Genomic DNA, 54,876 nt, shown 5'->3' with positions numbered 1-54,876 from the left:
CGTGCGCGCTTGGTTTGTTTCAAACCTTCTACTCATAATAGGCGGGCCTTTCATGGAGGAGCACATAGATGAAATTAAAACAGGCCATTACAGCGGCCGTGGCAGCGTTTGCTTGCGCACAAGCGGCTCATGCCCAAACGGCCGGGACGTTTTACGTGACGGCGGGGTGGTTCCACTTCGCGCCTCAAAGCAGCAGCGATCCGCTGGAGCTGCTCAGCGTGGGCGGCACACCCGTGAACGCCTATCAACCCAACACCGGCGCCAGCATCGATAGTTCCGACACATTCGGCGGCAGCCTCGGCTACTACGTCACCGACCACATCTCCACGGAGTTGGAACTCGGTATTCCGCCGAAGTTCGACATCGACGGCACCGGACAGCTTTCGGCGTTCGGCAAGCTCGGGAGCGCGAAGCTGTGGTCCCCGGCGCTGCTCGTCAAATGGAACTTCTTGAGCCCCGCGGACAAGTTCCGCCCGTATCTCGGCGTCGGTGTCACGCGCGTCTGGTTCACGGACGCCGAAATCACGAACGGCGAGTTCGAGTCGAACGTCTTGCACGGTCCGACCTCGGTCTCGACGGATCGTTCCTGGGCGCCTGTGTTCAACGCGGGTTTCAACTATTCGTTCAATAAACATTGGTTCGCCGGCCTGTCGATTTCTTACATCCCGGTGAGCGTCACCGCCAACTTGACGTCGACGAACGCCGGACCATTCGGTTTGACGGTTCAATCGCAAGCAAAGATCAGGCTCAACCCGATCGTCACCTACGCGAAGATCGGCTACGCCTTCTAAAGCCTAGTTCGAAATTCGACGCGTGCCTATCCGCCGCCGCCCCGATGCGGCGGCGTTGTAATTTCGACCGTCTAGAAGTCGCACCGATACACTTTCTACGCGGCGTCCCTCCCCACGCGGCACTGCCCATCGCGGCATTGGATTCCTGGCACCGAAGTTGCGGCTAAGTGGTTTTCCACGCATCGGATTCGCGGGTTCGTTCATCCCGCGATTCATCGTCGACGGAGCGACCATGACCGCACTACCGAATACGCGAGACGCACTCGAAACATCTTGGAACAGCGCCGGACGCCATGCGCGCCGCATCGCACGGCACAGCCGACACGCAGCCGACGACATCGGCGGCGAAATGCGCGAGTTGCTCTCGGAATTGGAAGAAACGCTGACCGACGGCACGCAGGCCGACGCCGCCGTCTTGCGCGAGCAGATGAGAAAACGCCTCGACGCTGCGCGCGCGCGGCTCGACGGTGCACGCGAGACGATTCGCGGCCGTGCCGTCGCCACGCTCAGCGATGCGCGAGGCTACGTTCGTGAAAACCCGTGGGAGACGATGGCTGTCGTCGGCGGCGTCGCGCTGCTGACCGGTTGGCTGCTCGCGCGCAACCGTTGATGTCGTAACGACGGCGCGCGCTCGATGCAACGCGCGCCACGCGCCTCACGCGCGTCACGAAAGAAAGTTCGCGCCGATCAGATCGATACGGTCGGTGCAGATCGAATCGACGCCCCATTGCGCGAGCGTTCGCGCGCGTTCGGGATCGTTCACGGTGTAGGCAAGGATGAAGAGCCCCGCCGCCTTGATCTCGCCCACGAGCCGCGCGTCGAGCTTTCGATGATCGGCATGCAACGACACGCACGCGAGCGTGTCCGTCTGCGCGTGCCAATCGACCGGCACCGCGCCGAACAACAGCCCGCGCGGCAATTCCGGCTGCGCGTCGCGTGCGGCCGCCAGCGCGTCGAGGGAAAACGAAGACAGCAGCGGCGGCACGCCGGCGCGCGGCCACAGACGCGCCGCTTCTTGCGCGACTAGCCGCCCCGTCGCGGCTTCGCGGCCCGGGCACGGCTTGATCTCGACATTCGCGGCAAGGCCGAGGGCCGCGCAGCGCTCGTGCACTTGCGCGAGCGTCGGCATGCGCTCGCCTTGAAAGCGCGCGTCGAACCACCCCCCGGCATCGAGCGCGGCAAGCTCGTCGTAAGCCTTGCACGCGGCAGCGCCTCGGCCGTTGGACGTGCGATCGACCGTGTCGTCGTGGAGTAGGAACACGACGTCGTCAGCCGAAAGCTTCGCGTCGAACTCGATCATCTTCAGGCCGCGCCTAGCGCCGACGTCGATCGCCGCCAGCGTGTTCTCGGGGGCGAGCGAGCCGCCGCCGCGATGCGCGACGATCCGCGGATACGGCCAGCCCGACAGGCGAGCCGTCGATGGGGTCGTGCTTGTCGTCATGGCTGGGCCGTCCCTCCCGCTTTCCGAGTTACCGAGTTACCGAGTTACCGAGTTACCGAGTTACCGAGTTACCGAGTTACCGAGTTACCGAGTTACCGAGTTACCGAGTTACCGAGTTACCGAATTGCGCGTCGCCGGCTTGGACCGGCGACGCGCGTTCGTTCAGCGCTCGTTCAAAACGCGCGTTTGCCCGTTGCCGGATCGAAGAAATGCAAATGCTCGAGCGGCAACGCGGCCGGCACGGTTTCGCCGCGCTGCGGCCGATGCGCGTGCGCGAGCCGCACGGTGACGTCGTGCGAGCCCCAGCGGCCGTGAATCAGATTATCGGCGCCCAGCAACTCGCACGATTCGACAGCGAGCAACGCCTGCCCGCACCCGGCGCGCGGCGCCATGTGCTCAGGACGAATCCCGAGAATCCATTCCCGCCCGCCGGCGATCTCGCGCCCGACGCCGGCCGCGCCGGCCACCGTCAGCGCGGGGCCGCCGCCGGCCACTTCGAACGTCGCGCCGTCCGGGCTCAACGTGCCCGAGAGCAGGTTCATGGCGGGCGAGCCGATGAAGCTCGCGACGAACACGGTGGCGGGCCGCTCGTAGACCTGCGTCGGCGCGCCTATCTGTTCCGCGTGGCCGCGATTCATGACGATCACGCGCTGCGCGAGCGTCATCGCCTCGATTTGGTCGTGCGTCACGTACAGGCTCGTCGTCGCAAGCCGTGCGTGCAGACGTTGAATTTCGAGGCGCATCTGGACGCGCAGCTTCGCGTCCAGATTCGATAGCGGCTCGTCGAACAGAAACACCGACGGCTCGCGCACGATCGCACGCCCCATCGCCACGCGTTGCCGCTGGCCGCCCGAGAGTTCGCGCGGTCTGCGCGCAAGCAGCGGCTCGAGTTCGAGAATCTTCGCGGCCGCCGTCACGCGCGCCTCGATCGTCTCGCGCGCGATCCCGCGAATCTTGAGCCCATACGACATGTTTTCCCGCACGCTCATGTGCGGGTAGAGCGCGTAATTCTGAAAGACCATCGCGATGTCGCGGTCCTTCGGCTCGAGTTTGTTGACGACGCGCCCGCCGATCTCGATGTCGCCCTCGGACACGCTCTCGAGCCCCGCCACCATGCGCAGCAGCGTCGACTTCCCGCATCCCGATGGCCCCACCAGCACGACGAATTCGCCGTCGGTCACGGCGATGTCGATGCCGTGCAACACGAACTGCTTACCGTCGTACGTCTTGCGCACGCCCTTCAGAGTCAGCCCTGACATGCCCGTAATTCCTCTTGGTTTATTTTTCCGCGTCGACGAGCCCGCGCACGAACCAGCGCTGCATCGCGATGACGACGACGAGCGGCGGCAACATGGCGAGCAGCGTCGCGGCCATGACGAGGTGCCATTCCGTCGCGGTGTCGCCGCTGGCGATCATCGATTTGATGCCGACGACGGCCGTTGTCAGCGACTGCTGGTTCGTTATCAAAATCGGCCAGAGATACTGATTCCAGCCGTAGATGAACGTGATGACGAACAGCGCCGCGATGTTCGTCTTCGACAGCGGCAACACCACGTCGCGAAAGAAGCGCAGCGGGCCCGCACCGTCGATGCGCGCGGCATCCATCAACTCATCGGGGAGCGTCAGGAAGAACTGACGGAAGAGAAACGTTGCCGTCGCCGAGGCGATGAGCGGCAGCGTCAGGCCCGCATAGGTGTTCGTGAGATGCATCGACGAGACGACCTGCACGGTCGGAAAGATCCGCACTTCGACGGGAAGCATCAGCGTGATGAAGATCAGCCAAAACGCCGTGTTGCGAAACGGGAACCGAAAAAAGACGATGGCATAAGCCGAAATGATCGACACGGCGATCTTGCCGACGGAGATCGCGAGCGCCATCACGAAGCTGTTGAGCAGCATGCGGCCGAACGGGCTCGCCGCATTGCCGCTGCCATGCGACCAGACGTTGACGACGTTTTCGATCAGATGCGTGCTCGGCACGAGCGAGAGCGGCACCGTGAAGACTTCGTGCTCGCTCATCGTCGCGGCACAGAATGCGACGTAGACGGGAAACGCGACGAGCGCGACGCCGACGATCAGGACGGCATGGCAGAAGAGATCGAAGCCCTTGCGATTTTCGATCATGAGTATTGCACCTTGCGTTCGATGAACCGAAACTGGATCACGGTCAAGCCGACGACGATCGCCATCAGCACGACCGACTGCGCGCCCGAGCTGCCGATGTCGAGCCCTTGAAAGCCTTCGGTGAAGATCTTGTAGATCAGCGTCTTCGTGGCCTGCGCGGGGCCGCCGCCCGTCGCCGCGTCGATCACGGGGAACGTATCGAAGAACGCGTAGACCACGTTGACGACGACCAGAAAAAACGTGGTCGGCGACAGCAGCGGTAGCGCGATGCCGAAGAAGCGGCGCACGGGCCCCGCGCCGTCGATGGCCGCGGCTTCGATCAGCGAGCGCGGAATCGCCTGCAGCCCGGCGTAAAAGAATAAAAAGTTGTAGCTGACCTGTTTCCAAACCGACGCGATCACGACGAGCGTCATCGCCTGCGTGCCGTTCAGCGCATGGTTCCAGACGATGCCGCCCTTGGCCAGCGCGTAGGTGATGATCCCGATGCTCGGGTTGAACAAAAATGCCCACAGCACCGCGGCGATAGCGGGCGCCACGGCATACGGCCAAATGAGCAGCGTGCGGTAAGCCTTCGCGCCGCGCGTCACGCGGTCGGCGCAAGCCGCGAGCAGCAGCGAGATGACGAGCCCCGACACCGTGACGAGCGTGCTGAAGACGAGCGTCGTCTTGAACGAGGCGAGATAGAGCGGATCGGCGAATAGCTGTGTGAAATTCGCGAGACCGACGAATTCGCTCGACGTGCCGAACGCATCTTGCATTTGCGTCGATTGCCAAAGCGCGACGCCGGCCGGCCAGAGAAAGAATAGCGCGGTGATGACGATTTGCGGCGCGATCAGCAGGTAAGGCAACGCGCTCGCAGCAAAACGGGATCGTTCGTGCATAGGGGTCGGTCGGTCGTGTACCGCACCGTCATTCGCTTGCCTGAAACAAAGCGAATGACGGGTCGAAAAGCAAGTAGCGACGTGGCAGGTCGGAGCGGACCGCCGCACGTCGCAACGCGCGTGTCGGCGTCAGAGCGCGCGGCCGGTCACTCCTGAGCCGATTGCTGGAACCGCCGCAATAGCTCGTTGCCGCGGGCGACGGCCGAATCCAGCGCAGCCTTCGGCGTCTTCTTCTGTGCCCACACCTGTTCGAGCTCTTCGTCGACGACCGTGCGAATCTGCGGCATGTTGCCCAGACGCAGACCCTTCGTGTAAGGCAGCGGCGGCTTGTTCAACATCTGCTTGATCGCCGTATCGGCGCCGGGATTCTTCGCATAGAAACCTTGACTGCGGGCGAGGTCGTAAGCGGCCGTCGTCACGGGCAGGTAGCCCGTATCCTCATGCCACTTCGCCGCTACGGCCGGCGAAGACAAGTAGGCCAGGAATTTCGCGACGCCCTTGTAGACGTTCGGGTCCTTGCCCGCGAGCACCCACAGGCTCGCACCGCCGATGATCGCGTTCTGCGGCGCGCCCTTCACGTTCGCGTCATAGGGCATCATGCCCGTGCCGAAATCGAATTTCGCATACTTGCGAATCGTGGCCAGCGAACCCGACGAGTTCGTGAGGATGCCGCAATCGCCGCTATAGAATTTCGAGACCGCTTCGTCCTTGCGGCCCACATACGTGAACGTGCCTTCCTTGACCATATCCTGCAAGAACTGGATATGAGCGATCTGTTGCGGCTTGTTGAATTCGAGCTGCGCATCGAGGCCGTCGAATCCGTTGTTCTCGGTGGCGAACGGCAACGCGTGCCACGCGCTGTAGTTTTCGAGCTGAATCCAGCCTTGCCAGCCCGTCGTGAAGCCGCAAGACATTCCAGACGCCTTCAGTTTCTTGGCATCGGCCCGCACTTCGTCCCACGTCTTGGGCGGCGTATTGGGATCGAGCCCGGCCTTCTTGAAAGCGTCCTTGTTGTAGTAGAGAACCGGCGTCGAGCTGTTGAAAGGCATCGCGACGAGTTCGCCCGTCTTGGCGTCGCTGTAGTAGCTCGCGATCGTCGGCACGAATGCCTTTTGATCGAGCGGCACACCCGCTTGCTTGAAAACTTCCGTGACAGGCACGACGGCCTTTTTCGCCGCCATCATCGTGGCCGTGCCCACTTCGTACACCTGCAGGATCGCCGGCGCATTGCCGCTGCGATAAGCCGCAATGCCGGCCGCGAGCGTTTGGTCGTAGGTGCCCTTGAAGACGGGCACGATCTTGTAGTCGCTTTGCGATTGGTTGAAATCGTTGGCGATGTCGTTCAAGCGCTCGCCCAGCGCCGCTTCCATCGCATGCCAAAACTGAATCTCCGTCGCCGCCCACGCGACATGGCTTACGCCGATGAGCAGCGCTCCCCCGAGCGCCAGCGAACGAACCAGCGTCTTGTAACCTTTCATCATTGAGTCTCCTAAGGTAAACCCGTGTCGAGCTGGGCGTCGCGCCGCCCCGATTACCGGAGTGGTAACGTTTTCATCCAGTCGGGCCCGGATTCTAGTTATCGTTGATGACAAACAAACGTTGATATTCTTTCAGCGCGTAACGGTCGGTCATCCCGGCGATGTAATGGGCGATGAGACGCGGCTGCGCCGCCTCGTCCTCGGCCAGGTAGGCCGGCGGCAACAGGCGCGGATCTTCGCTGAACGCCTCGAACAATCCTCGGATGACACGCCGCGCCTTGCTCGACATGCGCATGACGCGGTAATGCCGATACAGATTCTTGAACAGGAACCGCTTCAATTCGGCGGCCTGCGCCGCGACGGCGCCGCTGTGCGCGACGAGCGGGGGCGCCGATCGCACGGCGTCGAGCGATGCGGGCGCATGCGCGGCGAGATTTTGCCGCGTCGTTTCGATGAGATCGACGATGAGCGTGTTGATCATCCGGCGCACCGTCTCGTGCACGATCCGGCGGCCATCGAGTTGAGCGTGCTCGCGCTTGGCCTCGTCGTGATGCGTCTGCCAGAGCTCGACCTGCGCGAGCTGCTCGATCGTGAGTAAGCCCGAGCGCAAGCCGTCGTCGACGTCATGGTTGTTGTAGGCGATTTCGTCGGCAATATTCGCGATTTGCGCCTCGAGCGACGGGCGCTTGCCGGTCAGAAAACGCTCGCCGAGCTCGCCGAGCCTGAGCGCGTTCTCACGAGAGCAATGCTTCAAAATGCCTTCGCGCGTCTCGAAACAGAGATTGAGCCCGTCGAAGCCGCCGTAGTGCTCCTCGAGCTCGTCGACGACGGCAAGGCTTTGCAGATTGTGTTCGAAACCGCCATGCTCGCGCATGCATTCGTTCAATGCATCTTGTCCCGCATGACCGAAAGGGGTATGCCCAAGGTCGTGCGCGAGCGAAATGGCTTCGACGAGATCTTCGTTCACGCACAGATTGCGCGCCACCGATCGGGCGATCTGCGCCACCTCCAAGCTGTGCGTGAGCCTTGTGCGAAACAGGTCGCCTTCGTGATTGACGAAAACTTGCGTCTTGTATTCGAGACGCCGGAACGCCGTGGAGTGGACGATGCGGTCGCGGTCGCGTTGGAATTCGGTACGCGCCGAGGGCGGCGCTTCCGGGAAGCGACGGCCGCGCGACTGGGCGGAGTGCGCGGCGTAAGGGGCGAGGTGCCCCTCGAGCATGGCGACCGTCGGCGGCCCGACGAGCGCAGCGTGCGGCTCACCGCCCGCCGAGGCACCCGCCACGCAAGCCTGCGCTGGATCGGCCCTGTCGCTCATCGTTTCCCTCCTGCGTCGCCTCTGCGCGGCGTGCCGGCAGTGTTTGACTCAAAGGCACGCGGCGAGCGTCGCTCGCAGTGCGTGGTCCGGGACATCGGTCATCAGCGTCTCGCCCAGTTGTTTCAGCAGGATGAACTTGATCGCCCCCGCCTCGGCCTTCTTGTCGACTTTCATGAGATCGATATAGCGCGTATCGCCTAGCGCGGGCGCCCGGGTCGGCAGCCGCGCCGCCGCAATCACGGAAACGAGCCGCCTGCGCACGGCTTCGTCGAGATGACCGAGGCGCACCGACAGATCGGCGGCCATCACCATACCGCACCCGACGGCCTCGCCATGCAGCCATTCGCCATAGCCGAGCCCCGCTTCGATCGCATGACCGAACGTATGGCCGAAGTTCAGAATGGCCCGCAACCCGCTCTCGCGCTCGTCGGCCGAGACGACCGACGCCTTCACTTCGCACGACCGTTTGACGGCATGCGCGAGCGCGTCAGGGTCGCGGCGGTTCAGCGCGTCGATGTTTTGCTCCAGCCATTCGAAGAACGCGGCGTCTGCAATCGCCGCGGTCTTGATGATTTCGGCAATACCGGCGGCCAGTTCGCGCTCGGGCAGCGTGCGCAGCGCGCCGATGTCGGCAATGACGGCTTGCGGCTGGTAGAACGCGCCGATCATGTTCTTGCCGAGCGGATGATTGATGCCCGTCTTGCCGCCCACGGACGAGTCGACCTGCGACAGCAACGTCGTGGGAACTTGGATGAACGGCACGCCGCGCATGTAGCAGGCCGCGGCGAACCCGGTCATGTCGCCGATAACGCCGCCGCCGAGCGCGATCAGCGTCGTTTTGCGGTCGGCCTGCCCGCCCAGCAGCCCATCGAAGATTCGGTTCAGCGTTTCCCAGTTCTTGAACACTTCGCCATCGGGTAAGACAACCGTCGATACCTGCTTGCCGAGCGGCGCGAGCGCTGCGCGCAGCAACTCGCCGTAGAGGGGCTCGACGGTCTCGTTCGTGACGATCGTGACAAAAGAGCCGGCGATGTGCGGCGCGAATAAATCGGTGTGGCCGATCAGATCGGCGCCGATGCGGATCGGGTAGGAGCGTTCGCCTAAATCGACGTTGACGGTAATCATGACTGTGTCTGTTTGGTAATGCCGGCCAGCTCGAGCTGCATGAGCACCATGTTCACGAGCCCGTTGACCGATGGTCGCCCGGTCTCGACGATGAAATGCGCGCATTCGCGATAAAGCGGATCGCGCTCGTTGTACAGCGCCTCGAGCTTGGCCTTCGGATCTTCGGTCTGCAGTAGCGGCCGATTTTTGTCCTTGCGCGTGCGCAGCCATAGATCGTGCGGATTGGCCCGAAGATAAATGACGAGCCCGCGATCGTGAAGAAATGCTCGATTTTCCGGACGCAGGACCGCGCCGCCGCCCGTCGCCAGCACGATTGCCTCGCGAGCCGTGAATTCGGCGATGACCTGCGCCTCGCGCTCGCGAAATCCCACCTCGCCTTCGAGTTCGAAGATGACGGGGATGCGCGCGCCCGTACGCGCCTCGATTTCATGGTCGCTGTCGAAGAACGGCCGACCGAGCCGGCGCGCCACGGCGCGGCCCACGGTGGTCTTGCCAGCCCCCATGAGCCCCACGAAAAAAATGTTGGTGTTGGCGCCCCGCTCTTGCAACGTATCCTCTGCTCAATCGGCTATGGTTCGTGGCGCAGCTTACTGGGAAAGCCGGCGCCTTGTCGAGTACGGCGGCTCGCCCGCGCGGCCCCGCCAAGCGTGCACTTCAATCGATCGCGACGACCCGCGGCGTGATGAAAACGACGAGTTCGCTGCGCTGCTCGCGCACCGCCCGGTGACGGAACAGCGCCCCCAGCAGGGGTATTTTGCCCAACAGCGGCAGGCGCGTCACATCGTCGCGATCCTGGCTTTCGTAGATGCCGCCGATCGACACCGTCCCGCCGTCCTCCACCTCCACGCGCGTGCGCACGTGTTTGGTATCGATCGCGGGGCCGCCGGCCGTCAGCTTGCCGACGCTGTCCTTCGCGATGTCGAGATCGAGAATGACGCGTCCGTGCGGCGTGATACGCGGCTCGACCTCGAGCTTCAGGCTCACCCGGCGAAACTGTACGCCCGACACGCCATTGCGAACTTTGGCCTGGTAAGGCAACTCCGTGCCTTGCTCGACGAGCGCCTTGGTCCGATCCGCCGTCACGACGCGCGGACTCGATACGATCTGCCCCCGACCTTGTGCCTCCAGCGCAGATAGTTCCGCCGTCACGAGGCGGGTCGCCCCGGCGGCAAACAGGGTAAGCCCCGCCGTCGCGGCCTCGAAACCCGCGATCGCGCGGGCCGACATATCGTGAATGGCGCCTTGAGCACCGCCCGCGAATCCCCGCTCCTGGAAATCCACGCCGGACGGGCCGCCCGACGCCGCGCCGCCCGTCGACCGCATGGACAAGCGCGCGCCCAATTCCCGCGAAAAGCCACGCTCTCCCTCGACGATGCGCGCTTCGATCAACACCTGCCGATTCGGCTTGTCGATTGCGTCGATCAGTTGCGCCACCTGGTCGAGGCGGGCCTTGAGGTCGGTGACGAACAGCAGGTTCGTCCGCGCATCGGCCATCGCAGCACCGCGCTTGGACAGCACGCGCTGAGCGCCGGACGCCGTCAGCAGCCGCTGAATTTCGTCGGCGCGGGGGTAGCTCAGCGCAAACGTCCGGCTGACCAGCGGCTCGAGATCGGCGGCGCGGGCATGCGTCTCGAATCGCTGCCGCTCGCGTGCCGCCAACTCGGCCTGCGGGGCAACCCAAACGACGTTGCCGCGCCTCGACATGGCCAGGCCCTGCGCGTCGAGCAGCGTGTCGAACGCGGTACGCCAAGGCACGTCGACAAGGCTCAGCGAGACGCGCCCGCGCGCGCGTTCACTCGCGACGATGTTCAAGCCCGTGAAGCGGGAGAAAGCATCGAGCACGTCGGCGAGGTCCGCGTTCTTGAAACGCATCGTGATCGGTTTATCGCCCTCGGATCCGGCGGCCGCGCCATCTGCGGCACCCTCGCTCATGCGCGGGGCGGGCGCAAGCGGGACGGGCGGCCCCTCGAGCGCAGGCGTCGCGTCGAGTGCGGCCTGCGCAAGCGAACGCCGCTCGCCGGCGGCATAGGGAGCGCCCGCGCCGGCCCTTGCCGGCTTCGATGCATCGAAACCTGGCGCGACGTCCAATTCTTCGCCCCCGTCCTGCGACGGCTCGGCATCGAGGGGCGGTTCGCCCACGCTGGGCCACGGCGAGGCCGCCTGCTCCACGGCGCCGTCGGCCAGTATCGCGGGCGGCAATGGGGGCAGCGGCGCGACTTGCGCCGTGGCGCCGGCCGATGCGAACGCGATCACCGCGCGCAGAGCGACAGCCACGGCATTCGAGCCTAGGTTGGGCGTGCTCATCGGGTGTCCTCCAACAGCGCGACCCTGCGCGTTCCGCCCCGGCTCGCAAGCGTCACGCCGGCCGCATCGATATGGACGATCCGATCCGCACCCAGCGTTTGGCCGGGCGCCGCCGCGATCGCCTGCAGCCCGCTCGCCGCCTCGAACAAGGCCAGCGCGCGCCGGCCGTCGCGCACGACGCCCACCAGGCGGCCCACGGATACCGCGGCCTGCGAATCCGTTTCACCGCGCCCAAAAGGGTCGGCCAAAAGCCGAGCCGCTTTCCCGCTCGTCGCATCGTGCGCCGATGTCCGCGCGCCCGAATCGATCCCGATCGTGGGCACGGCCTGCACCGGCGGCACATCCAGCACGGCGAGCGTCGTGCCAAGCACGAGCGCCCCCTTGTCGCGCTTGATGTCGACCGTCTCGGGCACGACGAGCGTCGGCAGCGTCGCCAGCCCGCTCAAAAACGCGTACAGGCCGGCAAAATCCGCCTGGCCCTCGACGCGCAGCCCCTGCCCGGCCGGTTTGCCGGCGCGCGTCCGAGACGCCGCGGGCGCCGTTGCAGGCTCGAGCATGTGCAACGTCACGCCGCTGCGCGCGGCGAGGTCCGCGATGGCATGCCAGCCGCTACCTATCGAACGAGCAGCCGCACCTGGCGGCACGGAGTGCGCGCGAAAGCCTTCGCGCAACTGCGGCAACCGCGCCAGCTTCGCGCGGCTCTCGCGCAAGCGCTGCTCCAACACGGCGACCGCCGTCGCACCCGCCGCCCGAGCGCCGGCGTCGAGCGCACGCCAGATATAGGTAGCGAGCGTAAACGCCCCCGCCGCAACGGCCACGCAAACCATCAGACGCCGTCTTGCCCCCCACCGTTGCGGCGGAGACTGACGCGAACGAACGGCGTAACCGAATCGGCGCCTGAGGGGCCGCTGGAAGAACCGCTTGATAGGCGGGCGCGCAAAGACCCGGCGCACGCGACGCAGACCACGCCGTAGAACCGCCGCGCTCATCATTCGTCCCCGCCGCTAGCCCTGCCGTCATCCGCAACCGCGCGGCGAGACGGCGACGTCTGCGGCGAAGCATCCCATCGCAAGCGCACGACCGCCGCGATCGATCCCCCCGCCTGCCCAGCCGTTGGCGCAGCGGCCAACTTCAGGTCGGCTAGGTCCACCGACACCAAGCCCGGTATGCGCGCCAAGCGCTCCACCCAAGACGCACAAGCGGCGCCGTCCACCGCAGCGACTTGCAGCTCGAAGCCCTCGCGGGTCTGCTGTAGACGGGTGACGGTCACGCCCGCGTGTGCCTCGCTGCTCAATACCTCGAGGAGCGAGCGCAATTCGACATACGGCCGCGCACGTGCCGTTACTGCAGCCGTGCTCGCTCGCGCACTTTCGGCCGCTCGCTCCAGACGCGCAAACTCGGCAAGCGGAGACGATAGCTGAGCCAACTCGCGCTCGAGCAACAGCCGTCGGGCGGCTGTGGGATCGCTGGGCGAAGCGAGGGCAGCCCATCCGATCGCCATCAGCGTCCCGGCGATCGCCGCCGCCGCGCATTCGATCAGGATACGGCGCCTCGGCGGGCCCGCAGTGTGCCGCCGAGGCGGCGACAAATCGGGAGCGGACTCGATGCCCGGCGCGCTTTCGTACGGGCACTCCAAATCGATGGCGGAAATCGCGCTCATTCGGATACCCCGCGCAGCGCACGCCGATGCGGCCATCGCACGTACAACGACGAAAGCGTCGCGGCCACCGCCCCCGTCGCAAGCGGCGCGGTGCCCATCCACTCGCCGCTGACGGGCCGCCCCGCTCGGCCGGCGCGGCAGGCGACGACGAGCCTCTCTTCTTGCGCGCTGACGTCGACGCCGGCCGCAAAGCGGCGCACGGGAGACGGCAGTGTGTTTCTCTTCAACATGACATTTCCTCGCAGCAGCCGAGCCGTCGACATGAGCGGCAAAGACGGCTTGCTGCAGGCAATTGTCGGTAACGCGCCGCCATGCGTGAACTCGACCGAACGGCCAATGCCGCTGCGCGTCGATACGGCCGATCCTGTGCTGATCGGCGAATTCGGCGAGGAGCGGCGAGATGTCGTGCGTATCGGCGATCGCAAGACCGGCGGTAGCCTCGCGTTGGCCGTGTGGATGGACTACATGCGGCAGGCGCTAAAAGGCGCGCCCGAGTACGAGATGCCGACGCCGGCAGACGTCGTGTCGACCGGCGGCGAACTCTATTTCGACACGTTCCTGCCGGGGCAAGGCTTCGTCGATACGGTCGGGATCAGCGAACCGACGCTTCATGCCGAAGCAACGAAAGCCGCTACCAACAACGATGCGAGCAAAGAAATGGCCGGGCGGGAACCGGCACTCGCGCCGAGGCCCGAGCCCAGCGTCGATCGAAGCATCGCTCGCGACATCAAGCGCGGAACGTGACGCTCTCGCCGGCCTGTTGCGTGGCGTAATCGGAAAGGGATTCGAAGAATTCGCGGCCGTTGCGCGTGTCGAGCCACCGGCCATCGACGAACTTGAAGTGAAAGCCACCGGCCTTTGCGGCGATCCAGATTTCCTGCATCGGCGGCTGCAGGTTGACGATAATTTTCGAGCCGTTTTCGAATTCGAGCGTCAACAGGTTACCGCTACGCTCGAGCTCGATGTCGGCGTCGCTATCGTCGGCGGCTTGTTCGATACGCGAGAGCACGGCTTCCGCGCGGGAAAGGTAATCGCTATCGGTCATGCTAAACTCCGCCGGTTAAACTCACAGCTCACTAGACAGTCATGCGAGTCGTTTTCAGGATGAGCGCGATTGTAGCGGCTTTGGCCGTTGCGACAAGCGCGGCGCTGACCGGCTGCGGTCAACGCGGGGTACTTTATCTGCCTAAGGTCCCGCCGCTGCCTGAAAAACCCGCCCTTCGCACGGAGCCCCCGGCGTCGAGCGCGGCCGCTGGGTCGTCGGCGGCGCCTGACTCGTCGAGCACCGCTGCGCAAGCGCCGGTCACGCTGGCGCCCGCCGATTCGCTTGGCGCCACGCCGAACGCCAACCGGGCGGCACCCGCGGCCGGTGCCGCCTCGAGCCCCGCTCCCAATCAATAACGCAGGACTTTCGCATGTCTCACTCCGCCTTCGCCTATGTCGACGGCGTGCTGCACGCCGAAGGCGTCAGCACCGTCACGCTCGCCGAACGCTTCGGCACGCCGCTCTTCGTCTACTCGCGCGCGGCGCTGACCGACGCATATCAAGCCTACGCGCAAGCCTGTGCGGGGCACCGAGCATGCGTGCACGTCTCAGTCAAAGCCAACAGCAACCTCGCCGTGCTCAACGTGCTCGCGCGCTTGGGCGCAGGCTTCGACATCGTCTCGGGCGGCGAGCTAGCCCGCGTGCTGGCCGCAGGCGGCCAAGCGAAGGACATCGTGTTCTCGGGCGTCGGCAAGCGCGTCGACGAGATGCGCGAAGCGCTCGAAGCCGGCGTGAAATGCTTCAACGTCGAATCGATCCCCGAGCTCGATCGACTGAACGCGGTAGCGAGCGAGCTCGGCAAGAAGGCGCCGATCTCACTGCGCGTCAATCCCGACGTCGATCCGAAAACTCACCCGTACATTTCCACGGGGCTCAAGGCGAACAAGTTCGGCGTGGCTTTCGCTGAAGCACGCTCGGCCTATCGCGCGGCGGCGGCGCTCGAGCATCTCGAAGTCGTCGGCATCGACTGCCATATCGGCTCACAGATCACCGAGATCGCGCCCTACCTCGACGCGCTCGACAAGGTGCTCGACTTGGTGGCGGAAATCGAAGCCGACGGCGCGCGGATTCGCCACATCGACGTCGGCGGCGGCCTCGGCATCACGTATGCGAACGAAACGCCGCCCGATACGGGCCTATTCGTGCGCACGCTGCTCGAGCGCATCGAAGCGCGCGGCCACGGCCATCGCGAGGTGTTCTTCGAGCCGGGCCGCTCGATCATGGGCAACGCCGGCATCTTGCTCACACGCGTTGAATTCCTGAAGCCCGGCGCCGAGAAGAATTTCGTGATCGTCGACGCGGCGATGAACGATCTCGCACGGCCGGCGATGTATCAGGCCTATCACGCGATCGAGCCCGTCGTGCCTCGCGGCGATGCGGCGCACGTCTATGACGTCGTCGGTCCCGTTTGCGAAAGCGGAGACTGGCTCGGCCGCGACCGCACGCTTGCTGTCGAACCCGGCGATTTGCTTGCGATTCGCTCCGCGGGGGCCTACTCGTTCGCCATGAGTTCGAACTACAACACGCGGCCGCGCGCGGCAGAAGTGATGGTCGATCGCACCGACTTCCATGTCGCCCGCGCACGCGAGACAATACCCGAGCTGTTTGCGGGCGAATCGATCCTGCCCGCCTAAACCTCGCACCACGCGGCGGCCGGCCGATTCACGCTCGGCCGCCAAGCGAGCGGCGGCGCGACGCAATCTAGCGACGCCGCCCGCCCTTCACCCAACTTCACCCGCGCGCATGCATGCGCGCGCGAAGTTTCTCTCGTCCCCACACGAGCACGCGCCAGCCGAGCAGCGCAACGACGATCGCGCCATAGATCTTCGGCAAGAAAAGATCGTGCTTGCCGGCCTTCATCCACCAGAAATGCAGAATCGCGAGCAAGGCGATCGCATAAATCGCGCGATGAAGCGTCTGCCAACGCCGCCCCAGCTTGCGAGCGGCCGCCCGCGGGGATGTCGCCGCTAATGGAATCAACAAGAGGAACGCGGCGAAACCGACTGTGATGAACGGACGTTTGCCGATGTCTTTCAAAATCTCGGCCACGTCGAACCATTTGTCGAACCAAATGTACGTGGTGAAGTGCAGCGCGGCGTAAAAAAACGCATAGAGCCCGAGCATCCGCCGAAACCGCAGCAGCGCGTTCAAGCCCGTCAGCCGGCGCAGCGGCGTGACGGCCAGCGTGATGCAAAGAAACACGAGCGTCCAAAGCCCCGTCGAGCGCGTGACGAATTCGATCGGGTTCGCACCGAGGCGATCGGTCAGCCCGAACAGCACGATGCGCGCGAGCGGGTACCAGGCGGCGACGAAGACGCCTACCTTGGCCAGCGCGACCCAACGTCCGGGGCCGCTGCGACGGCCGACGGCATTCGCCGCGCGCCCGGACGCCGCGACACGTCCATTGCGCATCTCGCCGACGGCCAGTGTTTGCGTATCGAGAGACATCAAGCGCTCCTTTCGACTCAGAAGTTTTTGCGCAAATCCATGCCTTGGTACATCGACGCGACGAGACTGCCGTACCCGTTGAACATCAGGGTTTTACGCTTCGGCTTGAAGAATCCGTCCTCGCCGATCCGGCGCTCGGTGGCTTGGCTCCACCGCGGGTGGTCGACGTTCGGGTTCACGTTCGAATAGAACCCATATTCGTTCGACGCATACGTGTTCCAACTCGTTGGCGGCTGCTTCTCGACGAAGCGAATCTTGACGAGCGACTTCGCGCTCTTGAACCCGTACTTCCAGGGCACGACCATGCGAATCGGCGCGCCGTTCTGATTGGGCAGCACTTGCCCATAGACGCCGACCGTCAGCAACGCAAGCGGGTTCATCGCTTCATCCATACGCAGCCCCTCGGAGTATGGCCAATCGAGAATCGGGTCGGCGATGCCCGGCATCTGTGACGGATCGGCCAGCGTGATGAACTGCACGAACTTCGCATTGCCGGTAGGCTGAACGCGCTTGATGAGTTCGGCGAGCGGATACCCGATCCACGGAATGACCATCGACCAGCCTTCGACGCAACGGTGCCGATACACGCGCTCTTCGAGCGGCGCGAGCTTGAGCAGCTCGTCGATGTCGTACACCTTCGGGTTCTTGATCTCCCCTTCCACGCTGACTCGCCACGGCCGCGGCCGCAACGTGCCCGCGTTTTCCGAAGGATCGCTCTTGCCCGTGCCGAACTCGTAGAAATTGTTGTAGGTCGTGACGTCCTGGTACGACGTGAGCTTGTCGGGGACGACGAATTTCGCATTGGTCACGGCCGCGAGCTTCTGCGCTTTGGGGTTCGGCGACGCATAAGCGCCGAAAGCCGCGCGACTGAGCCCGAACGCACCGCCGGCGGCGGCCAGCCCTGCCGCGCCCGCCGCTTGCAACACGCGCCGCCGGTTCTCGAACACCACGCGCGGCGTGATTTCGCCGGGGGCGATGTCTTCACCGGTCAGTAAGATGCGCTGCTCTCGCTTGATCCACACGATGCTGCTCCTTCAGAAAAAACCGGGTCGCTTGTGCGCTCGTTCGTCGAGCATCGGATTGGGCCCGCTCTAGCTATATACCGGCGACATCATCGTTCGGATGCATGAAATTGCGCAGACGAAACAAAAAAACCGCCGATGGGCGACCATGCGGCGGTTTCTTCGTGGCAGTCGTGGCAGACGCGATCGAAATCGACGCGGGCGCGTCCCTTACAGCTTGCCGTAGCTATGCAACCCCGACAAGAACATGTTGACGCCGAGGAACGCGAACGTCGTCACGAGCAATCCCGTGAGCGCCCACCAGGCTGCGGCCGTACCCCGCAGGCCTTTCATCAGACGCATGTGCAGCCATGCGGCATAGTTCAGCCAGACGATCAGCGCCCAGGTTTCCTTCGGGTCCCAGCTCCAATAGCCCCCCCAGGCCTGGGCCGCCCACAGCGAGCCCAGAATCGTCGCCACCGTGAAAAACGCGAAGCCCACGGCGATCGACTTGTACATGAGATCGTCGAGCACGACGAGCGACGGTAGACGGTCGGTCAGGATGCCGCGCTCGCTGCACAGATACGCGACGCCAACCATGGCCGAGAGCGCGAACGAGCCGTAGCCGATGAAGTTCGCGGGCACGTGAATCTTCATCCACCAACTCTGCAGCGCCGGCACGAGCGGCTCGATCTGCTGCGCATCGCGCGCAACCGAGTACCACATCAGGAAACCGACTGCCGCACTGATGATGAGCAGAACGAAAGCGCCGAGCGAACGCGTCCCGTAATGCTGCTCATAGTAGAGATAAAACAGTGCCGTAATGAGGCAGAACAGCACGAACACTTCATAGAGGTTCGAGATCGGAATATGGCCGACGTCGCTGCCGATCAAGTACGACTCGTACCAGCGCACCATCATGCCGGTAAAGCCCATCAGCACCGCGAACCACGTCAGCCCGGACCCGATCGCGCCGCCCGACGGGGAGCGCGTCAACAGGCCGATCCAATAGAACAGCGTGGCCAGCACGAACAGGGCGCACATCCAGAGAATCGCGGACTGGCTCGACAGAAAATACTTGAGAAGAAAAGCCGAATCGGCGCGCGACAGATCGCCGTGATAGATCTGCAGCGACAGCAGCGCGAACACCGCGATGCCGACGGCGAGCAGGCGAACCGGCTTCCAGCGCCAGCCGAGCACGATCAGCGCGGGGACGGCGCAGACGAGCACGAGCTTGTCGTAGTAGTTCATGAACGCGTGGTAGCGCGTCAACGCGAAGCCGGCCCCGCCGGCCACCGCGAGCGCGAATAGCCAGTCGAAAAGCCCAAGGCGACGCAGGAACGATCGCTCGTCCAACATGCCGGGACTCGGCTGTGCGGCCGAGCGTGAGCGGGAAGCGTGTGTCAAGTCCATGATGAGTACCGGGTGTCAGTCTTGCGAGCCGGAGGACGAATCGATCGTCGCATCGAGCACCGGATGATGTGTGCGCTCATGCGCACCTTGGCTGGGCAACACGGGGGCATCGTGTGCCGCCGCGCCGAGCGTGACGCCGACGGCGTCGCGCACCATTGCGAACTCTTTCTCGAAGTCGAGCGTCTTGCGCGCCGTCGACATCGCCATGACGACGGTCGTGCCCGCAGCCGAATCTTTGAGCCAGAACCAAAGCCGCCGTTCGCGCACATAGAACATCGAGAAGATGCCGGCGACGAGCAGCAAGCTGCCAAGATACACCACTTTGGCACCCGGCGCGCGCGTGAGCTGGAATACCGAAGCTTGCACCTGCTTGAATGAATCAAGCTGCAGATAGACCGGAGATCCATACAAAAAGCTGTCGGAAAGCGCGTTGATCGAGTCTTGCACGAAACGGCTCGCGCTCCCGGTCGGCTTGGCGTCGGCCTCGCCCGCGTGCTCGCGCGCGAGCTGCCACAAATCCCACGTCGACCCTTCCAGCATGCGCAAAAGCAGCGATGCCGCCTTCGGCTGTTCGGCCTTGGGCACCGAGCGGTCGATGAATGCGGCAATCGACTGGAAGCCGCCGGGCGCCGCGCCCGGCGCGCTCGCCCCAGCGCTGCTGTCGGCTCCGGCGAACAGGTTCAGAACGCGCGCCGCGCTCTCCTCGAGGTGGGCGCGCAACTCCGGGTTCGAATCGGCCACCGCGCGCTGGGCGAAACGATGGGCCGCTTGGGCGCGCATGTCGGGATTTTCCAGGGCGGCGCGCAGCAACATCCACTCTTTCATGCTGCCTTGGTCGTCGGCGGGGATACGCAGATAGCGGAACGGATCGTTCGGCGTCGTGCGCATGCCGGCGAGGAAATAGCGCGCGCCGTCGACTTCGACGGGCAGCATGTAGTTGTTGAACTCGCGCGCTTGACCATCGGTGGTGCGAATTTTGTATTGAACCGACGGCCCGACGTTCTGCAGGTCGACCGGCTTGGAAGACTTGGCGCCCGAGCCGAGCCGCTCGTCGAGCATCTGCTCCAGCGAGGAATGGTGCACGACGACGCCGCGCGCGTCCGTCTGCCCGCTGCCGTTCGTGATGTTTTCGACGTTGATGGCGCGGAAATCGGCGAACTCCACCGTTTGCCCGTTCACGCCCGGCATCGAGGCCGACAACGGCGCCGAACCGCCGATCGTGCCGTCGACCGGCATCGTCTTGATCGTGTCGCCCGTCATCGGCCAAGCCGTCATGGCCATCTGGGAGCCGCCGTCCTGGAAGCTCGATTGGTAGATCGACACGCCGTCGTAGTTGAACGGCTTGTTGACCTCCACGCGAGCGGGAATGCGCTTGCCCGTCCGGTGATCGAGGACGACGATATCGCTCGCGAACAGCTTCGGCATGCCGGTCGAATAATAGTCGACGACGAATTTCTTCAGTTCGATCGAAAACGGCAGATCCTGAATCAACGAGCCGTTCGGCTGATTCAGGATGGCCGTCGAGACGTGCTGCCCCTCGGGCACCCAGGCATAGCCGCGGAACGTCGGGTTGGAAGGCGAGAGCCGATGCGCCGGCGAAATGTCGTTGATGACCACGCTCGTCGAGATCGGCGATTTGCCGAACAGCCACATCTGGAATTTGATCGGCAAGTTGCTGTCCATCAGACCGCCGATGCAGATCACGACGATGGCCACGTGCGCGAAGATGTAGCCGATCTTAGCCAGCGCGCCGCGCTTGGCAGCAACGAGCGTCGCGCCGTCCGATTCGCGCACGACGTAGCGATAGCCGAGCTTGCCGGCCAGCACCGACAACCGCGTCGTCGTTTCGGCACGCACGCCCTCGACGGTGTACTCGGCCTTGTGGTGGAACGCGCGCAGGCTGCCCTCGCGCACCCTGTCCTTCCAGCTCTTCGCGTCGGCGATCATCTTCGGCCCGTTGCGCACCACGCACAGCGAGATCGACACGATCAAAAAGCCGAGGATGAGCATGAACCACCAAGCGCTGTAGACGGTGAAAAGCCCCAGCGCGCGGAAGATATCCGCCCAGAATGGTCCGAACTGATTGACGTAGTTGGGATACGGGTCGTCTTGCGTGAGGACCGTCCCCACGATGCTTGCGATCGCGAGCACGACGAGCAGCGCGATCGCGAAGCGCATCGAACTGAGCAGTTCGATCGCGTGCTTGAGGACTCGCCGGTCCGACTTCAACTGATAACCCGAGGTGGTGACGCTCATTCAAACTCCTGTGGACCGGTGTGATCGCTTGGGCGATGACTGCGGTCCCATGCAAAGCAATACAGCAAAAAAGGGTGAGGGCCGGCCGCCGAAGGCGGTGGCGCTCCCACCCTTTCCTGTTCTCGCCGGGAGACCCGGCTCAATTATTCGTTTCCGGCAATGCTCAATGCAGACCGGCTATGTAGTCGGCAACCGCCTTGATCTCGTTATCCGAGAGCCGTGAGGCGACATCGTGCATGACATCGCTGTTGTTGCGTGCACCTGCGCCCTGTTGGAACGCATGGAGCTGCGTAACCGTATAGTCGCTCCACTGCCACGACAAACGCGGGTACTGGACGGGAATACCCATTCCCGTCGGCCCGTGACAAGCGGCGCAAGCCGGCACGTGCCGATCCGCAATGCCACCGCGGTAAATCTTTTGCCCCTCCGACACCGTTGCCGCATCGTGCGCGAAACCCGGCTTCGGCGTTTGCGCCGCGAAGTACGCGGCCACGTTGATCATGTCCTGGTCGGAGAGCGCCCCCGCCATGCCGGCCATGATCGCGTTCGTGCGCGCGGCCGCTTTCGCGCCCGCTTGCACTTTGAAATCTTTCAACTGCTTGACGAGGTAGGCTTCGTGTTGCCCCGCCAACTTCGGAAACATCCCGCTCGCGCTGTTGCCGTCCGCCCCGTGGCAAGAAGCGCAGACCTTCGTCGCGATCGCTTGCCCTCGATTCAAATCCGGCTTCGGTGTTTCCGCCGCTCTCGTTTGTGCCGCCCAACTCAACAAACCCGCTGCTGCAACGACTTGAAGCACCTTCAAAGACTTGCACAGTCGATTCATTCGCACACCCGGTTTCGTCTTGTGAGAATAGAGTGTCTTTCGACGCCCGACTTCGGGGCGCCACCTTCGCAAGCAACGGGATCGCCAAGCGGCCCGACGATTTCCCGAAAGGTTAACGCAAAAACGACAGCTAACGACTACCGCTAAAAGTCATGCGGCTATAAGTGCGAAGCGCTTGACAAACACCCCAGCCGGTCGTCAGTAAACCGTCGTATTGTACAATAACTCGCTAATCGCCAAGACGCCAGTCGGGCAAGCCCCGGCCCTCCGGCCGCCATCCTCGCGCGCGGCATGCGCTCTCCTTCCTGTCTCGCCATGGCCTTCCTGTTGCATCAAGCCCGCTTCTACACGACCGTCAACCACTTGCGCGACCTGCCCGCCACGGTCCAACCCGAGATCGCTTTCGCCGGCCGCTCGAACGCCGGCAAATCCACGGCCATCAACATCTTGTGCAATCAAAAGCGCCTTGCCTTCGCCAGCAAAACGCCCGGCCGCACGCAGCATATCAACTACTTCGGCGTCGGGCCGGCCGATGAGCCGGTCGGCTACCTCGTCGACCTGCCCGGATACGGCTACGCCGAAGTGCCCGGCGCAGCCAAGGCGCACTGGGAAGCGCTACTCGCCAGTTACCTGCAAAGCCGTGCCCAGCTTCGCGGCATGGTGCTGATGATGGATTCGCGGCGCCCATTGACCGAGCTCGACAGACGCATGATCGAGTGGTTTGCCCCGACGGGCAAGCCAATCCATACGCTGCTGACGAAGTGCGACAAACTGACGCGGCAGGAGAGCATCAACGCGTTGCGCGCCACGGAAAAGGGTCTGGCCGAGTATCGGGCGGGCGGCTACGCGGGGGAACTGACCGCGCAGCTCTTTTCGGCGCTCAAGCGCGTGGGGCTCGACGACGCGCACGTCCGCCTCGAAGGGTGGCTTGCGGCCGATGCGGCGGGGGCAAACGACACGAGCGCCAGCGTGGCGCCGTGACCGCCCGGACGATACGAGAAACGGAACGATTGCGCGCAGGGCGGGACGATTCGCTGCGGCGGATCGCCGCGGCTGCGCTCGATGGAAACGACAACGGATCACTATAAAAAAACCCGCCGAACGTCGGCGGGTTGAACAGCCTAATCGAAAAAACGACAGGCACCCGCTCAGGGAGGAGAAGCGGGGAGGTCCGCAGCATGCGCTAACCAAAAGGCATGCGCTTCGCTCGATCGCTATCATATACCATTGGTTGCAAAAGTTTTTGCGCCGGCCGAGCCGGCGCTTTCCCCTTGATCCGACAGCGATTTCTCCCCTATGAGCTTCTATCCGCACCACCGCCCGCGCCGCATGCGACGCGACGATTTCTCTCGCCGCCTCATGCGCGAAAACACGCTGACGACGAACGACTTCATCTATCCCGTGTTCATCGTCGACGGCAATAACGTACGCCAGCCCATAGCGTCGATGCCTGGCGTCGAGCGCGTATCGGTCGATCTGCTGATGGGCGTGGCCGAGCAGTGCGTGGCGCTCGGCGTGCCGGTGCTCTCGCTGTTTCCAGCCATCGAGCCTTCGCTGAAAACGCCTGATGGACGTGAGGCCGCGAATCCCGAAGGGTTGATCCCGCGCGCCGTGCGCGAACTGAAGAAGCGCTTCCCGGAGCTCGGCGTGTTGACTGACGTCGCGCTCGATCCCTACACGAGTCATGGTCAAGACGGCCTGCTCGACGAGGCCGGCTACGTACTCAACGACGAAACGGTCGAGATCCTCGTCGAGCAGGCGCGGGCGCAGGTCGAAGCGGGCGTGGACATCGTCGCGCCGTCCGACATGATGGACGGCCGCATCGGCGCATTGCGCGAAATGCTCGAAAGCGAGGGTCATATCTACACGCGCATCATGGCCTATGCCGCCAAGTATGCGTCGGCGTTCTACGGCCCGTTCCGCGACGCGGTCGGGTCGGCGACGAATCTCGGCAAAAGCAACAAGATGACGTATCAGATGGACCCGGCCAACTCGGACGAAGCGCTGCGTGAAGTGCGGCTCGACATCGACGAGGGCGCCGACATGGTGATGGTCAAGCCGGGCATGCCGTATCTCGACATCGTGCGCCGCGTAAAGGATGAGTTCCGCTTTCCGACCTACGTCTACCAAGTGAGCGGCGAATACGCGATGCTCAAGGCCGCGGCGCAAAACGGCTGGCTCGATCACGACAAGGTGATGATGGAATCGCTGCTCGCGTTCAAGCGCGCGGGCGCCGATGGCGTACTCACCTATTTCGCGCTCGATGCGGCGCGTCTATTGCGCGCGCAAAAGTAAGCGCGGCAGCACAAGCGGTGGTCGTGTCGGCGTGTGGTTCGGCATATGAGCCGAGCGCATCAACCATAGCCGCACGAGGGGGAGGGGCCATCGAGCGCCCCACCCGCCTTTCACGATTGCAGCGCGGGCGCGACGCGATCGAGACTGCGCAGGAACGTATCGGCCGACTCATAGCCAACCACGCGCAGCACTTCCTTACCCGACCGGTCGAAGAAGATGATGCCCGGCGGCCCGAATAGATCGAAACGTTTCAAGAGCGCCTGATCATCCGTATTGTTTGCGGTAACGTCGGCGCGCAGTAGGTGCAGTTGCGCGAGACGCGCTTGCACGCGCTTGTCCGAGAACGTGAAGCGCTCCATTTCCTTGCAGCTCACGCACCAGTCGGCATAGAAATCGAGCATGGCGGGGCGGCTGTCGGCCTTGAGCTGCGCATCGAGATTCGCCGAGGACTGAATCGGCGCGAAGGCCGCGTCCGTCGGGGTAGCGCCGCTCGGCGCGGCCGACTCGCCCGTCACGCGCGCGGCCAGCACAGCAAGCGGACGCACCGGATCGCCCGAACCCGCGGCGAGCCCGACCAGCAGCGTCGCCGCCCAAATCGCGAGCGCGGCGCCGACACCGCGACCCAGCCGGCGCCAAATGGACGGTCCGCCTACGTTTGGCGTGAACAGCCCCAGCGCGGCGGCGGCAATCAACAACCAGAGCGCTGCAAGCAGCATTTGCGCGGTAGACGGCAGGACGGGCCAGACGATCCAAAGCGCCGCAGCGAGCAGCACGATGCCGAAGAACACCTTCACGTCGTCCATCCAAGCGCCGGCACGCGGCAACAGCGTCCCGGCGCCGAGGCCAATGACGAGCAGCGGCACGCCAAGGCCGAGCCCCATCGAAAACAGCGCCGCGCCGCCAAGCACGGCGCTGCCCGTATGTGCAATGAACGCGAGAACGGCGAACAGCGGCGCGGTCATGCACGCCCCGACGACGAGCGCCGAGAGCGCGCCCATCACGGCAACGGCCGCGAACGTGCCCCCGGAGCGGCGGCTCGAGGCCTGCGACGCGCTGTCTTGCCACTGCTGCGGCAGCACGAGGTCGACGCCTGCGATCAACGTCAGCGCGAATGCCGTCAGCAGCACGGCGAACGCACCGAGTATCCACGGATTTTGCAGCCACGCGCCGAGCGATTGGCCAACGAGCGCGGCGGCGATGCCTAGCGCGGTATAGACGAGCGACATGCCGACGACGTACGCGAGCGACAGCGCGAAGCCACGCGCTCGTGTCACCTTCGCGCCCTGGCCGATGATGATCGCCGAGACGATTGGAATCATCGGATACGAGCACGGCAGCAAGCTGAGGACGAGGCCTGCCAGAAAATAGAGGCCGACCGTGGCCGCGAAACTGCCGCCTTGCAACAGCGATTGCGCATAATCGGCACTCGTCGCGCGCTCGTACCACGAGGCGCGCTGCCCATTGGTTGCGGCCGTTTCGGCAGTGCCGCCGATGCCTGGGCCGTTGCCGGCGATCAGCGCCGCGCCGCCGACGTGATAGACGTGCTGCGCAGGCGGATAGCAGATGCCGGCATCGGCACAGCCCTGCGAAGTGACGGCGAGGTCGAACGGGCCTGACGTGGACTGCACGGGCACGCGAATGGTCAGATCGCCGCGGTAGGTCTCGACGTTCTTCTGGAACGTCGGATCGAACTTGACGTGACCTGCCGGCAGTTGCGCGGCGCCGAGCGTGGCGGTGCCGCTTTTGACGGCGAACTGGAAGCGCTCGCGATAGAGGTAGTACCCGTCCGCGATCTTGAAGTGAACGTCGACTTCATGGGGCGCTTCATCGGCGCTGAAGCGGAAGGCGACCGATGGATCGAGAAAGTCGTCGGCATGCGCGACACGCGTGCCCCCTGCCCCAAGCACCGCACACGCGATGACGAGCAACATGACACGCGCAAGCATGCGCGGAAGATCGGAAAGCGGCTTAAACATGCGTTGGTCGATGCGTTTCGGTCTCCACCCATTGCCCGTAGGCATTCGACGCGGTGGCTTGCCACGAAAGCAACTCGGGCGTCTCGTAAGGGTGGTTCGCAAGAATGAATCGTTCGAGTTCGAGCACGCGAGCGGCACTCGTCTTGAACAACAACTGAATCTCGTCGGCTGTTTCCACCGCGCCCTGCCAGCGATAGCGCGAGCGCACGGCGCCAAGCTCCGTGACGCAAGCGGCAAGACGCTCGTCGAGCGCGCCTTGCGCGAGCTTTTGCGCCGATTCGGTGTCGGGCAGCGTCGTCAATATGAGCACGACAGGCATAGGCACAGCGTCTTCACCTCAGGCAATCCAATACGCCGCTATCGTATCACCGAGCGCGATTTCACCACCCACGCCCCGCCCAGCCTTGCGCGGACGCGGCGCTTGCCATATGCCTGCGTGCATACATCCCGAAAACAAAAAGGGCCAAGCTCATGCTTGACCCTTTTGTGACGCAGCTAATCGGCTTGCCCGAAAAGCTTATTCAGCCTCTTGCACGTCGTCCGCTTCCACCTGTTCCGGGCGGTCGAGAAGTTCGACGAGCGCCATCGGCGCATTATCGCCAACGCGGAAACCGAACTTCAGGATGCGCAGATAGCCACCGGGACGCTTCTCGAAGCGCGGACCGAGGACGTCGAACAGCTTCGCGACGGAATCGCGATCACGCAGACGGTTGAACGCCAAGCGGCGGTTCGCGAGCGACGGCTTCTTGCCGAGCGTGATCAGCGGCTCGACAACTTTACGGAGTTCCTTCGCCTTCGGCAGCGTCGTCTTGATGACTTCGTGCTCGATCAGCGAGTTGGACATGTTACGGAGCATAGCCAGACGATGGCTGCTCGTGCGGTTCAGTTTCCGCAGACCATGACGGTGACGCATTTCAGTTCCTTGATTCGAAGTTTTGGTCCAGCTCTTCTATCGTCCCCATCTAATGCAACGCAGCGGTGAGGACACGGGCCGGTAAGAAAAAAGACAAGACGCGGATTCTAAAGGAAAATCCGCGTCTTCGCCAGTCGCCGGGGCGCGAACACCCCGACGGCTTACTTGTCGAGACCAGCCGGCGGCCAGTTCTCGAGCTTCATGCCCAGCGTCAAGCCGCGCGAAGCAAGCACTTCCTTGATTTCGTTGAGCGACTTGCGACCGAGGTTCGGGGTCTTGAGCAGCTCGTTTTCCGTGCGCTGGATCAGGTCGCCGATGTAGTAGATGTTCTCGGCCTTCAAGCAGTTGGCCGAACGCACCGTCAACTCGAGGTCGTCGACCGGGCGCAGCAGGATCGGATCGATCTGCGGCGCACGCGACGGCGCTTCGGCGGCCGCTTCCGTGCCTTCCAGCGCCGCGAACACGGCGAGCTGGTCAACGAGGATACGTGCCGATTGACGAATCGCTTCCTCGGGCGAAATCACGCCGTTGGTTTCGATGTTCATCACGAGCTTATCGAGATCGGTACGCTGCTCGACACGCGCGCTTTCCACAGCGTAGCTCACGCGGCGAACCGGCGAGAACGACGCGTCGAGGACGATGCGGCCGATGATCTTGGCCGTTTCCTCACCGTAGCGACGCACGTTGCCGGGCACGTAGCCGCGGCCCTTTTCGACCTTGATCTGCACGTCGAGCTTGCCGCCCTTCGACAGATGCGCCACCACGTGATCGGGGTTGATCACCTCGCAATCATGCGGCAACTCGATGTCGCGCGCCGTCACGAGGCCTTCGCCTTCCTTGCGCAGCGTGACCGTTACTTCGTCACGGTTATGCAGCTTGAAGACTACGCCCTTCAAGTTCAGCAGCAGATTGACGACGTCTTCCTGCACGCCGTCGATCGTCGAGTACTCGTGCACGACACCTGCGATCGTCACTTCGGTCGGTGCATAGCCGACCATCGACGACAACAGCACGCGCCGAAGCGCGTTGCCCAACGTGTGGCCGTAACCGCGTTCGAACGGTTCCATGACCACTTTCGCGTGGCTCTCGCCCAGCGATTCCACGGCGATGATCTTGGGCTTCAACAAACTGGTTTGCATAGGTTTTCCTTTTCAATACCCTCGGCTCGTTACACCGATAAGGCTGACCGGTAACACCCTAAAAATAAACAGCCGAGGTGCCCCCTTGCGCAACGCACTCAAGGTACCCCGGCCGTAAATCCGATTAGCGCGAATACAATTCGACGATCAGGCTTTCGTTGATGTCGCCGGCGATATCACTACGTTCCGGCATTTGCTTGAACGTGCCTTCGAACTTCTTCGCATCGACCGCAACCCAGCTCGCCATACCGCCTTGCTCGGCAAGCGAAAGCGCCTCGAGAATCCGCGCTTGCTTCTTGGCTTGCTCGCGCACGGCCACGACGTCGCCGGCCTTCACTTGCAGCGACGGGACGTTGGCGACCTGGCCGTTCACGGTGATCGCCTTGTGACCGACGAGCTGGCGCGCTTCAGCGCGCGTCGAGCCGAAGCCCATGCGATAGACGACGTTGTCGAGGCGCGATTCGAGCAATTGCAGCAGGTTTTCACCCGTGTTGCCCTTGCGGCGGTCGGCTTCGGCGAAGTAGCGGCGGAACTGACGCTCGAGCACGCCGTAGATGCGCTTCACTTTTTGCTTTTCGCGAAGCTGCGTGCCGTAGTCGGACGTACGAGCGCCCGAGGTGCGGCCGTGCTGGCCCGGCTTGCTGTCGAGCTTGCACTTGTCGGCGAGCGAGCGACGTGCGCTCTTCAGGAACAGATCGGTGCCTTCACGGCGGGACAACTTGGCCTTAGGGCCGGTATAGCGTGCCACTTTGCATTCCTTCTAGGTTTGTTCACGCAAACTCGCGTCTGCGCTAGTCCGTACCCCGCTGGGCCGAACGGTGGGCTTAGTCAAACAAACAACGCGCAAATAGCCTGTTGGCGCGCAATCGCGCCAACAGGCATCGTACAGGCGCTCGTCTTAGATGCGACGGCGCTTCGGCGGACGGCAACCGTTGTGCGGAACGGGCGTAACGTCGGAGATCGCCGTGATCTTGATGCCAAGACCATGCAACGCGCGCACCGCCGATTCGCGACCGGGGCCAGGACCTTTGATCCGCACTTCGAGGTTCTTCACGCCGTATTCCATCGCCACGCGACCGGCCGACTCAGCTGCAACCTGCGCCGCAAACGGCGTCGACTTGCGCGAGCCCTTGAAGCCCTGGCCACCTGACGTTGCCCAAGCAAGCGCGTTGCCTTGACGGTCGGTGATCGTGATGATGGTGTTGTTGAACGACGCGTGAACGTGAACCACGCCCTCGGCGACGTTCTTCTTGACCTTCTTGCGAACGCGTTGCGCCGCGGAGTTGTTCTGAGCCTTAGCCATTACGTTTTCCTGTAACTGTCAGTCGCGCTTATTTCTTCAGCGATTGGGCAGCGCGGCGCGGACCCTTGCGCGTACGAGCATTCGTGCGCGTACGTTGGCCACGCAGGGGCAGACCCTTGCGATGACGGACGCCGCGATAGCAGCCGAGGTCCATCAGACGCTTGATGTTCATCGTCACTTCGCGGCGCAGATCGCCTTCGACGACAAACTTGCCGACTTCTTCACGCAGCTTTTCGAGATCAGCGTCCGTCAGGTCTTTGACCTTCTTGTTCACTGCGACGCCAGCCGTTTCGCAAATTTGTTGCGAACGCGTGCGGCCAATCCCGAAGATCGCCGTCAGACCGATCACGGCGTGCTGGTGGTTCGGGATGTTCACCCCTGCAATACGAGCCATCGTTTTTCCTCAAACAAAAAGCGCAAGCAAAAGCGCGGCGTTCAGCCTTGGCGCTGTTTGTGGCGCGGATCAGAGCTGCAAATCACGCGCACGACACCTTTGCGCTTGATGATCTTGCAATTGCGGCAAATGCGCTTAACCGATGCCATCACTTTCATGATATTACCCTTTTTTCAAATCACTTCGCCCGGAACACGATCCGCGCACGCGACAGATCGTAGGGCGTCAACTCAACTGTCACCTTGTCGCCGGGCAAGATGCGGATGTAATGCATGCGCATCTTGCCGGAGATATGCCCCAACACGACATGACCGTTTTCCAGCTTCACGCGGAAGGTAGCATTGGGCAGGTTTTCGATGACCTCACCCTGCATCTGGATTACATCGTCTTTGGCCATAAGTCCTTTCAACGCATCGGAATGTTGCCGCCGCCCTTGAAGTTCGCCTTCTTGAGCAACGACTCATACTGTTGCGACATAACGTACGACTGCACTTGCGCCATGAAGTCCATCGTGACGACAACGATGATCAGCAGCGACGTTCCGCCAAAATAAAACGGCACGTTCCAGCGCAGCACCAAAAACTCGGGCAGCAGGCAGACGAACACGATGTAGATCGCACCGGCCAGCGTCAGACGCGTGAGGATGCGGTCGATATACCGCGCGGTCTGGTCGCCCGGACGAATACCCGGAACGAACGCACCGCTCTTCTTCAGGTTGTCGGCCGTCTCTCTGCTGTTGAACACCAGCGCGGTGTAGAAGAAGCAGAAGAAGATGATCGCCAACGCGTACAGCAACACGTACACGGGCTGGCCGGGCTTGATCGCATCGGCCACGTTGTGCAGCGTGTCGGTGAGCCAGCTACCGCGCGCGCCCGAGCTGAACCAACCAAGAATGGTTGCCGGGAACAGGATGATCGACGATGCGAAGATCGGCGGAATCACGCCCGACATGTTCAGCTTGAGCGGCAAGTGCGATGACTGTCCGCCGTAAATCTTGTTACCGACCTGGCGCTTCGCGTAATTCACGAGAATCTTGCGTTGACCGCGCTCGATGAACACGACGACGTACGTCACCGCCCCAATCAGCGCCACCACGATGATCGCCGTGAACGGATTCATCGAACCGGACTGTACGAGCGAAACGAGCCCGCCCACCGCGTTCGGGAATCCTGCTGCAATCCCGCCGAAGATGATGATCGAGATCCCGTTGCCGAGACCGCGTTCCGTGATCTGCTCGCCAAGCCACATCAGGAACATCGTGCCCGTCACGAGCGTCACGACCGTCGTCAGGCGAAACACCATGCCTGGATCGATCACGAGCCCCGGCTGATTCTCGAGCGCGACGGCAATGCCGAACGCCTGGAATGTCGCCAGCACGACCGTGAAGATCCGCGTGTACTGCGTGATCTTGCGCTGCCCTGCCTGGCCTTCCTTCTTCAGCGCTTCGAGCTGTGGCGACACGATCGCAAGCAACTGCATGATGATCGACGAGGAGATGTACGGCATGATCCCCAACGCGAAAATCGTGAACCGCGACAGCGCGCCACCCGAGAACATGTTGAACATGCCCAGGATGCCGCCCGATTGGCTCTGGAACAGCTTCGCCAACTGATCCGGGTCGATCCCCGGCACCGGAATATGCGCGCCGATACGGTAGACGACCAGCGCCAGCAGCAGGAATACTGCCCGCCGACGCAGATCGCCGAACTTCGCCGTGCTTCGACCGGTTTTTGCGAGACTCGGGCTGTTAGCCAAGTACCTTCTCCGATGCAAATGCCATGGACGGCAATCGGTCTTTCACGCGATCGAAAGCCAATTACTCGGCGAACGAGCCGCCGGCCGCTTCGATCGCAGCGCGTGCGCCCTTCGTCGCACCGAGGCCCTTCACGACGACTTTACGCGAGATCTCGCCCGTGGCGATAATCTTGGCGCTCTTCGTCAGTTCACCGACGAGACCCGCTTGCTTCAGCGCGAGCAGATCGATTTCGTCGACAGGCAGCGCTTGCAGATCGGAGAGGCGCACTTCACCGACGAATTCCTTCGTCAGCGACGTGAACCCGCGCTTGGGCAGACGACGTTGCAGCGGCATTTGACCGCCTTCGAAGCCGACCTTGTGAAAGCCGCCCGAACGCGATTTCTGGCCTTTGTGACCACGGCCGGCCGTCTTGCCGAGGCCGGAGCCGATACCGCGGCCGACACGACGCTTCGCGTGCTTGGCGCCCGCAGCCGGCTTCAGGTTATTCAATTCCATATTCAACTCCTCGAGTCCCTGGTCCGCTTCAGCTCACGACCTTAACAAGGTACGAAACCTTGTTGATCATGCCGCGCACAGCGGGCGTATCTTGCAGCTCGCTGACCGAGTTGAGTCGGCGCAGGCCCAGGCCACGCACCGTGGCACGGTGCGATTCGCGGGTCCCAATCAGGCTCTTGACGAGCTGAACCTTGACAGTTTTTTCAGACATGGTGACCACCTAGGCATTAGCCCAAAATATCTTCGACCGACTTGCCGCGCTTCGCAGCGATGTCCGCCGGCGTCGACTGCTTGCGCAGCCCGTCGAGCGTGGCACGCACGAGGTTGTACGGGTTCGTCGAACCGTGGCTCTTCGCGACGACGTTTTGCACGCCCATCACGTCGAACACTGCGCGCATCGGGCCACCGGCGATCACACCGGTACCGTCTTTCGCCGGAGCGAGCAGAACCACCGACGCGCCATGCTTGCCGTGCACTTCATGCTGCAGCGTGCCGTTCTTCAGCGGCACCTTGAACATGTTGCGACGAGCCTGTTCCATTGCCTTTTGCACGGCCACGGGCACTTCCTTCGCCTTGCCCTTGCCCATACCGACGCGGCCATCACCGTCGCCAACCACGGTCAGTGCGGCGAAGCCGAGAATCCGGCCGCCCTTCACCACCTTGGTCACGCGGTTGACCGAGATCATTTTTTCGCGAAGGCCGTCGTCGCGTTCGTCAGCCTGAACTTTCGCTTGCATCTTTGCCATGACGAATTCTTCCTTAGAACTTGAGCCCGGCTTCGCGCGCCGCATCGGCCAGCGCTTTCACGCGGCCGTGGTAGCGAAAGCCCGAGCGATCGAAGGCGACGGATTCGACGCCGGCAGCCTTGGCTTTTTCAGCGATACGTTTGCCGATCAGCGTGGCGGCGGCGATGTTGCCGCCCTTGCCCGACTGGTCGGCCAATTGCGCGCGCACTTCAGCTTCGAGCGTCGATGCACTGGCGAGCACCTTGGTACCGCAAGGCGAGAACACTTGCGCGTAGATGTGCGTGTTCGTGCGATGCACGGCAAGGCGCGCGACCTGCAGTTCGGCGATCTTGATACGCGTCTGACGAGCGCGGCGCAGGCGAGATTGAGCTTTATCCATGATTGCGCACCCTTACTTCTTCTTCGTTTCTTTGAGGATCACCACCTCGTCGGCATAGCGCACGCCCTTGCCTTTATAAGGCTCAGGCGGACGGTAGCCGCGCACTTCGGCAGCGACTTGGCCGACCTTCTGCTTGTCGATCCCCTTGATCACGATTTCCGTTTGCGACGGGGTTTCAGCCTTCACGCCTTCCGGCATTTGGTGCACCACGGGGTGCGAGAAACCCAGCGACAGGTTCAGCTTGTCGCCTTGCGCTTGCGCACGATAACCAACGCCGACGAGGTTGAGCTTACGCTCGAAACCCTTCGTCGCGCCGCGCACCATGTTCGCGACAATCGCGCGCATCGTGCCCGACATCGCGTTCGCTTCACGGCTGTCGTTCACCGGCTCGAACTTCAGAACGGTGCCATCGACGACGATCTTCACGAGCTTGTTTTGCGCTTGCGAAATCGTGCCGAGCGGGCCCTTCACCGTAATGAGGTCGTCGGTGACCTTCACTTCGGCGCCATCGAGCGCGACCGGGCTTTTACCTACTCGAGACATATTTCTTCTCCTCTTTCGGCGTTAAGCGACGTAGCAGATGACTTCGCCGCCGACGCCATTGGCGCGGGCCTTGCGATCAGTCATCACACCCTTGGGCGTCGAAACGATCGCCACACCGAGGCCGTTCATGACCTGCGGAATGTCATTGCGACCGCGGTACACGCGCAGGCCGGGCTTCGAAACGCGTTCGAGGCGCTCGATCACGGGGCGTCCGGCGTAGTACTTCAACGCGATGTTCAATTCCGACTTCGCGCCGTCCGACTTCACTGCGAAGTTGTCGATATAGCCTTCGTCCTTCAGGACTTGGGCAATCGCCACCTTGACCTTCGACGAGGGCATCGTCACCGAAACCTTCTCGACCATCTGCGCGTTGCGGATGCGAGTCAGCATATCGGCGATAGGATCACTCATGCTCATTTATGTTTCTCCTATTACCAGCTCGCCTTGGTCAGGCCGGGGATCTCGCCGCGGAATGCGATTTCGCGAATCTTGTTACGCGCAAGTCCGAACTTGCGGAACGTGCCACGCGGACGACCCGTGATGGCGCAGCGGTTGCGCTTGCGCGTCGGGTTCGCGTTACGGGGCAGTTGTTGCAGCTCGAGACGGGCTGCGTAGCGCTCTTCTTCCGACTTCGATTGGTCGTCGATGATCGCCTTCAGCGCTTCACGCTTCGGAGCGAACTTCGCCGCCAGGCGGGCGCGCTTCTTTTCACGTTCGATCAGTGCCAGTTTAGCCACGGTAACCTCAGTTTCTGAACGGGAACTTGAAGCTGGCGAGCAGTGCCTTGGCTTCTTCGTCGGTCTTCGCGGTCGTGGTGATGCTGATGTTCAGCCCACGCAGCGCGTCGATCTTGTCGTAGTCGATTTCGGGGAAAATGATCTGCTCTTTCACACCGATGTTGTAGTTGCCGCGGCCATCGAACGCACGCCCCGAAACACCACGGAAGTCGCGCACGCGCGGCAGGGCCACCGTGACGAAACGATCGAGGAATTCGTACATCGCGCGGCCGCGCAGCGTGACCATCGCACCGATCGGGTAGCCTTGGCGGATCTTGAAGCCCGCGATTGCCTTGCGAGCTTTCGTCACAACCGGCTTTTGACCTGCGATCTTCGTCAGATCGCCAACGGCGTTTTCGATGATCTTCTTGTCGGCGACGGCTTCGCCAAGACCCATGTTCAGGGTGATCTTGGTGATGCGCGGCACTTCCATGATCGACTTGTAACCGAACTTCTCGGTGAGGCCGGGAACGACCTTCTCTTTGTAAAACTCTTGCAAACGAGCCATTTTTATACTCCGCAGCGTCAGGCGCTCAGCACGGCACCGGTCGTCTTCAGGAAGCGAACCTTCTTGCCTTCCTCGACCTTGATGCCCACACGCGAGGCTTTGCCGTTCGCGTCGACAAGCGCGACATTCGAAATGTGCAGCGGCATCGTCTTCGCTTCCACGCCACCCGTCGTACCCTTCATCGGGTTCGGCTTGACGTGCTTCTTGACGAGATTGATGCCTTCCACCGTCACGTGTTCTTCGGCGACGACGAGCACGACACCGCGCTTGCCTTTGTCTTTGCCGGTGATGACGACGACTTCGTCACCCTTGCGAATCTTGTTCATCGCGACTCCTTACAGCACTTCGGGGGCCAGCGAAACGATCTTCATGAACCGTTCGCTACGCAACTCACGCGTGACCGGCCCAAAAATGCGGGTGCCGATGGGCTCGAGCTTGGCATTCAACAGGACGGCGGCATTGCCGTCGAACTTGATCAGCGAGCCGTCTTGGCGACGCACGCCCTTAGCAGTGCGAACCACCACGGCGTTGTAGATTTCGCCTTTCTTCACGCGCCCGCGCGGCGTTGCCTCTTTGACGCTCACCTTGATGATGTCGCCGATATTGGCGTAACGACGCTTCGAGCCGCCGAGCACTTTGATGCACATGACTTCACGTGCACCCGTGTTGTCGGCCACTTCAAGCCGAGATTCGGTCTGGATCATGGTTTATCTTTCCCAACTTAATCCGCCTGCACCACCATGGTTCAGCCGGTCAGTCTTGGTCCCGTCAGCCGCGCTGCTGCTTGGCTGCTTGGGTTGGAACAGCAGCGACGGCACACGAAACCGCCATCGCAATCGAGTGATGCTTCGGAGCAGGCTGGCGCCCTTCCGCTTCCCTTCCACTTCGTCCGCAGCGGATCCCATAAAGAGGGAAGACCGAGATTATATCAAACAATCTCGGCCTTGCAAGCGAAATCTATTGCGATTTCAACGACTTCTACTACCTAGCCGCCTTTAGATTACACGCGCGGCTTCGACAAGGCGGGACACCGTCCAGGCTTTCGTCTTCGAGATCGGACGCGTTTCCTGGATTTCAACGAGGTCGCCCTCGTTGAACGTGTTCGCATCGTCATGCGCATGGTACTTCTTCGAGCGCACGACATACTTGCCGTAGATCGGGTGCTTCACGCGGTGCTCGACGAGCACCGTGACCGTCTTGTCCATCTTGTTGCTGACGACCTTGCCGATCAGCGTCCGCTTGAGCGAGGTTTTCACGCTATCGTTCATTTCTGGTTCGCCTTCTCAGTCAGGACGGTCCGCACACGTGCGATGTCGCGACGAACCTTCTTCAGCTGGCTCGTGTTCGTGAGCTGCTGCGTCGCGAGTTGCATGCGCAGGCCGAATTGCGCTTTCAACAGGTCCGACAGCTCCTTGTTGAGCGCGGCCTTGTCTTTTTGGTGAAGTTCGGAAGCCTTCATCATTTACTCCTTAGGCGCCGAGCTGACGAACGATGAACGCCGTCTTCAGCGGCAGCTTCGCTGCAGCCAGACGGAACGCTTCACGCGCCAACTCTTCGGTTACGCCATCCATTTCGTACAGCATTTTGCCCGGCTGGATCTCGGCGACGTAGTACTCAGGATTACCCTTCCCGTTACCCATCCGTACTTCAGCCGGCTTTTGCGAGATCGGCTTGTCCGGGAAAATGCGGATCCAGATGCGGCCGCCGCGCTTGATGTGACGCGTCATGGCACGACGCGCCGCTTCGATTTGGCGCGCGGTCAGACGGCCGCGACCGATAGCCTTCAGGCCGAATTCACCGAATGACACGGCGTTGCCGCGCGTTGCCACACCGGTGTTGCGACCCTTCTGCTCTTTGCGATACTTCCTGCGTTTCGGTTGCAGCATCGTTATTCTCCAGTCTTGCCGTCGCCTTCGGGCTTGCCGCCGGCGGCGCCGCGACGCGGCGCGCCACGGCGAGCACCTGCCGGCGCGCCACCTTCACCGTCACGACGGGGACGGCGATCGCCCGGACGCGCGTTGCGGCGCGGACGCTTTTCTTCCGGCGCTTCTTCGGCGACCGGCGCATCGTTACGGCCGAGCGTGTCGCCCTTGTAGACCCACACCTTCACGCCGATGATGCCGTACGTCGTCTTCGCTTCCGACGTCGCGTAATCGATGTCGGCACGCAGCGTATGCAGAGGCACGCGACCTTCGCGATACCACTCCGTGCGCGCGATCTCGATGCCGTTCAGACGGCCGGCGCTCATGATCTTGATACCTTGTGCGCCCAGACGCATCGCGTTTTGCATCGCACGCTTCATCGCGCGGCGGAACATGATCCGACGCTCGAGCTGCTGCGTGATCGAATCGGCGATCAACTGCGCATCGGTTTCCGGCTTGCGGATTTCTTCGATGTTCACGTGCACGGGCACGCCCATGCGCTTTTGCAACTCGGACTTGAGCTGCTCGATGTCCTCGCCCTTCTTGCCGATGACGACACCCGGACGCGAACTGAAAATCGTGATGCGCGCGTTCTTTGCCGGACGCTCGATGATGACGCGACCGACCGAAGCGTTCTTCAGCTTCTTCTTCAGGTATTCACGTACACCGATGTCTTCCTGGAGCATCGCCGCGAAATTGTTGTTGTTCGCGTACCAACGCGAAGCCCAATTGCGGCTGACGGCCAGACGGAAGCCAGTCGGATGAATTTTCTGTCCCATCGTATGACCCCTTAATTCCCGACCGTCACTGTGATGTGACAGGATTGCTTCTCGATGCGATTGCCGCGGCCTTTAGCGCGCGCGGTGAACCGCTTCAGCGAGGCAGCCTTGTCGACGTAGATGCTCTTGATCTTGAGCTCGTCGATATCGGCGCCTTCGTTGTGCTCCGCATTCGCGATCGCCGACAGCACGACCTTCTTCACGATGCCGGCCGCTTTCTTCGGCGAGAACGTCAGGACGTTCAGCGCCTTGTCGACCGGCAAACCGCGGATCTGGTCGGCCACAAGGCGCGTTTTCTGCGCCGAGATGCGGGCACCGCGATGAATTGCTTTCACTTCCATCTTGATTGCCCCTTATTTCTTGGCCTTCTTGTCGGCCGCGTGACCCTTAAACGTCCGGGTCAGTGCGAACTCGCCAAGCTTGTGGCCGACCATGTTTTCCGAGATGTACACCGGAACGTGTTGACGGCCGTTGTGCACGGCGATCGTCAAACCGATGAAATCCGGGAGGATCGTCGAGCGACGCGACCAGGTCTTGATCGGCTTCTTGTCGCGCGTAGCTGCAGCCGCCTCAACTTTCTTCAGCAAATGGGCGTCGCAGAACGGACCTTTTTTAACAGAACGTGCCATTGCCTACTCCTTAACGCTTGTGACGGCGCTGGACGATCATCGTCGTCGTGCGCTTGTTGCGACGGGTGCGATAGCCCTTCGTCTGCTGGCCCCACGGGCTCACCGGATGGCGGCCTGCAGCAGTACGGCCTTCACCACCACCGTGCGGGTGGTCGACCGGGTTCATCGCGACGCCACGCACCGTCGGGCGGATACCGCGCCAGCGGTTCGCGCCAGCCTTACCGATTTGGCGCAGGCTATGCTCTTCGTTGCCCACTTCGCCGATCGTCGCGCGGCACTCGATATGCACGCGGCGGATTTCGCCCGAACGCAGACGAACCTGCGCGTAGGTGCCTTCGCGTGCCAGCAGCATCGCCGAGGTGCCGGCCGAACGCGCGATTTGCGCGCCCTTGCCCGGCAGCATCTCGATGCAGTGAATCGTCGTACCGACCGGAATGTTGCGGATCGGCAGCGTGTTGCCCGCACGAATCGGCGCTTCGGAGCCCGACATCAGTTGTTGACCAACCGTCATGCCCTTCGACGCGATGATGTAGCGACGTTCACCGTCGGCGTACAGCACGAGCGCGATGTTCGCGCTGCGGTTCGGGTCGTACTCGAGACGCTCGACCTTGGCCGGAATTCCATCCTTCGTGCGACGGAAATCGATGACGCGGTAGTGTTGCTTGTGACCGCCACCTTGGTGACGCGTCGTGACGTGGCCGTTGTTGTTACGGCCGGCAGCCTTGCTCTGCGCCTCGAGCAGCGCAGCATGCGGCTTGCCCTTGTGCAAATCCTTGTTGACCACCTTGACCATCGCGCGGCGACCCGGCGAAGTCGGCTTAACTTTCACGATTGCCATGATTACTTGGCCTCCGCTTCAAAGTTGATTTCCTGGCCGGGCTTCAGGCAGACGTACGCCTTCCTCACGTCCTTGCGCTTGCCCATGAAACGGCCAAAGCGCTTGGCTTTGCCCTTCACGTTCAGCACGTTGACGGAATCGACTTCCACCTTGAACAGCAGCTCAACGGCGGCCTTCACTTCCTGCTTCGTCGCGTCGGGGGCGATTTCGAACACGACTTGCTCGTTCTTGTCGGCCACCAGCGTCGCCTTTTCGGAGATCACCGGCGCGAGCAGGACCTGCATCAAACGATGATCGTTCTTGCGAATCTCGCTCATGACAGCAACTCCTCGATCTGGGCGACCGCTGCCTTCGTGATCAGCACTTTCTTGAAGTAGATCAGCGACAGCGGATCGGCGTAACGCGGCTCGACAACGGCCACGTGGGCCAGATTGCGCGACGCGAGATACAGGTTCTCGTCGACCGTGTCGGTGATGACCAGCACGGACTCGAGACCCATGGCCTTGAATTTTTCGGCCAGCAGCTTCGTCTTCGGCGCTTCGAGGACGATGTCCTCAACGACCGACAGACGCCCTTCGCGGGCAAGCTGCGAGAAGATCGAGCAGAGGCCTGCACGATGCATCTTCTTGTTGACCTTGTGCGAGAAGTTTTCTTCGGGCGAGTTCGGGAAAATCCGACCACCGCCACGCCACAACGGGCTCGACGACATACCGGCACGAGCACGACCCGTACCCTTCTGGCGCCACGGCTTCTTCGTCGTGTGCTTGACTTGCTCGCGATCTTTCTGCGCGCGATTGCCGCTGCGGGCATTGGCTTGATAAGCCACCACGACTTGGTGAATCAGCGCTTCGTTGTAGTCACGGCCGAACACGACGTCCGACGCGTTCACGCCTGCGCCTTCTTGACCATTAGCATTGAGGAGCTTCAGTTCCATTATTTCGCTCCTTTCGCGGCACGCGTCTTCACTGCCGGCGTCACGAAAACTTTGCCGCCCTTCGCGCCAGGCACTGCGCCCTTGACGAGCAGCAGCTTGCGATCGGCGTCGATGCGAGCGATTTCGAGGTTTTGCACCGTAACGGTATCGTCACCCATGTGACCCGTCATGCGCTTGCCGGGGAACACGCGACCCGGATCTTGCGCCATACCAATCGAACCCGGCACGTTGTGCGAACGCGAGTTACCGTGCGAGGCACGGCCCGAGGCGAAGTTGTAGCGCTTGATCGTGCCGGCGTAGCCCTTACCGATCGATACGCCTTGCACATCGATCTTTTGGCCGACTTCGAAGATGTCAACGCCGATCACGGCACCGGCGGACAGCTCGGCAGCCTTTGCGGCGTCAATCTTGAATTCCTTCAGAATTTCACCGGCTTGCACACCGGCTTTGGCGAGGTGACCTGCCAACGGTTTCGTCACGCGCGAGGCGCGACGCTCACCGAATGCAACTTGAACGGCCGTATAGCCATCCGTTTCAACGGTCTTGATCTGCGCCACGCGGTTGTCGGACACGTCCAGCACGGTAACGGGAATCGAGTCCCCATCCGCCGTGAAGATACGGGTCATGCCAACCTTGCGACCTACAAGTCCAAGGCTCATCGTTTTCTCCATTCCCGACTGCGATTGGCCGGGGCTAATTTACAAAATGTCGGTGCCAGGAGGCTCGCAGGCTGCGAGCCGCACTGCTTTGTGCGCGCATCGCCGCGCACGAACTGGCACTGACTTTTTACGCAAATACGCGAAAAGCCTTGCATTATAGCGAGGCATTCCGTTTTCCGCAAGCAATCAAAGACTTACCGCCTCGACCCAGGGACCGAGGCGGCGCAAACCTTATTGCAGCTTGATTTCCACGTCCACGCCGGCCGGCAGATCGAGCTTCATCAGCGCGTCGACGGTCTTGTCCGTCGGGTCGACGATGTCCATCAGGCGTTGGTGCGTACGGATTTCGAGCTGATCGCGCGACGTCTTGTTGACGTGCGGCGAGCGCAGGATGTCGAAACGTTGGATGCGGGTCGGCAGGGGCACCGGGCCGCGAACGATCGCACCAGTCCGCTTCGCCGTGTCGACGATCTCGGCTGCCGATTGGTCGATCAGACGATAGTCGAACGCTTTGAGACGAATACGGATTTTCTGGTTTTGCATGACGATTCCTTCGAAAGAGCGAGGCAGCTTTGCGCCGCCGGATTAGGAAAAGAACGTGGGCTCGGGCGCTTAGCCAGGAGGCGTTGCACCCGAGCCCGGGCACGTTTTGCTACGATATTGCTCGTACTGCCTGTGTTGCGCGTACTGCCAAACCGTCGATTTTACTCGATGATCTTAGCGACGACACCTGCGCCGACGGTACGGCCACCTTCGCGAATGGCGAAGCGCAGACCTTCTTCCATGGCGATCGGGGCGATCAGCTTCACCGTGATCGACACGTTGTCGCCCGGCATCACCATTTCCTTGTCCTTCGGCAGCTCGATCGAGCCCGTCACGTCCGTCGTACGGAAGTAGAACTGCGGACGGTAGTTGTTGAAGAACGGCGTGTGGCGCCCGCCCTCATCCTTGCTCAGCACGTACACTTCAGCCGTGAAGTGCGTGTGCGGCGTGATCGAACCGGGCTTGGCCAACACTTGGCCGCGCTCCACGTCTTCGCGCTTCGTGCCGCGCAGCAAAATGCCCACGTTGTCGCCCGCTTGACCTTGGTCCAGCAGCTTGCGGAACATTTCCACGCCCGTGCACGTCGTCTTCACCGTCGGCTTGATCCCGACGATTTCGATTTCCTCGCCGACCTTCACCACACCGCGCTCGACACGACCCGTCACCACCGTGCCGCGGCCCGAGATCGAGAACACGTCTTCCACCGGCATCAGGAACGCACCGTCGATCGCGCGCTCCGGCGTCGGGATGTACGAGTCCAGCGCGTCGGCCAGGTTCATGATCGCCACTTCACCAAGCTCGCCCTTGTCGCCTTCCAGCGCCAGCTTGGCCGAACCCTTGATGATCGGCGTGTCGTCGCCCGGGAAGTCGTACTTCGAGAGCAGCTCGCGCACTTCCATTTCCACCAGTTCGAGCAGCTCCGCGTCGTCCACCATGTCGCACTTGTTCAGGAACACGATGATGTAGGGCACGCCCACCTGACGGGCCAACAAGATGTGCTCGCGCGTTTGCGGCATCGGGCCGTCCGCTGCCGAACACACCAGGATCGCGCCGTCCATCTGCGCCGCACCCGTGATCATGTTCTTCACGTAGTCGGCGTGGCCCGGGCAGTCCACGTGTGCGTAGTGGCGATTGGCCGTTTCGTACTCGACGTGCGCCGTGTTGATCGTGATGCCGCGCGCCTTTTCTTCCGGTGCCGCGTCAATCTGATCGTAGGCCTTCGCCTCACCGCCGAACTTCGCCGTCAGCACCGTCGTGATCGCCGCCGTCAGCGTCGTCTTGCCATGATCCACGTGACCAATCGTGCCCACGTTCACGTGCGGCTTGGTCCGTTCGAATTTACCTTTAGCCATGATTCTCTTCTTTCAAAAAGTAGTCGATGAAAAAGCCGGTTGGCTTACTTCGCTTTCGCGCTGATGATCGCGTCGGCGACATTGCGCGGCGCTTCGGCGTAATGCTTGAACTCCATCGTGTACGTCGCACGACCTTGCGTGAGGGAGCGCAGCGACGTCGAGTAGCCGAACATTTCCGACAGCGGCACCTCGGCGCGAACGATCTTGCCGCCGCCAACCATGTCTTCCATGCCCTGGACGATACCGCGACGGCCCGACAGGTCGCCCATCACGTTGCCCATGTAGTCTTCCGGCGTTTCGACTTCCACAGCCATCATCGGTTCGAGGATGACGGGGCTCGCCTTGCGCATTGCGTCCTTGAACGCCATCGAACCGGCCATGCGGAACGCATTTTCGTTCGAGTCGACGTCGTGGTACGAACCGAACGTCAGGTGCACCTTCACGTCGACGACAGGAAAGCCCGCCAGCACGCCGCTCTTGAGCGTTTCTTGGATACCCTTGTCGACCGCGGGGATGTATTCACGCGGAATGACACCGCCCTTGATCTCGTCGAGGAACTCGTAGCCCTTGCCTTGCTCGTTCGGTTCGAGCGTGATGACCGCGTGACCGTACTGGCCGCGACCGCCCGATTGCTTGACGAACTTGCCTTCGACATCGGATGCCTTCGAGCGGATCGTTTCGCGATACGCCACCTGCGGCTTGCCGACCGTCGCTTCCACGCCGAACTCGCGCTTCATGCGATCGACCAGAATTTCGAGGTGCAGCTCGCCCATGCCCGAGATGATCGTCTGCCCCGATTCCTCGTCCGTTTGGACGCGGAACGACGGATCTTCCTGCGCGAGGCGGTTCAGCGCGATGCCCATCTTTTCTTGGTCAGGCTTCGTCTTCGGCTCGACGGCTTGCGAGATCACGGGTTCCGGAAACACCATGCGCTCGAGCACGATCGGATGCTGCGGATCGCAAAGCGTGTCGCCCGTCGTCGCTTCCTTCAGGCCCACGGCAGCCGCGATGTCGCCCGCGCGCACTTCCTTGATTTCCTCGCGCTGGTTCGCGTGCATCTGCAAAATACGACCCAGACGCTCCTTCTTGTCCTTCGTCGAATTCAGGACCGTGTCGCCCGAATTGATGACACCCGAGTAGACGCGGAAGAAGATCAACTGACCGACGAACGGGTCCGTCATGATCTTGAACGCGAGCGCCGAGAACTTCTCGTCGTCGGCGGCCTTGCGCTCGGCCGCGTCGCCGTTTTCGAGCTCGCCCTTGACCGGCGGAATGTCGACCGGCGACGGCAGGAAGTCGATCACGGCGTCGAGCATGCGCTGCACGCCCTTGTTCTTGAACGCGGTGCCGCACAGCATCGGCTGGATTTCGCAGGCGATCGTACGGTCACGCAGCGCCTTGACGATTTCCGCTTCCGTCAGCTCCTCGCCGCCGAGGTACTTCTCCATCAGCTCTTCGCTAGCTTCGGCGGCCGATTCGATCATCTTCTCGCGCCACTCGTTGCAGGAATCGACGAGCTCGGCGGGGATGTCGACGTAGTCGAACTTCGTGCCTTGCGACGCTTCGTCCCAAATGATCGCGCGCATCTTCAAGAGGTCGACGACGCCCTTGAAGGTTTCTTCCGAGCCGATCGGCACCACGACGGGTACCGGATTCGCCTTCAGGCGCGTCTTCAGTTGGTCGTAGACCTTGAAGAAGTTCGCGCCGGTACGGTCCATCTTGTTGACGAACGCGAGACGCGGCACCTTGTACTTGTTCGCTTGGCGCCACACCGTTTCCGATTGCGGCTGCACGCCGCCGACCGCGCAGTAAACCATGCACGCGCCGTCGAGCACGCGCATCGAGCGCTCGACTTCGATCGTGAAGTCGACGTGCCCCGGCGTGTCGATGATGTTGATCCGGTGCTCCGGATAGTTGCCGCCCATGCCTTTCCAGAAGGCCGTGGTGGCGGCGGACGTGATGGTGATGCCGCGCTCTTGCTCCTGCTCCATCCAGTCCATCGTCGCTGCGCCATCGTGAACTTCACCGATCTTGTGGTTCACGCCCGTATAGAACAGGATGCGCTCGGTCGTCGTCGTTTTGCCGGCGTCGATGTGAGCGCTAATACCGATGTTGCGGTAGCGCTCGATAGGTGTCTTACGAGCCACTTTGATCCTCTATTGGGATAGCGCGAAGACGTTTCGTTTGTCTTCGCGCTCTAACACAAACGGGCGAGGCGCTCGATAAGCGCACCCGCCCGGAATTTTTTCCGCTGCTGCTAAGCCGAGGCTTAGAAACGGAAATGCGAGAACGCCTTGTTGGCTTCCGCCATCCGGTGGACTTCGTCGCGCTTCTTCATCGCGCCGCCGCGGCCTTCCGCGGCTTCCGACAACTCACCGGCCAAACGCAGAGCCATCGACTTCTCGCTGCGCTTCTTCGCGGCCTCGCGCAACCAACGCATCGCCAATGCCATACGACGCGACGGACGCACTTCGACCGGAACTTGGTAGTTCGCCCCGCCAACGCGGCGGCTCTTCACTTCCACCACCGGCTTGACGTTGTTGAGCGCCACCGTGAACACTTCCAGCGGGTCCTTGCCACCCTTGGTCTGGATCTGTTCGAAAGCGCCATAAACGATACGCTCGGCCACCGACTTCTTGCCCGAGAGCATCAGCACGTTCATGAACTTAGCTACATCAACGTTACCGAACTTCGGATCCGGCAACACTTCCCGCTTGGGAACTTCGCGACGACGCGGCATGTTTCTTCCTTTGACTTTTCAGTTGGAGCCCAACCAGGAGCCCCGCGGCCACCAACTAACCCGATCCATCTTTGACGACTAACCAGCTTGGCCGGGTGACCACTTACTCGACAGCACCGGCGATTCCGGCACCACCGCCTAAACTACCGAGACAGGCGAATTACTTGCCCGCCTTAGCGCGCTTCGCACCGTACTTCGAGCGAGCTTGCTTACGATCCTTGACGCCCTGCGTATCGAGCGAGCCGCGGACCATGTGGTAACGCACACCCGGCAAATCCTTCACACGGCCGCCGCGAATCAGCACGACCGAGTGTTCCTGCAGGTTGTGGCCTTCACCACCGATGTACGAAATGACTTCGAAGCCGTTCGTCAGACGAACCTTGGCGACCTTACGGAGCGCTGAGTTCGGCTTCTTCGGCGTCGTCGTGTACACACGCGTGCACACGCCACGACGCTGAGGGCAGTCCTGCAAGGCCGGGCTCTTGCTTTTCGTCGTTTCCGACGCGCGGCCTTTGCGAACCAGTTGATTGATGGTTGGCATTGTGTATTCCCGAAATTGAACAAAAACACCACACCGCCAGCCGGGCAAAGCGGCTCGCGATGCGTGTCAAACTTCCTGCTTAGCCTAAACCTAGGCCCGGCCACCCACGCAATATCTACGCATACCCACACATACCCACGCGTGGACGCACCTCGACCAAGGAGCCAAGAACAGGAACCCAGCATGATATTTCAAAAAGATCAAGCGCGTCAATAGTTTGCGTGCGGCACGCGCTCAGGCGGGCTCAGGCGGGCTCAATCGGCGGCGACGACCTCGAGTAGCTCGTCGCCGAAACGTTCGAGCTTGCGCGCCCCGATGCCGGGAATGTGGCGCAAATCGTCGATCGAGTCGGGCGCAGAACGCGCGATCTCGGCCAGTGTGGCGTCGTGAAAGATCACGTAGGCCGGCACGCCGTCGCGCTTGGCCGTATCGGTGCGCCACGCGCGCAGCCGCTCCCAGCGCGCACGCTCGCGCGGCCCGAGGCCGGCTGTCGGATCGGCGCGTTCGCCGGTACGCGAGGATGCCTGGCGCGTGCGCGCAGGTTTCACGTAGCGGCGCAGCGTAACCGTCGCTTCGCCCTTGAGCACGGGCTTGCTCGCTTCGGTCAGCATGAATGCGCCGAAGCCGTCGTGATCGATGGTGAGATAGCCGTAGGCGACGAGCTGCCTGAATATGCCGCGCCACTCCGGTTCCGCAAGGCTCGCGCCGATGCCGAAGGTGCTCAGCGTATCGTGCCCGCGTTCACGTACCTTTTCCGTGCGGTTGCCGCGCAGAATATCGACCAAGTGGCCGGCACCGAAATGGAACCCGCTCGCGCGGTGCGCGCGAAACACGCATGACAGCGCCATCTGCGCCTCACGCGTCGCATCCCAGGTCGCGGGCGGCTCGAGACACGTGTCGCAATTGCCGCAGGGCTCGCTCGCCTCGCCGAAATACGAGAGCAGACGCACCCGCCGGCAAGCAGCCGTCTCGCACAAGCCAAGCAGCGCATCGAGCTTGCTCGTCTGCACGCGCTTGTGCGTTTCGTCGGCCTCCGATTCGTCGATCATCTTGCGTTGCTGGACGACGTCGCCGAGGCCATACGCCATCCATGCATTGGCGGGCAAACCGTCACGGCCGGCCCGCCCCGTCTCCTGGTAATAGCCCTCGACGCTCTTGGGCAAATCGAGGTGCGCGACGAAGCGCACGTCGGGTTTGTCGATGCCCATGCCGAACGCGATCGTCGCGCAAATGACAACGCCCTCTTCTCGCTGAAAGCGTTCCTGATGACGCTGCCGCGTTTCGAAATCCATGCCGGCGTGGTACGGCAGCGCGTGAACGCCTTTGGTCTTCAGCCAATCGGCCGTTTCCTCGACCTTGCGGCGCGAGAGGCAATAGACGACGCCGGCATCGGTCGTGCCGTCGTCGTTCGTGTGCTCGGCGCGAATGAAGTCGAACAGTTGCGAGCGCGCGTTGTCTTTCTCGACGATGCGATAGCGAATGTTGGGCCGATCGAAGCTCGAGACGAACACGCGCGCTTCGTCGAGCGCGAGGCGATGAACGATTTCGTCGCGCGTAATGGCGTCGGCGGTGGCCGTCAGCGCAATGCGCGGCACCGACGGAAAACGCTCGTGCAGCACGGAGAGCTGCATGTACTCGGGACGGAAATCGTGCCCCCATTGCGAGACGCAATGCGCTTCGTCGATCGCGAACAGGCCGATGCGCGCGCGCTCGAGCAGTTCCTGAAAGCGCGGTGTCATCAACCGCTCGGGCGCGACATAGAGCAGATCGAGGTCGCCGTCGCGCAACGCGCGTTCCGTCGCCGCCGCTTCGGCGCCGGTGAGCGTGGAGTTCAGATACGCCGCGCGCACGCCGAGCTCCGTGAGCGCGGCTACTTGATCCTGCATCAGCGCGATCAGCGGCGAAACGACGATTCCTGCTCCGAGCCCCGCCTCGCGCCGCACGAGCGATGGAATTTGGTAGCAGAGCGATTTGCCACCGCCCGTGGGCATCAGAACGAGACAGTCGCCGCCGCCGGCGACGTGCTCGACGATGTCGCGCTGCTGCCCTCGGAAAACGGGATAACCGAAGACTTCATTGAGAATGGCTAGAGCACGCGACATGTAGGGGATCGATACGGCAAACGGCGGATGGGCGCCATTCTACCAACCCATCCGCGTGCGGCGATGCCCGCTCGACGCGCGTTGGCCATTCAGCCGATCGAGCGGTGCGACGTGCGCGGCCGGCGGCGTTGCGCCAAAGACGCCTAGGCGCGCTCGCCCGACGATCCTTGCACGTTGTTGCCGCCGCCTCGGTTGCGCATCGGGATGGCTTCGCCCGTTTGCCTCGGCGGGGAGTTCGTCGGCGTCGTCAGCGAAGTGAATCGGGCGGCGCCCTCCTCCTCTCCGAGCCGCGCCGTGCGGCCGCCGCCAAATGCGTTCCGCGCCTTCTTCATCGCGGTCATCGCAGCGGGTAGACACAGCAGCGCGATGAACGCGCCGCCGACGCAGTTCTGCAGCCACGACGCCCCTGCCTCGCCGAGATGCGGCGCCGTGATCTTCGGATCGATGGCGGCCGTCAGCCCGTACACGGTGTAGAAGATCGAGGTTCGCGACACGCCGTCGGAGCTGAAAGTGTCGAACGCTTTCTCCGCGCCGGGCCACGCGGGCGGTGTCAGCGTGATCTGCAGATCGGCCAGATTGCCGCCGCTCATCGCGTTGGTGAGCATGCGGCCCGCGAACTGATCAGCGGTTTCGCCGGCGAGGTTGCCGACGACGTACGTCGCGAGCGAGGCGAAACCGCTGCGCAGCGTCTCCGCTTCGTGCGTATTCGGATCGGTCGTGTTGTCGTGCATCGCATCGACGAGCCCAGCGCCCGATAGGCCATGGAAGCTTTGGATGCTGTTGACGAGCATCTGATTGGCCGCATAGAAAAACGCCGAATTGACCGCTTGCACCGTGAGCGGGTTCGCCTTGCCTTCGGTCGGTATGTTGTCGCCGAGCGGCATGTACAGGTTGGTCGTGTCACGGCCGCCCGAGTACATGAACGTCTTCATGAGACTCGGCACGAGATCCTTGAGCGTGCCGGTGGCCGCCGCCGCGGTGACGGCCGCCGACAGCGAGACGATCTGCGCGATGTTGCCGGCGTGCGTGACGGGCGTGCCGATGCCTTGACGCTCGTTGTAGAGCATTGTCATCAGGTTCGACAAAATCACGGCGCCGTAGAGGCCGCCGGCAATGCCGGCCTTCGCCTCGTCGCTCGCATTCGTGTGCGTCAAGAGCGCCTCGACGCCGGCGCCGACCGCTTCGCGCAGCGCCGTCGTGATGCCGACCGCCACCGCCTGCTGGCCGACCACGTTCGCCGAACTGCGCGCCCACTGCGCGATGGTGTCCATCGTCGAGCGCGTGGCCGCGCCGGTCGCGGCAGCGGTGTTGCCCGTGCGTGCCGCCGTATCGGCAGGGGTCGTCGTAGTCGCGCTCGTTTGATTGCCCGCGTTCTCGGGCGCCGACGCCGGCCGATCGCTGCCGCTCGGGACGGGCGCGTTGGCGATCGCGTCTCGCAATGCCTGCCCTGCGACATTCGCCTCGTCGCGCGCCGTGCGAGCGGTACGTTCCGCCTCGTCGGCATCCTGTTCGGCTTGCGTCGCCTCGTCGTCGGCGTCCTGCGCTTCTTCGAGCGCCGTGGTTTCCTTCTGCTCGGCCTTCTGGGCTTCACGCTTCGCTTTGCCGGCAGCCGCTTCGAGCGGCCCGACTTTCCGTGCCAGCGCATCGGCTCCGGACCGAAGCGACGTCGCTTCGCCGCGTATCTCCTTCGCGGTGGCCTTCAGTGTTTCGGCGTCGTTGCCGGCTTCGTCGGCCGCCGAGCGCACGGTTTGTGCATGCGCCTTTGCTTTGTTGGCGTCGGTTTGCCGTTGTCCCGCTTGTTCGCGCAGGCCGGCGGCGTGCGCATCCAATTGCTCGGCCCGCTTGGCTGCCTCCTGCGCCTGCGCTCTTTGCTCCTTGGCTGCCGTCTCGGCTTGCGTGGCCCGCGCATCGGCTTCGCGTGCGGTCTGAAGCGCGGCGGGGCGTTCCTTTTCCGGTGCCTTCTGCGCCGCCGCGGCAGCCGCCTGTGCCTGCTCGCGTAGCTGACCCGAGCCCTCTTCAGCACGGTCGGCGGCGTCGGACTTCGTCGTCGCCTGCTTGTGCGCGTCGCCCGCTTCGCGCTCTGCCTTGTCGGCCTCCTTCGATTGCTCGCTCGCGCTCGACTGTGCGGTTTGCGCCGCCTTCTCGGCGCCGCCCGCTTCGTTCCCGAGCGTCTCGGCCTTTTCGCTCGCCGCCTTGGCTTTCTTCTCGGCGTCGGCGGCTTCGCCATCTTTGGCGGTCGCAGCGCCGTCGGCCTTCGCTGCCGCCGTTTCCGCATCGCTAGCCGCCTTGTGCTTGTCCGCTGCCTCGCGCTGCGCCTCGCGTCTTTCGCCGCCCAAGGTCTGCGCCAGCTCGCCGCGCTGCGTTGCCACACCTCTCAGTTCCGTAGCAGCGGTTCGCAGCGTTTGCGCGTCGCCTTCCAAGGTGTCGGCGCGCTGGGTCCTCGTGGTTAGATTCGCCTGAGCGGCTCGAATCTCCGGCGTATCGGGCGGCGGCTGCATGATCAATCGCTGGCCGCCGGACGCATTCATCTGTCCCATCGCGTCGAATGCGTGATGGATGCTTTGCGCGATCGTCGTCAAGCGCTGCGCATGCCCTTGCAGGGTCGTATCGGCGCTCGTCGTGTCGATCGGCGCATTCAGCCCCATCATCCTGCTGAATTCCGTCGCCACCCGACGCGCGTCGACGCTGATTTCTTCGTGAATGCCGGCGGTATCCGTCGCGCTCAATGAATGGCGACGCTGAAATGTCGCGGCGCCGATCTGCGGCAAGGCGCCACTGCGTCGAATTCCGCTCTGCCCCGTGGTCCCCGCCGCTTGCGAAGTGTTGCGCGACGAAATCGCCCCGAACGTGCCGACGTTCTGGCGCGACGACGTACTCTGCACCGGCGGATTGTTCGTCTGCGTCTGCGGGTCTTCGATTTCTTCCGGTTCGGAAGTCGCTCCGATCGACACGCCGTGGAGATCGCTCATCGCTTCATACCTCCTGCAAGGGAATGCTTTGTTGGATTGAGTAGCCTCCATGATTGGATACCGGGCGCGACGTCGCACCGGAAATCCGAAGACGTGCCGCTCAAACCGAACGAGATCCGCGCAGTGCTTACGTCAACACACAATTGATCGGCTCGGTCATGGCAGCGATTTGTGCGCGGCGACCCCGGCCACTACGATCGGCGTTGGATCGACTGCTGGCCCGCAACCGCCGCCCGGGCCAGCCCCGTCGATCGACGGCTAAAGCTAACTGCCCGACTGCGCCGCCTGCCAACGGAGCACGGGATGCCCTGCGCCGGCCGGCATCAGCCACGCGCCGCCGGCACCGAAATCCCAGCCGGCGTAGCTCGAGGCATTGCCCATCTGTGCTGTCGTGAGCCCGTTCTGTACCGGCACGCCGCCGCTGTCGACCGCCATGCCCGACGTCTGCACGTTCCAGTAGTCGTCGCTGCCGCCGCCGCTTCCCGAACCGATCAGGCCGCCCGCGCCGCCGCCCGGGCCGAACCAGTAAGAACCACCGCCGCCCGATACCGCCCCCGTTGCAAACGACTGCGTCACCGTGCCGCTGCTGTTTCCGACGAGGCCACCCACGTACGCCCATCCGCCGCCGGTTACCGAACCCGTCGCATACGACTGTTTGATCGTGCCGGTGTTGACGGCCACGAGCCCACCCAGATCCCCCCCACCGGGCCCGCCGGTAAAATCGGGCACGCCGGACACCGAGGCGCTGCTCGACGATTGCACGATCGTTCCCGTATTCAGCCCGACGAGCCCGCCGATGGAGTAGCCGGTACCCGGCCCGTAGTCGTTGAAGTAGAAGCCGCCAGCCGAAGACGTGCGGGCGATAAGACCGTCGTTTTCGACCGCCAGGACGCCGAGGTAGCACGAGTTGCTGTAGCAATGCCCGATACCGCCGTCGCTGTTCGATAGGCTTAGGTTGCGCACCACGCCCGTCGCGCCAATGACGCCGAACAGCGGCCCGCCCCAGCCGAAGTAGTACCCGGGTGATCCCCCTGTAATCGACACGCCATTCAGCGTGTGGCCAAGCCCGTCGAACTGGCCTGTGAACGGGGTGGTGCTGCCGATCTGGTCGACATAGGCGCCGTTGAACGCGATGTCGATCCCGAGCGCATAGTTGCCGGCAGGATCTTGCGACACGTTCTCGAGATCCGCGAGCGAATTGACGAGCTTGTACGCCGTGATCTGCGTCACGATGCCGGCGTCGGGCGAAGGCGTCCAAGCCGGATTGCCGAGCAACGTGCCTGCCGAATACGCGCCCGTCATGTCGCGATACAGATTGACGAGCCCGGTGCTCTTGGACCAGTCGATGGTGCCGTCGTTGACGACACCGCCCCCGTTATCGATCGCGGTTGCATCGGCGCGCAGCGTCAGGCTGCCGGCGCCTTGATTCTGGATGGTGACGCCCTGCTGGACACCCACGTTGCGCAATGCGTCGAGCGAAAGCGAGGCCGCGCCCGTCCACCCCAAGTTCGCCGCGACGGTAATATCGCCGCCGACACCGCCGGCGCCTGTCGTCTGCACGTTGATCGAGGTCCCGGCGTTAAGGCTGCTGGAGAACACGCTTGCCGCCGAGCCGTCGAGCGTGAAGGCGGGCGTCGTGACGTTCCATTGCCCCGCCTGCACGGCGGCTCCGAGCGGATCCAGTATGAGATTGCTCGCTGTCGTATCGACGGTTCCGCCGCTGCCGTCGGCATTCGTCGCCTGGACTGCGCTCATCAGCGCGACCCTGCCCGTATCCGCCACGAGCCAGACATGGCCGTCGCGGGTGGCCGTGCCGGTCGCGCGAATCGCCGTGTGGTTCCCCGACAGCGCGAATATGTTGCCGTCAGCCGCTTGCAGGCTCACTTGTGCGGCGGCAATCTGCCCGGCATTCGTCACGTTGCCGCCGCTGCCGGTCTGCACGAACACTTGGCGGCTGGTCGACGAATCCTGCAGCAGCACCGTCTTGCCCACCGCGAGTTCGACCGTACCCTGCGGCGCGCTGATACCACCGAGGTTTTCGACCGCGCCGGCCGCGATGAGAAACACGTCGCCGCGCGTCGAGCCGATATTGCCGAGATTCACGACGGAGTGACTCGACGTGCCCGACAGCGTGAGCGGGCCGCCGTTCATGAATGCCGTATTGTCGACGTCGAGCGTCGACGCAACGAAACGCCCGCCCGTGGACACAACGCCGGTCGGTCCGATCACAACCCCTTGCGGATTGATGAGATAGACGCTACCCGTCGCCGACAGTACGCCGAGGATCGATGAAGCGCTTGTGCCGGTGACGCGATTTAATGTGGCTCCGGATCCATTATTGAAGTTGACGTGGTTACCGGACCCAATCGAAAAATTATTCCAATCAATGACCCCACGCCCCGACGTTTGATTAATTGTCAGCGATGTGCCATTCTCGGAAATAGATCCGCTCCCTAAAATAAATTGACCGCCTGCCGGAAGGGAGCCGGCATATGACATGGACGATGTCCCGCACAGCACCGAAACCGCCGCACCCACCCACATTGCCATTAATTTTGGTCTGACCCTGCCCCGCTCGGTTGAAGCCGCTACTCTCATGATGCCCTCGCGAATATTTCAATATCGAACCGATAAGTTCGCCGCGGGATTTAATGAGAATTCGTGAAAGCGCGGCAAATCACCGGAGATCGGGCCGTTATGTTTTTATGGCCCACGCGATTATCGGATCAAATCCATATCCTGCGCGACGGATGAAATCGGACAGGTATTCGTGCTTTTACGCCAGTCTGGAAAAGTGCGACATGCCTGGGTCGACGCCGGGCGCACGAAAAAAAAGCCGCCCAGTCGAAACCGAGCGGCTTTTGCGCCAAGGCGCTTGAGCGGATGCATCGCACGAGCGGCGTCAAGCGCCGCCCGAACTTACTCCGCCGAGTGTTGCTGATGCGGCTCGTCGGCCGGCGTTTCGGCAGCCGATGATTCCGGCGTACCGAATTCGAACTGCTCTTCCGCGGCGATCTGATCGAAACGCTCGCGATCCGACGATTCCTTCGCCTTGCGCGCCTTGTGGAACGCGAGACCCGTACCAGCCGGGATCAAGCGGCCGACGATCACGTTTTCCTTCAAGCCGCGAAGGTCGTCGCGCTTGCCCATGATCGCAGCCTCGGTCAGCACGCGCGTCGTTTCCTGGAACGACGCGGCGGAGATGAACGAATCGGTCGACAGCGACGCCTTCGTGATACCGAGCAGCACGTTCTCGTACGCGGCCGGACGCTTGTCGTCCGCGTTCATCCGATCGTTCTCGTCGAGCATGTCCGACCGCTCGACTTGTTCGCCCGGGATGAAGCGCGTATCCCCGTTGTCGGAGATCTGCACGCGGCGCAGCATCTGACGCACGATCACTTCGATGTGCTTGTCGTTGATCTTCACGCCTTGCAGACGATACACGTCCTGCACTTCGTCGACGATGTAGCGCGACAGCGCCTCGACGCCCTGCAGACGCAGGATGTCGTGCGGATCGGCCGGACCGTCCACGATCATT

The 54,876-nt window shown here is 62.8% G+C and carries 64 protein-coding genes (1 of these 64 running past the window's edge); 7 read left to right on the top strand and 57 right to left on the bottom strand.

Annotation, left to right across the window (positions count from 1 at the left end; genetic code table 11):
* Window positions 1–68: 68 nt before the first annotated feature.
* Both J3485_RS01900 and J3485_RS01895 read left to right on the top strand, forming a co-directional pair.
* Window positions 69–791 carry an OmpW/AlkL family protein gene (locus tag J3485_RS01900; RefSeq protein WP_206950910.1) on the top strand — a complete coding sequence of 241 codons (723 nt, stop codon included), beginning with the start codon at window positions 69–71 and terminating at the stop codon, window positions 789–791.
* 232 nt (window positions 792–1,023) lie between these two features.
* Window positions 1,024–1,401: an ElaB/YgaM/YqjD family protein gene (locus J3485_RS01895; RefSeq protein WP_206950909.1), complete on the top strand. Its 378-nt coding sequence runs from the start codon at window positions 1,024–1,026 to the stop codon at window positions 1,399–1,401.
* 54 nt (window positions 1,402–1,455) lie between these two features.
* Here the strand turns inward: J3485_RS01895 and ugpQ are convergent, their stop codons facing one another.
* The 12 genes from ugpQ to J3485_RS01835 form a co-directional block, all read right to left on the bottom strand.
* Window positions 1,456–2,232 (bottom strand): glycerophosphodiester phosphodiesterase, encoded by a 777-nt coding sequence (gene ugpQ / locus J3485_RS01890; RefSeq protein WP_206950908.1) that lies wholly within the window; start codon window positions 2,230–2,232, stop codon window positions 1,456–1,458.
* A gap of 173 nt (window positions 2,233–2,405) precedes the next feature.
* Window positions 2,406–3,491, bottom strand: coding sequence for a sn-glycerol-3-phosphate import ATP-binding protein UgpC (locus J3485_RS01885; protein WP_206950907.1), 1,086 nt, complete (start codon window positions 3,489–3,491; stop codon window positions 2,406–2,408).
* Window positions 3,492–3,510: 19 nt separating this feature from the next.
* Window positions 3,511–4,356: a sn-glycerol-3-phosphate ABC transporter permease UgpE gene (gene ugpE, locus J3485_RS01880; protein ID WP_206950906.1), complete on the bottom strand. Its 846-nt coding sequence runs from the start codon at window positions 4,354–4,356 to the stop codon at window positions 3,511–3,513.
* A complete protein-coding gene (ugpA, locus tag J3485_RS01875; protein ID WP_206950905.1) occupies window positions 4,353–5,237 on the bottom strand; it encodes a sn-glycerol-3-phosphate ABC transporter permease UgpA in 885 nt (294 codons plus the stop codon). The genes ugpE and ugpA overlap by 4 nt, the downstream gene beginning before the upstream one ends.
* Before the next feature lie 146 nt (window positions 5,238–5,383).
* Window positions 5,384–6,718 (bottom strand): sn-glycerol-3-phosphate ABC transporter substrate-binding protein UgpB, encoded by a 1,335-nt coding sequence (gene ugpB / locus J3485_RS01870; protein WP_374192401.1) that lies wholly within the window; start codon window positions 6,716–6,718, stop codon window positions 5,384–5,386.
* Between the two features lie 91 nt (window positions 6,719–6,809).
* Window positions 6,810–8,033: a deoxyguanosinetriphosphate triphosphohydrolase gene (locus J3485_RS01865; protein WP_206950904.1), complete on the bottom strand. Its 1,224-nt coding sequence runs from the start codon at window positions 8,031–8,033 to the stop codon at window positions 6,810–6,812.
* Between the two features lie 48 nt (window positions 8,034–8,081).
* Entirely contained in the window at window positions 8,082–9,158 is a 1,077-nt protein-coding gene (aroB, locus tag J3485_RS01860) for a 3-dehydroquinate synthase (protein WP_206950903.1), read from the bottom strand.
* Complete coding sequence (locus J3485_RS01855) at window positions 9,155–9,661, bottom strand: shikimate kinase (RefSeq protein ID WP_374192400.1); 507 nt, start codon at window positions 9,659–9,661, stop codon at window positions 9,155–9,157. The genes aroB and J3485_RS01855 overlap by 4 nt, the downstream gene beginning before the upstream one ends.
* 151 nt (window positions 9,662–9,812) lie before the next feature.
* Complete coding sequence (locus tag J3485_RS01850; RefSeq protein WP_206950901.1) at window positions 9,813–11,462, bottom strand: type IV pilus secretin PilQ; 1,650 nt, start codon at window positions 11,460–11,462, stop codon at window positions 9,813–9,815.
* Entirely contained in the window at window positions 11,459–12,289 is an 831-nt protein-coding gene (locus J3485_RS01845; protein WP_206950900.1) for a hypothetical protein, read from the bottom strand. Before J3485_RS01845 ends, J3485_RS01850 begins: the two co-directional genes overlap by 4 nt.
* A 161-nt stretch (window positions 12,290–12,450) precedes the next feature.
* Window positions 12,451–13,122, bottom strand: coding sequence for a type II secretion system protein M (locus J3485_RS01840; RefSeq protein ID WP_206950899.1), 672 nt, complete (start codon window positions 13,120–13,122; stop codon window positions 12,451–12,453).
* Window positions 13,119–13,352: a hypothetical protein gene (locus J3485_RS01835; protein ID WP_206950898.1), complete on the bottom strand. Its 234-nt coding sequence runs from the start codon at window positions 13,350–13,352 to the stop codon at window positions 13,119–13,121. Before J3485_RS01835 ends, J3485_RS01840 begins: the two co-directional genes overlap by 4 nt.
* A gap of 31 nt (window positions 13,353–13,383) precedes the next feature.
* Between J3485_RS01835 and J3485_RS01830 the strand changes: the two genes are divergently transcribed.
* Window positions 13,384–13,866, top strand: coding sequence for a hypothetical protein (locus J3485_RS01830; RefSeq protein ID WP_206950897.1), 483 nt, complete (start codon window positions 13,384–13,386; stop codon window positions 13,864–13,866).
* Here the strand turns inward: J3485_RS01830 and cyaY are convergent.
* Window positions 13,850–14,167, bottom strand: coding sequence for an iron donor protein CyaY (gene cyaY, locus J3485_RS01825; protein ID WP_206950896.1), 318 nt, complete (start codon window positions 14,165–14,167; stop codon window positions 13,850–13,852). The two genes, J3485_RS01830 and cyaY, sit on opposite strands and share 17 nt — an antisense overlap.
* 41 nt (window positions 14,168–14,208) lie before the next feature.
* Here cyaY and lptM point away from each other — a divergent pair, with 41 nt between their 5' ends.
* Together lptM and lysA are read left to right on the top strand one after the other, a co-directional pair.
* Window positions 14,209–14,523, top strand: a complete 315-nt coding sequence (gene lptM, locus J3485_RS01820) for an LPS translocon maturation chaperone LptM (RefSeq protein ID WP_206950895.1) — start codon at window positions 14,209–14,211, stop codon at window positions 14,521–14,523.
* A 14-nt stretch (window positions 14,524–14,537) separates the two neighbouring features.
* Window positions 14,538–15,800, top strand: a complete 1,263-nt coding sequence (gene lysA / locus J3485_RS01815) for a diaminopimelate decarboxylase (protein ID WP_206950894.1) — start codon at window positions 14,538–14,540, stop codon at window positions 15,798–15,800.
* A 97-nt stretch (window positions 15,801–15,897) separates the two neighbouring features.
* On the opposite strand, the gene msrQ is transcribed toward lysA, so the two are convergent.
* The 5 genes from msrQ to J3485_RS01790 form a co-directional block, all read right to left on the bottom strand.
* Entirely contained in the window at window positions 15,898–16,614 is a 717-nt protein-coding gene (msrQ, locus tag J3485_RS01810) for a protein-methionine-sulfoxide reductase heme-binding subunit MsrQ (RefSeq protein WP_206950893.1), read from the bottom strand.
* Window positions 16,615–16,631: 17 nt separating this feature from the next.
* Window positions 16,632–17,636, bottom strand: coding sequence for a protein-methionine-sulfoxide reductase catalytic subunit MsrP (gene msrP, locus J3485_RS01805; RefSeq protein ID WP_206950892.1), 1,005 nt, complete (start codon window positions 17,634–17,636; stop codon window positions 16,632–16,634).
* A gap of 210 nt (window positions 17,637–17,846) precedes the next feature.
* A complete protein-coding gene (gene ccsB, locus J3485_RS01800) occupies window positions 17,847–19,028 on the bottom strand; it encodes a c-type cytochrome biogenesis protein CcsB (protein ID WP_206950891.1) in 1,182 nt (393 codons plus the stop codon).
* A gap of 15 nt (window positions 19,029–19,043) precedes the next feature.
* Complete coding sequence (locus J3485_RS01795) at window positions 19,044–21,284, bottom strand: cytochrome c biogenesis protein ResB (protein ID WP_206950890.1); 2,241 nt, start codon at window positions 21,282–21,284, stop codon at window positions 19,044–19,046.
* 163 nt (window positions 21,285–21,447) lie between these two features.
* Window positions 21,448–22,107, bottom strand: coding sequence for a c-type cytochrome (locus tag J3485_RS01790; RefSeq protein WP_206950889.1), 660 nt, complete (start codon window positions 22,105–22,107; stop codon window positions 21,448–21,450).
* Window positions 22,108–22,422: 315 nt separating this feature from the next.
* Between J3485_RS01790 and yihA the strand changes: the two genes are divergently transcribed.
* Together yihA and hemB are read left to right on the top strand one after the other, a co-directional pair.
* A complete protein-coding gene (yihA, locus tag J3485_RS01785; RefSeq protein ID WP_206955594.1) occupies window positions 22,423–23,088 on the top strand; it encodes a ribosome biogenesis GTP-binding protein YihA/YsxC in 666 nt (221 codons plus the stop codon).
* A gap of 315 nt (window positions 23,089–23,403) precedes the next feature.
* A complete protein-coding gene (gene hemB / locus J3485_RS01780) occupies window positions 23,404–24,402 on the top strand; it encodes a porphobilinogen synthase (RefSeq protein ID WP_206950888.1) in 999 nt (332 codons plus the stop codon).
* Window positions 24,403–24,512: 110 nt separating this feature from the next.
* Here hemB and dsbD read toward each other — a convergent pair whose 3' ends face one another.
* The 39 genes from dsbD to rpoC all read right to left on the bottom strand — a co-directional run.
* Window positions 24,513–26,378, bottom strand: coding sequence for a protein-disulfide reductase DsbD (gene dsbD / locus J3485_RS01775; protein WP_206950887.1), 1,866 nt, complete (start codon window positions 26,376–26,378; stop codon window positions 24,513–24,515).
* Window positions 26,371–26,697, bottom strand: a complete 327-nt coding sequence (cutA, locus tag J3485_RS01770) for a divalent-cation tolerance protein CutA (protein WP_206950886.1) — start codon at window positions 26,695–26,697, stop codon at window positions 26,371–26,373. Before cutA ends, dsbD begins: the two co-directional genes overlap by 8 nt.
* A 198-nt stretch (window positions 26,698–26,895) precedes the next feature.
* Window positions 26,896–27,291, bottom strand: a complete 396-nt coding sequence (gene rplQ, locus J3485_RS01765) for a 50S ribosomal protein L17 (protein ID WP_206950885.1) — start codon at window positions 27,289–27,291, stop codon at window positions 26,896–26,898.
* Window positions 27,292–27,452: 161 nt separating this feature from the next.
* A complete protein-coding gene (locus J3485_RS01760) occupies window positions 27,453–28,430 on the bottom strand; it encodes a DNA-directed RNA polymerase subunit alpha (protein WP_206950884.1) in 978 nt (325 codons plus the stop codon).
* A 124-nt stretch (window positions 28,431–28,554) separates the two neighbouring features.
* On the bottom strand, window positions 28,555–29,178 hold the full coding sequence (rpsD, locus tag J3485_RS01755) for a 30S ribosomal protein S4 (RefSeq protein WP_206950883.1): 624 nt from the start codon (window positions 29,176–29,178) through the stop codon (window positions 28,555–28,557).
* A gap of 150 nt (window positions 29,179–29,328) precedes the next feature.
* Entirely contained in the window at window positions 29,329–29,733 is a 405-nt protein-coding gene (gene rpsK, locus J3485_RS01750) for a 30S ribosomal protein S11 (RefSeq protein ID WP_137955743.1), read from the bottom strand.
* A gap of 28 nt (window positions 29,734–29,761) precedes the next feature.
* Complete coding sequence (gene rpsM, locus J3485_RS01745; protein WP_115537017.1) at window positions 29,762–30,127, bottom strand: 30S ribosomal protein S13; 366 nt, start codon at window positions 30,125–30,127, stop codon at window positions 29,762–29,764.
* A 41-nt stretch (window positions 30,128–30,168) separates the two neighbouring features.
* Entirely contained in the window at window positions 30,169–30,285 is a 117-nt protein-coding gene (gene rpmJ, locus J3485_RS01740) for a 50S ribosomal protein L36 (RefSeq protein ID WP_004199844.1), read from the bottom strand.
* Window positions 30,286–30,305: 20 nt separating this feature from the next.
* The gene (gene infA / locus J3485_RS01735) at window positions 30,306–30,524 is read right to left on the bottom strand and encodes a translation initiation factor IF-1 (RefSeq protein ID WP_004521905.1); all 219 of its coding nucleotides are present in this window, start codon (window positions 30,522–30,524) and stop codon (window positions 30,306–30,308) included.
* Window positions 30,525–30,532: 8 nt separating this feature from the next.
* Window positions 30,533–31,882: a preprotein translocase subunit SecY gene (secY, locus tag J3485_RS01730; protein WP_206950882.1), complete on the bottom strand. Its 1,350-nt coding sequence runs from the start codon at window positions 31,880–31,882 to the stop codon at window positions 30,533–30,535.
* Between the two features lie 61 nt (window positions 31,883–31,943).
* Complete coding sequence (rplO, locus tag J3485_RS01725) at window positions 31,944–32,378, bottom strand: 50S ribosomal protein L15 (RefSeq protein ID WP_206950881.1); 435 nt, start codon at window positions 32,376–32,378, stop codon at window positions 31,944–31,946.
* A gap of 28 nt (window positions 32,379–32,406) precedes the next feature.
* Entirely contained in the window at window positions 32,407–32,589 is a 183-nt protein-coding gene (rpmD, locus tag J3485_RS01720; protein ID WP_206950880.1) for a 50S ribosomal protein L30, read from the bottom strand.
* 16 nt (window positions 32,590–32,605) lie between these two features.
* Window positions 32,606–33,124 carry a 30S ribosomal protein S5 gene (rpsE, locus tag J3485_RS01715; protein WP_042269744.1) on the bottom strand — a complete coding sequence of 173 codons (519 nt, stop codon included), beginning with the start codon at window positions 33,122–33,124 and terminating at the stop codon, window positions 32,606–32,608.
* A gap of 13 nt (window positions 33,125–33,137) precedes the next feature.
* Entirely contained in the window at window positions 33,138–33,503 is a 366-nt protein-coding gene (rplR, locus tag J3485_RS01710) for a 50S ribosomal protein L18 (protein ID WP_206950879.1), read from the bottom strand.
* Window positions 33,504–33,515: 12 nt separating this feature from the next.
* Window positions 33,516–34,046, bottom strand: a complete 531-nt coding sequence (gene rplF, locus J3485_RS01705) for a 50S ribosomal protein L6 (RefSeq protein ID WP_206950878.1) — start codon at window positions 34,044–34,046, stop codon at window positions 33,516–33,518.
* 21 nt (window positions 34,047–34,067) lie between these two features.
* Window positions 34,068–34,463, bottom strand: a complete 396-nt coding sequence (rpsH, locus tag J3485_RS01700; RefSeq protein ID WP_206950877.1) for a 30S ribosomal protein S8 — start codon at window positions 34,461–34,463, stop codon at window positions 34,068–34,070.
* A 14-nt stretch (window positions 34,464–34,477) separates the two neighbouring features.
* Window positions 34,478–34,783: a 30S ribosomal protein S14 gene (gene rpsN / locus J3485_RS01695; RefSeq protein ID WP_085228311.1), complete on the bottom strand. Its 306-nt coding sequence runs from the start codon at window positions 34,781–34,783 to the stop codon at window positions 34,478–34,480.
* Between the two features lie 7 nt (window positions 34,784–34,790).
* On the bottom strand, window positions 34,791–35,330 hold the full coding sequence (gene rplE, locus J3485_RS01690) for a 50S ribosomal protein L5 (protein ID WP_206950876.1): 540 nt from the start codon (window positions 35,328–35,330) through the stop codon (window positions 34,791–34,793).
* A 17-nt stretch (window positions 35,331–35,347) separates the two neighbouring features.
* The gene (rplX, locus tag J3485_RS01685) at window positions 35,348–35,656 is read right to left on the bottom strand and encodes a 50S ribosomal protein L24 (protein ID WP_206950875.1); all 309 of its coding nucleotides are present in this window, start codon (window positions 35,654–35,656) and stop codon (window positions 35,348–35,350) included.
* A gap of 9 nt (window positions 35,657–35,665) precedes the next feature.
* Window positions 35,666–36,034 carry a 50S ribosomal protein L14 gene (gene rplN / locus J3485_RS01680; RefSeq protein ID WP_206950874.1) on the bottom strand — a complete coding sequence of 123 codons (369 nt, stop codon included), beginning with the start codon at window positions 36,032–36,034 and terminating at the stop codon, window positions 35,666–35,668.
* 291 nt (window positions 36,035–36,325) lie between these two features.
* A complete protein-coding gene (gene rpsQ, locus J3485_RS01675) occupies window positions 36,326–36,598 on the bottom strand; it encodes a 30S ribosomal protein S17 (protein ID WP_206950873.1) in 273 nt (90 codons plus the stop codon).
* A complete protein-coding gene (rpmC, locus tag J3485_RS01670; RefSeq protein ID WP_075159014.1) occupies window positions 36,595–36,789 on the bottom strand; it encodes a 50S ribosomal protein L29 in 195 nt (64 codons plus the stop codon). Before rpmC ends, rpsQ begins: the two co-directional genes overlap by 4 nt.
* A 10-nt stretch (window positions 36,790–36,799) precedes the next feature.
* Window positions 36,800–37,216 (bottom strand): 50S ribosomal protein L16, encoded by a 417-nt coding sequence (gene rplP, locus J3485_RS01665; RefSeq protein ID WP_115537029.1) that lies wholly within the window; start codon window positions 37,214–37,216, stop codon window positions 36,800–36,802.
* Between the two features lie 2 nt (window positions 37,217–37,218).
* The gene (gene rpsC, locus J3485_RS01660; RefSeq protein ID WP_206950872.1) at window positions 37,219–38,031 is read right to left on the bottom strand and encodes a 30S ribosomal protein S3; all 813 of its coding nucleotides are present in this window, start codon (window positions 38,029–38,031) and stop codon (window positions 37,219–37,221) included.
* An 11-nt stretch (window positions 38,032–38,042) separates the two neighbouring features.
* Window positions 38,043–38,372: a 50S ribosomal protein L22 gene (rplV, locus tag J3485_RS01655; protein ID WP_004199272.1), complete on the bottom strand. Its 330-nt coding sequence runs from the start codon at window positions 38,370–38,372 to the stop codon at window positions 38,043–38,045.
* Between the two features lie 12 nt (window positions 38,373–38,384).
* Window positions 38,385–38,660: a 30S ribosomal protein S19 gene (gene rpsS / locus J3485_RS01650; protein ID WP_042623627.1), complete on the bottom strand. Its 276-nt coding sequence runs from the start codon at window positions 38,658–38,660 to the stop codon at window positions 38,385–38,387.
* 10 nt (window positions 38,661–38,670) lie between these two features.
* Window positions 38,671–39,498 (bottom strand): 50S ribosomal protein L2, encoded by an 828-nt coding sequence (gene rplB, locus J3485_RS01645; protein ID WP_206950871.1) that lies wholly within the window; start codon window positions 39,496–39,498, stop codon window positions 38,671–38,673.
* A 2-nt stretch (window positions 39,499–39,500) separates the two neighbouring features.
* Window positions 39,501–39,815, bottom strand: coding sequence for a 50S ribosomal protein L23 (gene rplW / locus J3485_RS01640; RefSeq protein ID WP_085228319.1), 315 nt, complete (start codon window positions 39,813–39,815; stop codon window positions 39,501–39,503).
* Window positions 39,812–40,432 carry a 50S ribosomal protein L4 gene (gene rplD / locus J3485_RS01635; RefSeq protein ID WP_206950870.1) on the bottom strand — a complete coding sequence of 207 codons (621 nt, stop codon included), beginning with the start codon at window positions 40,430–40,432 and terminating at the stop codon, window positions 39,812–39,814. The genes rplW and rplD overlap by 4 nt, the downstream gene beginning before the upstream one ends.
* Window positions 40,432–41,091: a 50S ribosomal protein L3 gene (rplC, locus tag J3485_RS01630; RefSeq protein WP_206950869.1), complete on the bottom strand. Its 660-nt coding sequence runs from the start codon at window positions 41,089–41,091 to the stop codon at window positions 40,432–40,434. The genes rplD and rplC overlap by 1 nt, the downstream gene beginning before the upstream one ends.
* 231 nt (window positions 41,092–41,322) lie before the next feature.
* Entirely contained in the window at window positions 41,323–41,634 is a 312-nt protein-coding gene (gene rpsJ, locus J3485_RS01625; RefSeq protein ID WP_006998489.1) for a 30S ribosomal protein S10, read from the bottom strand.
* A 161-nt stretch (window positions 41,635–41,795) separates the two neighbouring features.
* Window positions 41,796–42,986, bottom strand: a complete 1,191-nt coding sequence (tuf, locus tag J3485_RS01620; RefSeq protein ID WP_206950857.1) for an elongation factor Tu — start codon at window positions 42,984–42,986, stop codon at window positions 41,796–41,798.
* A gap of 44 nt (window positions 42,987–43,030) precedes the next feature.
* Window positions 43,031–45,133 (bottom strand): elongation factor G, encoded by a 2,103-nt coding sequence (gene fusA, locus J3485_RS01615; RefSeq protein ID WP_206950868.1) that lies wholly within the window; start codon window positions 45,131–45,133, stop codon window positions 43,031–43,033.
* Window positions 45,134–45,255: 122 nt separating this feature from the next.
* A complete protein-coding gene (gene rpsG / locus J3485_RS01610; RefSeq protein WP_006053291.1) occupies window positions 45,256–45,726 on the bottom strand; it encodes a 30S ribosomal protein S7 in 471 nt (156 codons plus the stop codon).
* A 160-nt stretch (window positions 45,727–45,886) separates the two neighbouring features.
* Window positions 45,887–46,267, bottom strand: coding sequence for a 30S ribosomal protein S12 (gene rpsL, locus J3485_RS01605; protein WP_006998493.1), 381 nt, complete (start codon window positions 46,265–46,267; stop codon window positions 45,887–45,889).
* A 254-nt stretch (window positions 46,268–46,521) separates the two neighbouring features.
* Complete coding sequence (gene recQ / locus J3485_RS01600) at window positions 46,522–48,369, bottom strand: DNA helicase RecQ (protein WP_206950867.1); 1,848 nt, start codon at window positions 48,367–48,369, stop codon at window positions 46,522–46,524.
* Between the two features lie 143 nt (window positions 48,370–48,512).
* Window positions 48,513–51,338, bottom strand: coding sequence for a hypothetical protein (locus tag J3485_RS01595; RefSeq protein ID WP_206950866.1), 2,826 nt, complete (start codon window positions 51,336–51,338; stop codon window positions 48,513–48,515).
* 264 nt (window positions 51,339–51,602) lie between these two features.
* Complete coding sequence (locus tag J3485_RS01590; protein ID WP_242538448.1) at window positions 51,603–53,837, bottom strand: two-partner secretion domain-containing protein; 2,235 nt, start codon at window positions 53,835–53,837, stop codon at window positions 51,603–51,605.
* Between the two features lie 420 nt (window positions 53,838–54,257).
* Window positions 54,258–54,876, bottom strand: the 3' portion of a protein-coding gene (gene rpoC / locus J3485_RS01585; RefSeq protein ID WP_206950864.1) for a DNA-directed RNA polymerase subunit beta'. It continues 3,641 nt past the right edge of the window; the window shows 619 of its 4,260 coding nt (coding positions 3,642–4,260); its start codon lies off the right edge, out of view; it ends in the stop codon at window positions 54,258–54,260.

The sequence above is a fragment of the Trinickia acidisoli genome (assembly GCF_017315725.1).
Lineage (GTDB): Bacteria > Pseudomonadota > Gammaproteobacteria > Burkholderiales > Burkholderiaceae > Trinickia > Trinickia acidisoli.
Note: the sequence above shows the minus strand (reverse complement) of the source record. Positions and strands in the feature narration are given on the sequence as shown.

Excerpts from the sequence above, each read along its gene's own strand:
- J3485_RS01900 (WP_206950910.1), top strand. The coding sequence starts at position 69 with ATGAAATTAAAACAGGCCATTACAGCGGCCGTGGCAGCGTTTGCTTGC.
- J3485_RS01895 (WP_206950909.1), top strand. The coding sequence starts at position 1,024 with ATGACCGCACTACCGAATACGCGAGACGCACTCGAAACATCTTGGAAC.
- ugpQ (WP_206950908.1), bottom strand. The coding sequence starts at position 2,232 with ATGACGACAAGCACGACCCCATCGACGGCTCGCCTGTCGGGCTGGCCG.
- J3485_RS01885 (WP_206950907.1), bottom strand. The coding sequence starts at position 3,491 with ATGTCAGGGCTGACTCTGAAGGGCGTGCGCAAGACGTACGACGGTAAG.
- ugpE (WP_206950906.1), bottom strand. The coding sequence starts at position 4,356 with ATGATCGAAAATCGCAAGGGCTTCGATCTCTTCTGCCATGCCGTCCTG.
- ugpA (WP_206950905.1), bottom strand. The coding sequence starts at position 5,237 with ATGCACGAACGATCCCGTTTTGCTGCGAGCGCGTTGCCTTACCTGCTG.
- ugpB (WP_374192401.1), bottom strand. The coding sequence starts at position 6,718 with ATGATGAAAGGTTACAAGACGCTGGTTCGTTCGCTGGCGCTCGGGGGA.
- J3485_RS01865 (WP_206950904.1), bottom strand. The coding sequence starts at position 8,033 with ATGAGCGACAGGGCCGATCCAGCGCAGGCTTGCGTGGCGGGTGCCTCG.
- aroB (WP_206950903.1), bottom strand. The coding sequence starts at position 9,158 with ATGATTACCGTCAACGTCGATTTAGGCGAACGCTCCTACCCGATCCGC.
- J3485_RS01855 (WP_374192400.1), bottom strand. The coding sequence starts at position 9,661 with ATGGGGGCTGGCAAGACCACCGTGGGCCGCGCCGTGGCGCGCCGGCTC.
- J3485_RS01850 (WP_206950901.1), bottom strand. The coding sequence starts at position 11,462 with ATGAGCACGCCCAACCTAGGCTCGAATGCCGTGGCTGTCGCTCTGCGC.
- J3485_RS01845 (WP_206950900.1), bottom strand. The coding sequence starts at position 12,289 with ATGGTTTGCGTGGCCGTTGCGGCGGGGGCGTTTACGCTCGCTACCTAT.
- J3485_RS01840 (WP_206950899.1), bottom strand. The coding sequence starts at position 13,122 with ATGAGCGCGATTTCCGCCATCGATTTGGAGTGCCCGTACGAAAGCGCG.
- J3485_RS01835 (WP_206950898.1), bottom strand. The coding sequence starts at position 13,352 with ATGTTGAAGAGAAACACACTGCCGTCTCCCGTGCGCCGCTTTGCGGCC.
- J3485_RS01830 (WP_206950897.1), top strand. The coding sequence starts at position 13,384 with ATGAGCGGCAAAGACGGCTTGCTGCAGGCAATTGTCGGTAACGCGCCG.
- cyaY (WP_206950896.1), bottom strand. The coding sequence starts at position 14,167 with ATGACCGATAGCGATTACCTTTCCCGCGCGGAAGCCGTGCTCTCGCGT.
- lptM (WP_206950895.1), top strand. The coding sequence starts at position 14,209 with ATGCGAGTCGTTTTCAGGATGAGCGCGATTGTAGCGGCTTTGGCCGTT.
- lysA (WP_206950894.1), top strand. The coding sequence starts at position 14,538 with ATGTCTCACTCCGCCTTCGCCTATGTCGACGGCGTGCTGCACGCCGAA.
- msrQ (WP_206950893.1), bottom strand. The coding sequence starts at position 16,614 with ATGTCTCTCGATACGCAAACACTGGCCGTCGGCGAGATGCGCAATGGA.
- ccsB (WP_206950891.1), bottom strand. The coding sequence starts at position 19,028 with ATGGACTTGACACACGCTTCCCGCTCACGCTCGGCCGCACAGCCGAGT.
- J3485_RS01795 (WP_206950890.1), bottom strand. The coding sequence starts at position 21,284 with ATGAGCGTCACCACCTCGGGTTATCAGTTGAAGTCGGACCGGCGAGTC.
- J3485_RS01790 (WP_206950889.1), bottom strand. The coding sequence starts at position 22,107 with ATGAATCGACTGTGCAAGTCTTTGAAGGTGCTTCAAGTCGTTGCAGCA.
- yihA (WP_206955594.1), top strand. The coding sequence starts at position 22,423 with ATGGCCTTCCTGTTGCATCAAGCCCGCTTCTACACGACCGTCAACCAC.
- hemB (WP_206950888.1), top strand. The coding sequence starts at position 23,404 with ATGAGCTTCTATCCGCACCACCGCCCGCGCCGCATGCGACGCGACGAT.
- dsbD (WP_206950887.1), bottom strand. The coding sequence starts at position 26,378 with ATGTTTAAGCCGCTTTCCGATCTTCCGCGCATGCTTGCGCGTGTCATG.
- cutA (WP_206950886.1), bottom strand. The coding sequence starts at position 26,697 with ATGCCTGTCGTGCTCATATTGACGACGCTGCCCGACACCGAATCGGCG.
- rplQ (WP_206950885.1), bottom strand. The coding sequence starts at position 27,291 with ATGCGTCACCGTCATGGTCTGCGGAAACTGAACCGCACGAGCAGCCAT.
- J3485_RS01760 (WP_206950884.1), bottom strand. The coding sequence starts at position 28,430 with ATGCAAACCAGTTTGTTGAAGCCCAAGATCATCGCCGTGGAATCGCTG.
- rpsK (WP_137955743.1), bottom strand. The coding sequence starts at position 29,733 with ATGGCTAAGGCTCAGAACAACTCCGCGGCGCAACGCGTTCGCAAGAAG.
- rpsM (WP_115537017.1), bottom strand. The coding sequence starts at position 30,127 with ATGGCTCGTATTGCAGGGGTGAACATCCCGAACCACCAGCACGCCGTG.
- rpmJ (WP_004199844.1), bottom strand. The coding sequence starts at position 30,285 with ATGAAAGTGATGGCATCGGTTAAGCGCATTTGCCGCAATTGCAAGATC.
- infA (WP_004521905.1), bottom strand. The coding sequence starts at position 30,524 with ATGGCCAAAGACGATGTAATCCAGATGCAGGGTGAGGTCATCGAAAAC.
- rplO (WP_206950881.1), bottom strand. The coding sequence starts at position 32,378 with ATGGAATTGAATAACCTGAAGCCGGCTGCGGGCGCCAAGCACGCGAAG.
- rpmD (WP_206950880.1), bottom strand. The coding sequence starts at position 32,589 with ATGTCTGAAAAAACTGTCAAGGTTCAGCTCGTCAAGAGCCTGATTGGG.
- rpsE (WP_042269744.1), bottom strand. The coding sequence starts at position 33,124 with ATGGCAAAGATGCAAGCGAAAGTTCAGGCTGACGAACGCGACGACGGC.
- rplR (WP_206950879.1), bottom strand. The coding sequence starts at position 33,503 with ATGGATAAAGCTCAATCTCGCCTGCGCCGCGCTCGTCAGACGCGTATC.
- rplF (WP_206950878.1), bottom strand. The coding sequence starts at position 34,046 with ATGTCTCGAGTAGGTAAAAGCCCGGTCGCGCTCGATGGCGCCGAAGTG.
- rpsH (WP_206950877.1), bottom strand. The coding sequence starts at position 34,463 with ATGAGCATGAGTGATCCTATCGCCGATATGCTGACTCGCATCCGCAAC.
- rplE (WP_206950876.1), bottom strand. The coding sequence starts at position 35,330 with ATGGCTCGTTTGCAAGAGTTTTACAAAGAGAAGGTCGTTCCCGGCCTC.
- rplX (WP_206950875.1), bottom strand. The coding sequence starts at position 35,656 with ATGAACAAGATTCGCAAGGGTGACGAAGTCGTCGTCATCACCGGCAAA.
- rplN (WP_206950874.1), bottom strand. The coding sequence starts at position 36,034 with ATGATCCAGACCGAATCTCGGCTTGAAGTGGCCGACAACACGGGTGCA.
- rpsQ (WP_206950873.1), bottom strand. The coding sequence starts at position 36,598 with ATGAACGATAGCGTGAAAACCTCGCTCAAGCGGACGCTGATCGGCAAG.
- rpmC (WP_075159014.1), bottom strand. The coding sequence starts at position 36,789 with ATGAAGGCTTCCGAACTTCACCAAAAAGACAAGGCCGCGCTCAACAAG.
- rplP (WP_115537029.1), bottom strand. The coding sequence starts at position 37,216 with ATGCTGCAACCGAAACGCAGGAAGTATCGCAAAGAGCAGAAGGGTCGC.
- rpsC (WP_206950872.1), bottom strand. The coding sequence starts at position 38,031 with ATGGGACAGAAAATTCATCCGACTGGCTTCCGTCTGGCCGTCAGCCGC.
- rplV (WP_004199272.1), bottom strand. The coding sequence starts at position 38,372 with ATGGAAGTGAAAGCAATTCATCGCGGTGCCCGCATCTCGGCGCAGAAA.
- rpsS (WP_042623627.1), bottom strand. The coding sequence starts at position 38,660 with ATGGCACGTTCTGTTAAAAAAGGTCCGTTCTGCGACGCCCATTTGCTG.
- rplB (WP_206950871.1), bottom strand. The coding sequence starts at position 39,498 with ATGGCAATCGTGAAAGTTAAGCCGACTTCGCCGGGTCGCCGCGCGATG.
- rplW (WP_085228319.1), bottom strand. The coding sequence starts at position 39,815 with ATGAGCGAGATTCGCAAGAACGATCATCGTTTGATGCAGGTCCTGCTC.
- rplD (WP_206950870.1), bottom strand. The coding sequence starts at position 40,432 with ATGGAACTGAAGCTCCTCAATGCTAATGGTCAAGAAGGCGCAGGCGTG.
- rplC (WP_206950869.1), bottom strand. The coding sequence starts at position 41,091 with ATGAGCCTTGGACTTGTAGGTCGCAAGGTTGGCATGACCCGTATCTTC.
- rpsJ (WP_006998489.1), bottom strand. The coding sequence starts at position 41,634 with ATGCAAAACCAGAAAATCCGTATTCGTCTCAAAGCGTTCGACTATCGT.
- tuf (WP_206950857.1), bottom strand. The coding sequence starts at position 42,986 with ATGGCTAAAGGTAAATTCGAACGGACCAAGCCGCACGTGAACGTGGGC.
- rpsG (WP_006053291.1), bottom strand. The coding sequence starts at position 45,726 with ATGCCGCGTCGTCGCGAAGTTCCCAAGCGGGAAGTGTTGCCGGATCCG.
- rpsL (WP_006998493.1), bottom strand. The coding sequence starts at position 46,267 with ATGCCAACCATCAATCAACTGGTTCGCAAAGGCCGCGCGTCGGAAACG.
- recQ (WP_206950867.1), bottom strand. The coding sequence starts at position 48,369 with ATGTCGCGTGCTCTAGCCATTCTCAATGAAGTCTTCGGTTATCCCGTT.
- J3485_RS01595 (WP_206950866.1), bottom strand. The coding sequence starts at position 51,338 with ATGAGCGATCTCCACGGCGTGTCGATCGGAGCGACTTCCGAACCGGAA.
- J3485_RS01590 (WP_242538448.1), bottom strand. The coding sequence starts at position 53,837 with ATGTCATATGCCGGCTCCCTTCCGGCAGGCGGTCAATTTATTTTAGGG.